This is a genomic window from Paenibacillus allorhizoplanae, assembly GCF_927798215.1.
GTDB classification, from domain to species: domain Bacteria; phylum Bacillota; class Bacilli; order Paenibacillales; family NBRC-103111; genus Paenibacillus_E; species Paenibacillus_E allorhizoplanae.
In genome coordinates, this window is the sequence record NZ_CAKMMW010000011.1 from 1 (window position 1) to 57,671 (window position 57,671).

At 44.4% G+C, this 57,671-nt stretch carries 40 protein-coding genes (1 of these 40 running past the window's edge); 4 read left to right on the plus strand and 36 right to left on the minus strand.

The annotated features are described in order from the left end of the window. Positions 1-63 precede the first annotated feature (63 nt). From L6I86_RS18425 to L6I86_RS18575, 31 genes are all read right to left on the minus strand, one after another. A complete protein-coding gene (locus L6I86_RS18425) occupies positions 64-1,275 on the minus strand; it encodes a glycosyltransferase family 4 protein (protein ID WP_236289422.1) in 1,212 nt (403 codons plus the stop codon). Then, on the minus strand, positions 1,272-2,402 hold the full coding sequence (gene wecB, locus L6I86_RS18430) for a non-hydrolyzing UDP-N-acetylglucosamine 2-epimerase (RefSeq protein WP_236289424.1): 1,131 nt from the start codon (positions 2,400-2,402) through the stop codon (positions 1,272-1,274). The genes L6I86_RS18425 and wecB overlap by 4 nt, the downstream gene beginning before the upstream one ends. Before the next feature lie 3 nt (positions 2,403-2,405). After that, positions 2,406-3,515, minus strand: a complete 1,110-nt coding sequence (locus L6I86_RS18435; protein WP_236289426.1) for a capsular polysaccharide biosynthesis protein CapF — start codon at positions 3,513-3,515, stop codon at positions 2,406-2,408. Next, on the minus strand, positions 3,512-4,534 hold the full coding sequence (locus tag L6I86_RS18440; RefSeq protein WP_236289428.1) for a polysaccharide biosynthesis protein: 1,023 nt from the start codon (positions 4,532-4,534) through the stop codon (positions 3,512-3,514). Before L6I86_RS18440 ends, L6I86_RS18435 begins: the two co-directional genes overlap by 4 nt. A 3-nt stretch (positions 4,535-4,537) precedes the next feature. After that, a complete protein-coding gene (locus L6I86_RS18445) occupies positions 4,538-5,725 on the minus strand; it encodes a glycosyltransferase family 4 protein (RefSeq protein WP_236289429.1) in 1,188 nt (395 codons plus the stop codon). 174 nt (positions 5,726-5,899) lie between these two features. Next, positions 5,900-6,493, minus strand: a complete 594-nt coding sequence (locus tag L6I86_RS18450; RefSeq protein WP_236289431.1) for a sugar transferase — start codon at positions 6,491-6,493, stop codon at positions 5,900-5,902. Between the two features lie 58 nt (positions 6,494-6,551). Further along, complete coding sequence (locus L6I86_RS18455; protein WP_420851908.1) at positions 6,552-8,372, minus strand: polysaccharide biosynthesis protein; 1,821 nt, start codon at positions 8,370-8,372, stop codon at positions 6,552-6,554. Between the two features lie 25 nt (positions 8,373-8,397). Then, positions 8,398-9,087, minus strand: coding sequence for a CpsD/CapB family tyrosine-protein kinase (locus L6I86_RS18460; protein WP_236289433.1), 690 nt, complete (start codon positions 9,085-9,087; stop codon positions 8,398-8,400). Next, positions 9,068-9,826 (minus strand): YveK family protein, encoded by a 759-nt coding sequence (locus tag L6I86_RS18465; protein ID WP_236289435.1) that lies wholly within the window; start codon positions 9,824-9,826, stop codon positions 9,068-9,070. The genes L6I86_RS18460 and L6I86_RS18465 overlap by 20 nt, the downstream gene beginning before the upstream one ends. A gap of 129 nt (positions 9,827-9,955) precedes the next feature. Further along, on the minus strand, positions 9,956-12,346 hold the full coding sequence (locus L6I86_RS18470; protein ID WP_236289437.1) for an S-layer homology domain-containing protein: 2,391 nt from the start codon (positions 12,344-12,346) through the stop codon (positions 9,956-9,958). A gap of 36 nt (positions 12,347-12,382) precedes the next feature. Then, complete coding sequence (locus tag L6I86_RS18475) at positions 12,383-13,153, minus strand: tyrosine-protein phosphatase (RefSeq protein WP_236289438.1); 771 nt, start codon at positions 13,151-13,153, stop codon at positions 12,383-12,385. 442 nt (positions 13,154-13,595) lie between these two features. Further along, entirely contained in the window at positions 13,596-13,919 is a 324-nt protein-coding gene (locus L6I86_RS18480; RefSeq protein WP_236289440.1) for a hypothetical protein, read from the minus strand. After that, positions 13,891-14,112, minus strand: coding sequence for a hypothetical protein (locus L6I86_RS18485; protein ID WP_236289442.1), 222 nt, complete (start codon positions 14,110-14,112; stop codon positions 13,891-13,893). Before L6I86_RS18485 ends, L6I86_RS18480 begins: the two co-directional genes overlap by 29 nt. A gap of 149 nt (positions 14,113-14,261) precedes the next feature. Then, positions 14,262-16,157 (minus strand): PrkA family serine protein kinase, encoded by a 1,896-nt coding sequence (locus L6I86_RS18490; protein ID WP_056624593.1) that lies wholly within the window; start codon positions 16,155-16,157, stop codon positions 14,262-14,264. Positions 16,158-16,334: 177 nt separating this feature from the next. Beyond that, positions 16,335-18,623 (minus strand): glycoside hydrolase family 95 protein, encoded by a 2,289-nt coding sequence (locus tag L6I86_RS18495; RefSeq protein ID WP_236289444.1) that lies wholly within the window; start codon positions 18,621-18,623, stop codon positions 16,335-16,337. Between the two features lie 11 nt (positions 18,624-18,634). After that, positions 18,635-20,470: a cache domain-containing sensor histidine kinase gene (locus tag L6I86_RS18500; protein WP_236289446.1), complete on the minus strand. Its 1,836-nt coding sequence runs from the start codon at positions 20,468-20,470 to the stop codon at positions 18,635-18,637. After that, the gene (locus L6I86_RS18505; RefSeq protein ID WP_236289447.1) at positions 20,467-21,486 is read right to left on the minus strand and encodes a response regulator transcription factor; all 1,020 of its coding nucleotides are present in this window, start codon (positions 21,484-21,486) and stop codon (positions 20,467-20,469) included. The genes L6I86_RS18500 and L6I86_RS18505 overlap by 4 nt, the downstream gene beginning before the upstream one ends. A 79-nt stretch (positions 21,487-21,565) precedes the next feature. Further along, positions 21,566-23,686: a glycoside hydrolase family 31 protein gene (locus L6I86_RS18510; protein ID WP_236289449.1), complete on the minus strand. Its 2,121-nt coding sequence runs from the start codon at positions 23,684-23,686 to the stop codon at positions 21,566-21,568. Between the two features lie 18 nt (positions 23,687-23,704). Further along, entirely contained in the window at positions 23,705-24,667 is a 963-nt protein-coding gene (locus L6I86_RS18515; protein WP_236289451.1) for a Gfo/Idh/MocA family protein, read from the minus strand. A 173-nt stretch (positions 24,668-24,840) separates the two neighbouring features. Next, on the minus strand, positions 24,841-26,418 hold the full coding sequence (locus tag L6I86_RS18520; RefSeq protein WP_236289453.1) for an extracellular solute-binding protein: 1,578 nt from the start codon (positions 26,416-26,418) through the stop codon (positions 24,841-24,843). 157 nt (positions 26,419-26,575) lie between these two features. Next, a complete protein-coding gene (locus L6I86_RS18525) occupies positions 26,576-33,415 on the minus strand; it encodes an S-layer homology domain-containing protein (protein WP_236289455.1) in 6,840 nt (2,279 codons plus the stop codon). Between the two features lie 256 nt (positions 33,416-33,671). Further along, on the minus strand, positions 33,672-34,541 hold the full coding sequence (locus L6I86_RS18530; RefSeq protein WP_236289457.1) for a carbohydrate ABC transporter permease: 870 nt from the start codon (positions 34,539-34,541) through the stop codon (positions 33,672-33,674). A 28-nt stretch (positions 34,542-34,569) separates the two neighbouring features. Next, positions 34,570-35,526, minus strand: a complete 957-nt coding sequence (locus L6I86_RS18535; protein ID WP_236289460.1) for an ABC transporter permease — start codon at positions 35,524-35,526, stop codon at positions 34,570-34,572. 154 nt (positions 35,527-35,680) lie between these two features. Next, the gene (locus tag L6I86_RS18540) at positions 35,681-36,880 is read right to left on the minus strand and encodes a glucuronate isomerase (RefSeq protein ID WP_236289461.1); all 1,200 of its coding nucleotides are present in this window, start codon (positions 36,878-36,880) and stop codon (positions 35,681-35,683) included. Positions 36,881-37,282: 402 nt separating this feature from the next. Further along, a complete protein-coding gene (locus L6I86_RS18545; RefSeq protein WP_236289463.1) occupies positions 37,283-38,275 on the minus strand; it encodes an aldo/keto reductase in 993 nt (330 codons plus the stop codon). 44 nt (positions 38,276-38,319) lie between these two features. Then, the gene (locus L6I86_RS18550) at positions 38,320-40,098 is read right to left on the minus strand and encodes a glycoside hydrolase family 36 protein (RefSeq protein WP_236289465.1); all 1,779 of its coding nucleotides are present in this window, start codon (positions 40,096-40,098) and stop codon (positions 38,320-38,322) included. Then, complete coding sequence (locus L6I86_RS18555) at positions 40,095-40,469, minus strand: cupin domain-containing protein (protein ID WP_236289467.1); 375 nt, start codon at positions 40,467-40,469, stop codon at positions 40,095-40,097. Before L6I86_RS18555 ends, L6I86_RS18550 begins: the two co-directional genes overlap by 4 nt. Positions 40,470-40,473: 4 nt before the next feature. Continuing rightward, on the minus strand, positions 40,474-42,684 hold the full coding sequence (locus L6I86_RS18560; protein WP_236289469.1) for an alpha-galactosidase: 2,211 nt from the start codon (positions 42,682-42,684) through the stop codon (positions 40,474-40,476). 24 nt (positions 42,685-42,708) lie between these two features. Continuing rightward, positions 42,709-44,091 (minus strand): MATE family efflux transporter, encoded by a 1,383-nt coding sequence (locus tag L6I86_RS18565; protein ID WP_236289471.1) that lies wholly within the window; start codon positions 44,089-44,091, stop codon positions 42,709-42,711. Positions 44,092-44,104: 13 nt separating this feature from the next. After that, positions 44,105-45,490 (minus strand): family 4 glycosyl hydrolase, encoded by a 1,386-nt coding sequence (locus tag L6I86_RS18570; protein WP_236289473.1) that lies wholly within the window; start codon positions 45,488-45,490, stop codon positions 44,105-44,107. A 342-nt stretch (positions 45,491-45,832) separates the two neighbouring features. Further along, positions 45,833-47,131, minus strand: coding sequence for a sn-glycerol-1-phosphate dehydrogenase (locus L6I86_RS18575; protein WP_236289475.1), 1,299 nt, complete (start codon positions 47,129-47,131; stop codon positions 45,833-45,835). A gap of 120 nt (positions 47,132-47,251) precedes the next feature. On the opposite strand from L6I86_RS18575, the gene L6I86_RS18580 reads away from it, so the two are divergent. Further along, entirely contained in the window at positions 47,252-47,965 is a 714-nt protein-coding gene (locus L6I86_RS18580; RefSeq protein WP_236289476.1) for a DUF2161 domain-containing phosphodiesterase, read from the plus strand. A 49-nt stretch (positions 47,966-48,014) separates the two neighbouring features. Here the strand turns inward: L6I86_RS18580 and L6I86_RS18585 are convergent, their stop codons facing one another. The 5 genes from L6I86_RS18585 to L6I86_RS18605 all read right to left on the minus strand — a co-directional run bounded on the left by L6I86_RS18585 (position 48,015) and on the right by L6I86_RS18605 (position 53,736). Beyond that, positions 48,015-48,965 (minus strand): NAD(P)/FAD-dependent oxidoreductase, encoded by a 951-nt coding sequence (locus L6I86_RS18585; protein WP_236289478.1) that lies wholly within the window; start codon positions 48,963-48,965, stop codon positions 48,015-48,017. A gap of 249 nt (positions 48,966-49,214) precedes the next feature. Next, on the minus strand, positions 49,215-50,444 hold the full coding sequence (locus tag L6I86_RS18590) for an MFS transporter (RefSeq protein WP_236289480.1): 1,230 nt from the start codon (positions 50,442-50,444) through the stop codon (positions 49,215-49,217). 104 nt (positions 50,445-50,548) lie between these two features. Continuing rightward, a complete protein-coding gene (locus L6I86_RS18595; RefSeq protein WP_173110979.1) occupies positions 50,549-51,871 on the minus strand; it encodes an ABC transporter substrate-binding protein in 1,323 nt (440 codons plus the stop codon). 159 nt (positions 51,872-52,030) lie between these two features. Further along, a complete protein-coding gene (locus tag L6I86_RS18600; protein ID WP_236289482.1) occupies positions 52,031-52,867 on the minus strand; it encodes a carbohydrate ABC transporter permease in 837 nt (278 codons plus the stop codon). Further along, positions 52,867-53,736 (minus strand): carbohydrate ABC transporter permease, encoded by an 870-nt coding sequence (locus tag L6I86_RS18605; RefSeq protein WP_056624762.1) that lies wholly within the window; start codon positions 53,734-53,736, stop codon positions 52,867-52,869. Before L6I86_RS18605 ends, L6I86_RS18600 begins: the two co-directional genes overlap by 1 nt. A gap of 172 nt (positions 53,737-53,908) precedes the next feature. On the opposite strand from L6I86_RS18605, the gene L6I86_RS18610 reads away from it, so the two are divergent. The 3 genes in view from L6I86_RS18610 to L6I86_RS18620 are tightly spaced (at most 52 nt apart) and all read left to right on the plus strand, a layout consistent with a single transcriptional unit that may run on beyond the window. Then, positions 53,909-55,735 (plus strand): cache domain-containing sensor histidine kinase, encoded by a 1,827-nt coding sequence (locus L6I86_RS18610; RefSeq protein ID WP_236289484.1) that lies wholly within the window; start codon positions 53,909-53,911, stop codon positions 55,733-55,735. A gap of 1 nt (position 55,736) precedes the next feature. Further along, a complete protein-coding gene (locus L6I86_RS18615) occupies positions 55,737-57,365 on the plus strand; it encodes a response regulator (RefSeq protein WP_236289486.1) in 1,629 nt (542 codons plus the stop codon). Positions 57,366-57,417: 52 nt separating this feature from the next. Beyond that, positions 57,418-57,671, plus strand: the 5' portion of a protein-coding gene (locus L6I86_RS18620) for a hypothetical protein (RefSeq protein ID WP_236289488.1). It continues 178 nt past the right edge of the window; 254 of the gene's 432 nt are visible here — the first part of the coding sequence; the start codon lies at positions 57,418-57,420; its stop codon lies off the right edge, out of view.

Here is a 57,671-nt window from a genome sequence, read left to right on the forward strand (position 1 = left end):
ACCATGGAGTTTTATTCTTTTCAAGAATTTTATCAATATTGAGCGTTATTTAAATTACATTTCTTAATACTTAATTATTGAATTACGATAAATATTTATATACTCATTAAATTTAATATCTTTATTATAAAATCTTCTAGCCTTTTCTTGACACTTTTGAGTATAACTAGCTTTCGTTTTCTCCTTAATTACTTTAATAGCATTTAATAATTCATTTATATCTCCTCTACTTACAGAAATTCCACATTCTTCATCAACGCACTCAGCACTTCCTCCAGTATTAAAAGTAACTACTGGTAAACCACAGGCCATTGCTTCTAGGTTTGTACTTGGAAAATTATCTTCCATTGTTGGATTCACAAAAATATCCGAGGCAGAATATATCTCAGCCAGTTCTTTTGCATTATTTGTTTTTGATATACTCAAAATATTATTGGGTAAGCCTTTAATTTGTTTTTTTGAAAGTCCAACCAGAACTATTACTTCATCTAAGCTTATTTTTTTAGAAATCTCCATAAAATGTTCTAAACCTTTTCTCCTATCCCAAATACTCGCAATACCAAGAATAATAAACTTATCTTTCAAGTTATATCTTGTTCGAAAATCATTACTTACAGGTTTAAATATATCTAAATCTATCCCATTATTTATTACTGTAATTGTGTATTCACTTAAAAAAGACTTTTTTGCAGTTTCTGCAAGCCACTTCGAAGGAGTAACAACAGTTAAATTTTTAACTCCTGTAAAAATATTCTTTTTCTTTAAAAAGTTGTCTTTGGAATTATCAATGTAAAAGCTAGTAGGATATGATTTCTTCTCCGGACAGTCAAAGCATCCTGATTCCCATTTATTACAACTTACAAAATCAAAATAGGCGCAGTGTCCTGTAAAAGCCCAGCAATCATGAAGTGTCCATACCACAGGTTTATTCGCTTCTTTAAGATAATCAAATAATAATTCAACATTTATGTAATAACCATGAATATTATGTAGATGTATTATATCTGGATCCAACTCTTTTACCCAATTTATAAAATTTTCTGTTACATTCCTTGATCCAAATCCATGTTTATCTTGTATTCTTGTTAAAGCCACATGTACAAAATTATCATATCTGGTTCCAATCCTAGTAGCGGTTCCACAATTTTTAGGTAGTCCTCTACCGTATGCGATATAACTTTCATCACCTTGTTCAATTACCATTTGATGTATATCTGTTGCAATTCTACCAGTACTCCCGACTCCACAGACGGAATTAATCTGTAATACTCTCACAAGCTGTTCCTCCATACAACCCTATTCACATAATCTGTATATGACAATATTAGCCTCAATACTTTCTCCGAAACATTCGGTTTACAATAATCCTCTACAGACCTTAAAGTACCTATTTCTTGCAACTCAAGTATTGCTAAACCCTGCAAAATTCTTTCTTTTTTTAACCCCACCATCATCACAGCTGCTTCTTCCATAGCCTCCGGTCTTTCATGAGCCTGCCTAATATTTAAAGCTTTAAATCCTAGAATTGATGATTCTTCACTAATAGTTCCGCTATCACTCAGTACTGCTTTAGCTTTCATTTGAAGTTTTACATAATCATTAAACCCTAGAGGTTTCATTGTTTTTACCAATCGATTAAACTCTATACCTTTAGCTGTAATCATATTTCTAGTGCGGGGATGTGTACTTATAATTACGGGCATTTTATATTTGTCCGCGATTTCATTGATACTCTCAATTAAATCTAGAAAATTGGTTTCTGAATTAATATTTTCTTCTCTGTGTGCGGATATCACAAAGTACTTACCTTCATTAAGCTCCAGTCGTTCCAATACGTCACTTTTTGCAATATCTTCTTCTCTAGAATGAAGAACTTCAAACATTGGACTTCCAGTTTTAATTATTCTATCTGCGGGTAGTCCTTCTCTTAATAAATATGCCCTTGCAATGTCGCTATAAGTTAAGTTAATATCTGCAATATGGTCTACTATTTTTCGATTCGTTTCCTCAGGAACCCTTTGATCAAAACATCTATTACCAGCTTCCATATGGAATATTGGAATTTGTCGTCTCTTGGCTGCAATTGCACATAAACAACTATTCGTATCTCCCAAAATTAACAAAGCATCTGGCTTAACTTCATCCATGATTGGATCAATTTTCACTAGGATATTCCCGATCGTTTCAACTGCTGTTCCGGTAGCTGCATCTAGAAAATAGTCTGGCTTCCTTAAATTGAAGTCATTAAAAAACACTTCATTTAATTCATAATCATAATTCTGCCCTGTATGGACAAGCGTATGTTCAGTAGCATTGGATTCTTCTAATTTATTAATGACAGCTGATAGCCTAATAATCTCTGGTCGGGTCCCAACGACTGTCATCACCTTTAATTTATTCATTCGTTATACCTCCAAAAAATATGTATCAGGCTTTTCAGGATCGAAGAACTCGTTCGCCCACATAATAGTGACCATATCAGTATCCCCAAGATTTTCAATATTGTGTGTGTAACCAGTAGGTATATCTACTACTTCCATTTTTTCTCCACTAACAAAATATTCAATTACTTCCTCAGAGTTAATATCTCTAAAACGAATAACTCCTGTTCCACTCACTACAAGGAATTTCTCGTTCTTTGTATGATGCCAATGATTACCTTTTGTAATACCGGGTTTAGATATATTAACGGAAACTTGTCCTCTATCTGGTGTCTTAATAAACTCGGTGAAGGACCCTCTATGATCTGTATTCATTTTAAGATCATAACTAAATTTAGTTTTTGGTAAATAACTTAAATATGTACTGTACAACTTTTTAGCGAATTGGTTAGACATATCAGGTATGGAGCGTTCTTCACGACTCTCTTTAAATGTATAGATTAAACGAACGACCTCTCCTAGAGTTATAACATGAATGATTGGAACCTCACTATAATCTCCAACGGCATTTTTTTTACCTATTAATACATTAATAAGTTCATCGACTACATCATCAATATAAACTAAATTCATTACAACAGTTGGATCATTAACAGTGATTGGTAGTTCACGAGCAATGTTATAACAGAATGTTGCAATTGCACTATTATAATTAGGTCTACACCATTTTCCAAATACATTTGGAAAACGATAAACAACCACTTTTGACCCTGTTGTTTTGCTGTAATTTATAAGTAAATCTTCACTTGCTTTTTTACTAATTCCATATGGGTTATTTAATTCAGCTTGTATTGACGATGAGAGCACTACTGGGCAAGAATTATGATATTTTTTTAATGTTTCAAGTAGTTTTGATGTAAATCCATAGTTCCCATCCATAAATTCTGACTGTTCTTGTAGACGATTCACACCAGCAAGATGAAAAACAAAATCTGCTTTTTCGCAATATTCTTCTAATAAAATCGAATCAGTGTCTGAACTATATTCAAAAATATCTGTAAAGTTTCGATTTCTTAATTCTGAAACAAGGTTTTTACCAATAAATCCTTTTGAACCTGTCACTAGTATCTTCATTGTTTAATCCAACCTCTTAATTCTGTCCTCACGTATTCTAGCGTTAATAACTTATCTTTTATGGCTTCGATATTTAATCTCTCAGTGTTATGAGAGTTATACTCAACTTCAGAAGACAATTGCTCATCACCTTCTATAAAATACTTGTCGTAGTTAAGATCCCTTTTATCCGCGGGTACTTGATAGAATCCTCCCAAATCTTGGGCAACTATATGTTCCTCTCTAGTGAGTAAAGTTTCGAATAACTTTTCACCATGACGGGTACCAATAACTTTTATTTCATTCTCTGCTTCAAACAACTCTTTAATAGCTATCGCTAGATCGCCAATAGTTGAGGCAGGTGATTTTTGTACCATGATATCTCCTGCTTTTGCATTTTCAAAAGCAAAAATAACAAGTTCAACTGCTTCTTCAAGACTCATAAGAAACCTTGTCATATTAGGATCTGTTACAGTTAAGGGCTGTCCATTTTTTATTTGTTCAATAAATAGTGGAATTACAGAACCTCTTGATGCCATAACGTTTCCATATCGTGTACCACAAATTAATGTTCTATTTGGATCCACCATATTTGACTTGGCAACAAACACTTTTTCCATCATTGCTTTAGATATTCCCATGGCATTAATAGGGTAAGCTGCTTTGTCAGTAGATAGACAGATAACTTTTTTCACATTACTTTCAATTGCTCCAGTGAGAACGTTATCTGTACCCATAACATTAGTTTTTACAGCTTCTAATGGAAAGAATTCACAAGAAGGTACTTGTTTCAATGCAGCCGCATGGAATACATAATCTACACCGTGCATGGCATTTTTTACACTAGCTAAATCTCTTACATCACCTATATAAAACTTGAGTTTTTCACTCTTATAAAGTTTTCGCATGTCATCTTGCTTCTTTTCATCTCGAGAAAAGATTCGAATTTCCTTAATGTCAGTATTAAGGAAACGTTTCATTACTGCATTCCCAAAGGAACCTGTCCCCCCCGTTATCAGAAGAGTTTTATTTTTAAACATCTACTATGCCTCCAAGTTGATAAGGGTATTTTCTAGCACCAACATAAATTTTTCTTTTCTAAAGTTATTACTATAATAATTATATGAATTTTCAGCCATTTGTTCTTTTGCATCACTCATACTAAACTTTATTATTGTATCAGCCAAACCAATATAATTCTCAGCAGTACAACATAATCCACATTCAGCTTCTTTTATAACACGGCTCGTTTCACCATTAATAGCTCCAATAATTGGTTTACGAAAAGCCATATACGATTGAACTTTTCCAGGTAACGTGTATGAAATTATCTCGTTATCTTTCAAGGTAATTAACATTGCATCTGCCAATCCATAATACATTGGCATTTCACTCACAGGTCGTCTTCCATAAAAAACTATGTTTACTAACCCTAATTTTTCACTAAGTAATTTACACTCTTCTAAGTTAGATCCATCCCCCACTATGTGAAACATAATATTAGTTTGCTCACGCAATTGATTGGCTGCTTTAACAATCGTTTCTACACTCTGCATTTCGCCAATATTTCCAGCAAAAACAAAATTCAATTTTTCATTTTTAATAATACTTTTGTTTTCTGTAAATAAATCCTCGGCATATTGTGGGAGGTGATGTATTACATCTATGTTTACTGCTAGATTACTACTTAGATGTTCTTTAAACATACTAGAAGTAACAGCTATAGAATCTGCCGAGTTATAGATCCATTTAGATACCTTTGTAAACAATTTATAAATTATTGAATCATCTTTAATACCACCTGCTGCTAAACTAGCTGGCCATAGGTCAAGACAATATAGTAAAACTTTTCTATTATGCTTCTTCTTATAAATGATTGCCGGAATCCCCATCAAAACAGGAGAAAGTTGATAGACTAATAATACATCATACTTTTCTTTCATAGTTAGCGTCTTAAACGAAGAAGAAACAGCAAAGCTAATATAATTCAAGAAAAGCTTCAACTTATTACTACCACGACCAATTTCATAGCTTCGTATAACTCTCACATTGTTTATCACTTCTTCTCTTTTCTTCCCACCGCGGTAGTCATCAAGAACTTTTCCTTCTGGGTAATTGGGAAGACCAGTTAAAACAGTCACATCGTGACCTCTTTCCACCAGTGATTCACATATATCTGATATACGAAAAGGTTCTGGATAATAGTATTGGCTGACAACTAATATTTTCATAAAAAAGCCTCACAATCTATCGAAACTTTTCAATAATTCTTCGACTTTTATTTTTAATCATCCGGATAATCTAAAATAGGAGTAACATTAAAAGACCATTTATTTGCATATTTATTTAAAATATACAATCCACTACAAGATCTGCAAATAACAACTCTTTATTTTTTGTGTATATTATTCGACACTATTCCCACCCTCAACTACCCCTTTACTCTGTACAACACTTGCTATTGTCTCAAAAAAACATCTAACATCCATCATAAAGTTTAATTTTTCAACATATTCTCCATCTAACATAGCCTTATGTTCAATTGAAAGTTCATCCCTACCATTAATCTGTGCCCATCCAGTAAGTCCTGGCAATATATTATTAGCGCCAAACTTATCTCTTTCTTTGATTAAATCATACTGATTCCATAAGGCAGGTCTAGGGCCAATAATGCTCATCTGCCCTAAGAGTATATTCCATATCTGAGGAATCTCATCTAGGGATGATTTTCTTAGGAACTTCCCCATTCTAGTTATGTATTGTTCCGGCCGATCCAGAAGATGTGTAGGTGTATCTTTAGGAGTATCAATTTTCATTGTTCGGAATTTTAATATATAAAAGTAACTCTTGTTTATTCCTACTCTCTTTTGCTTAAAAAGTACTGGGCCTCTAGAATCTAATTTTATCCCTAGTATCAATAGCAAAAATACTGGTAATAAGATGATAATTCCAATAAGTGATAAAAGCACATCAATTAGTCTCTTTATTTTCAAATACATAAAAGAACTACTCCTTTATGAATAAGTTTGTAATATCAAACTTACTATCAATATCCCTCTAACCCACATTACTAAAACTCGGCACCAAATGCTTCACAGCCTCATAGACGGTTCCATGTTTATCAGTAATTACTTTCTCTAGGCGTAAGATCTTCAATGCTAATTCACTCTGACTAATCTTCAAAGGACTTCCAACGAAGATACGATCATGCGAAGTATTTCCAAGCCCTTCTTCGCTTAGAAGCAGCTCTTCATATAGCTTTTCCCCTGGACGGATGCCAGAGAATTGGATCTCCATGTCAATTCCTGGTTCGAATCCGGATAGACGAATGAGGTCGGTGGCTAGATCAACGATTTTGACCGGTTCTCCCATATCTAATACGAAGATCTCGCCGCCTTTCGCGAAAGCGCCTGCTTGAATTACTAGTTGAACAGCTTCAGGAATGGTCATGAAATAGCGCACCATTTCTGGGTGCGTGACGGTGACAGGTCCACCTAAGGCAATCTGTTCTTTGAAATGTGGGATCACACTACCGCGACTACCCAATACATTGCCAAAGCGCACGGCTACGAATTTGGTTTGACTTACGAGGTCCATACTTTGAATGATTTGTTCAGCAATCCGTTTGGTTGCTCCCATGATACTCGTAGGATTGACAGCTTTATCTGTAGAGATGAGAACAAATCTCTCCGCGTTAAATTGATGAGCACATTCTGCAACATTTCGGGTGCCGAACACGTTATTCTTAATAGCTTCTGCTGGATTGCGTTCCATGAGGGGAACGTGTTTATGAGCAGCTGCATGGAAAATAACTTTTGGCTGGAAAGTTTGAAAAACTTCCTTCATCCGTTCCAAATCCTGAACATCTGCGATGACTGGTTCTATGTGTAAAGTTGGAAAAAGCCTATGTATTTCTTTCTCGATGACATATATACTGTTCTCACCATGGCCCAGCAGAATTAGCTTTTTGGGATGAAAAGGTGCAATTTGTCTGCACAATTCGGAACCGATGGAGCCGCCGGCACCTGTGATTAGTACGACTTTACCTTGTACATAATTGGCAATGCCATCTAGATCAATGTTAATAGGATCACGGCCAAGAAGATCTTCTACTTGCACATCGCGAATCGCATTTATTGTAACTTTGCCTTCAATCAAATCATTAATTCTAGGAATGATCTTCATTTTGGCTTTGGTATGTTTGCAAATCGTAATAATTTCGGATACTTCTAGCTTGGAAACAGATGGCATTGCAATAATAACCTCGTCAATATCATTGGTTTCCACGATTCGAATAATCTCATTGCGGTCGCCTAGAACTGGGACCCCCATAATGAAGTGTTTATACTTAGATGGATCATCATCAACGAAGGCAACTGGGTATACGGGAGAATTCGAATTATATTTTAATTCTTTAGCGATTAAGATCCCACAGTCTCCTGCCCCAATGATCAATGCTTTACGTTGGTTAGATTGCTTCTTATTGTATTTATCTCTAACAACTCGCCATATAAATCGGCTTGCCCCTATAATGAGGATCATATTCTCCATAACTCGAACGTAGACAGCGAAGGGAACCCTGGGCTCATGTAACCAAATCATAATGAAATAAGACAGTGTACAGGTAGCTACGACTGCTTTGAAGATCGATATCACTTCGCCTATACTCGCATATTCCCAAACGCGTCTATACATCTTGAAATAGACTAAACAAGCTGATCCAACAACCATGGATATCGCTGAGTATTCTATCCACTGTCTCATATAGGCAGCAGGAATATGCAATTCAAACCTTAACAAATAGGCAATCATAACGCTTATCCATATCAGAACCATATCGAGCAAAACGAGTATTGTCTTTTTGCTACCTAACTTCACGGAAATCCCTCACTCGTAAATGATCTTATTGACTTTCACCATAGTAATAATAATAGTAGGCATCTTTATTTTTGCGATCCACATTGTTCAACACAACGCCAAGAATTCTTGCTCGCACATTATCTAGGTTTTGCTTTGCTTTGAGTACAGCTTCTCTCTTCGTTCGATCCGAGTTAACAACCAAGATTACGCCATCTGTACGAGAAGCAATGATCTGTGAATCGGTTACGGCAATTGCTGGTGGAGCATCGATAAGAATAACATCAAAACGCTGTTTCAACTCTTCAATTGTGCTTATCATCTTCTTAGACGCAAGGATTTCGGATGGGTTTGGTGGGATAGGTCCCGAAGTTATAATCTGCAAGTTAGGTATAAATGTATCTTGAAGTACTTCCTGAATGGTTAGTTGATTCGTCAAAAGGTTCGTAAGTCCCCAACGATTGGATACACGCAAGGTGTGGTGCATGGTTGGTTTCCTAAGATCCCCATCGATGATTAATACTTTTTTATCTGTTTGTGCATAGGCTACAGCTAAGTTAATCAGTGTGGTTGATTTTCCTTCACCCGGTCCAGCAGAGGTTACCATGATAACCCTTAATTCCTCATCGATAGATGAGAATTGGATGTTCGTACGAAGGGCTCTGTACGCTTCCGAAATGGGAGATTTGGGATTCTGATGTGTGATAATAGGTCTTTTATTGGTTGAGTTTGACATCCGAACGTCCCCCCACTCTTTGTTCATTTGCCTGTTTGCTATGATTGTTCTGTAAATCTTCTGGTCTCATCTTGGTAATCATGGCTAGGGTTGGCAGCCCTAAATATTGTTCAACTTCTTCTTCAGTCGTTAATTGATCGTTCAAGTATTCCAATAGGAAGGCAACTCCTAGCGCAATCATTAAGGACACGACGAAAGCGATAGCTACGTTTAACTTCTTATTTGGCTTCACTGGCACCGGATTCTCAATATCTTTGGCCTCATTCAGTAATGAAATATTATCGACTTTCATAATTTTAGGAATTTCATCCTGGAATACAATTGACACAGCATTGGCAATACTTGCGGCGCGTGCGTAAGATGGATCCTCTACGATCAGAGTCATAACTTGTGTATTGTTAACTGAGCTCACTTTAACTGTTTTTACGAGCTGCTCAGCAGTCATTTTCAAATGTGGGTATTCGGCAACGACTTTATCCATGATTCTTGGTGTACGAATAATTTCTTTATACGTGTCAATGAGTCTGATATTTAAATTAACTGTGTTGATGTCAACTTGAGATAGACCTACTTGATCATTTGATTTATTTACAATTAATTTAGTTGAAGCCTGATAAATGGGTTGCATAAAGAAATAGCTGATAACCCCCGTTGCTACTGTGGCCAGCACAACAATTGAAAGTATCATCCACACCCTTTTCTTAATAATCTTCAAGTAATCCTTTAAATCCAGTTCCATGCCATTCCCTCCGTCTACATGATGTCATGTCTCGCCTTGGTCGTTGGTCTCATCTTATTTTTATTAGAAAAGATAAGGAATCCCCCTCTATCTGGTAGAGATAAGGATTCCTCCTGAAATATACGGTTTCTATTTATTCAATAATCGGTAGATAACAACAGCGGCTTGAGCACGAGTAGAGTTAGCATTAGGATTAAATACATTGCCTTCCTCGCCAATAACAATGCCTTCACTTGCTGCAAGTGCAACGCCAGATTTCAATGATGCGTTAATCTCAGTCACATCTGTGAATCCTTTGAGTGCTTCGTCTACCTTAGCTGGGCTCAAAGAAATTCCTTTAAGCGCGAGCGCTCTGGATGACATGACTGCCATTTCAGCACGTGTAATATTGCCATTCGGATCAAACTTCCCTGCTTCTTTACCATTCACAATGCCATTCTTAACAGCGGAAGCCACGTAGACTTTGAACCAATCCGAATCATTCACATCCGTAAAGTTTTCAGTTGCTGTTGCACTTTCCAAGGAGAACGTTTTTACGATCATTTTCGCGAATTCTGCACGTGTTACTAGACCATTCGGTACGAAAGATTGATCAGCGCGACCTTCTAGGATTCCTTTGGATGCAGAAACTTGAATTTGTCTGCCAGCCCATGCTTTCACAGAAGCTGTGTCGCCGAATTCAACTTTATTCTCAACTACTGTATAAGTAGAGAAACCTGTACGCAGTGCATTCAGAACGCCATTTTCATAGCTGCCGCCGTAGAATTCTAATTTGCCATCTACGATTTTGGCTAGGGATAACAACTCAGTATCGAATTTGCTACCGTTAGGAACTGGAATCGTCACTTCAACTGGTTTATTGAAGTTACTGATATTCGTTCCACCAGATGTAAATTCAAATTCATATACCCCAGCTGCTACAGGCAATTGTGTTGCACTTGTTGCTACTTTGGTATCTTGATTCGTCACTTTAAGCGTTGTATCTGCACCAAACTCAGTTGGACTTACGCCTAATGTAAGACCACTCATGGAAATGGCTACAGTATCAACACCATTTGCAATAGCGGCATCCAACAAGGCTTTACCTAAAGGAATTTCTGTTGTTTTGGCAGTGATGGAACCAAAATCAAGCTTAAGTTGAATTTTCTCAACTGTTGCATTAGGATTCAATTGTTTCAATTGATCATTAAGTGCTTTCGCTTTCGCAGCAATTTCTTTCATCTTGTTTGCAAGCTCAGTTACGTTAATAGTCGGTTTAGCTGTGTCGCCTTCAACTTTAATTGACTTGCTTAGATCTAACGTCGCTAGTTCTTGAAGTGCATTTTTTACTGCTTCTTGTGCTTTTTGGAAAATTTCTTGTTTCTTTTCTTCGGAAGCTCCCACGAGTTCTTTGGCAAGATTGCCCAAGTCTAATGTTTGATCAGGATTACTTGTAGAACCACCACCACCAGTGGTATTGCTATCTTCTGTTTTCGTCAATGTCAGCGTAGGTGAGATATAAAGCAGAAGTTTGAATTTGGAATCACGTGCTTGTATTACACCGTTTCCTGAGTTAACACCGTTAAGAACAAGTTTACCAGCTTCAAATTTTACGCTATCTCCACTTTGTTTGCTCCAAACCAAAAAGGAATTCAATGGTTGGCCAAATATGCTCAGTTTGGGATCTACAATTGCTGAACTTGAATCGTTATCAGTAAATTGAAACTCATCTTTAAGTAAATATCTGATACCTGCCGATTCAATCGCTGTTCTTGCTGCAACCGCTTGTTCGCCTAAATCGGAATTATCTGCAATGAAGTCGGCAAGATTGTTTTGAACAGCATTGAGGTCACCTAAATTAAGTTCATATGCATTTAGGAAATCACTTATAAGTAGTTCTTTAGAAAGAACCTTTGTTGTAACGATATCATTCAAAGTATTTTTAATAGGCTGGGAACTTCCCCCCGTTAAGAATACACTCGCGATGCTTCCAAGTAATGCTTCTTTACTTGATTCCTCTTGTAATGCTGCGAGTGACGCCTCTTGAAAATCAATAACACTTTGTTTACTTAAGCCATCAGCTTCATCAATTAAAGGAAGGCCTTTATATTGGAACAAAAGATCAAGAGCATCACGAACATCTTGTACTTTCAACAATTCTTCAATGGCATTACTTGATTCGTCATAGAACAAATCCAAGTTATTAAACAATTCAAACACTGGGGTAACATCCACACCTGCACCAGATAATTTTGTCCAAACATTACCGAGGATTAACGCCATATCTTCATCAGAAAATGAATAATCAGCAACAAAATTCCTTACTGCCCTAGCGGCATCAATCCCTTCAGCATCCTTCCCTAACTCATCACGCAATCCATTCAGTTTATCCTGAATTGAAAGTGTATCAGCAGAAGCAACCCCTACCGTAATACCCAGTTTATTAGCTAGACCTTGCTCACTCAATGGAAGTCCAGCAATGGATGCAAACATGATGCTTGCTGCCAAAGTTGTAACCGTTAATTTCTTTTTCATCGTCATGCTAAAATTCACCTCTTTAAATTAGTTGTCTTGCATTTATTTGGATTTCCAAAACTGAAACCATTTTGGTCTCGACCAAACAGGCGATTGTGTCTCAATAGAAAGATTATGTATGATCCTGTTGGCATTGTTTTGAAAAGAACTCACAATTCCTTGCCCTAGTTCTGAACGCAAAGCTTCATAGCCTTCGGCCAGTGCAAACCCACGATGTGTCGTGTTGTGTGCGTCTGACGAAATAAAATGTGCTAAGTGATTCCTGCATAAATCAAATGACAGTGATTCAATAGACTTACCGAAGTGACCGAGCAGGGAATGAGCCGTCACTTGACTCAAGGCACCTAGTTGGACTAATTCGAGAAGCTTCGTAGGATCCTGGACAATCTCACGATTACGCTCCGGATGTGCGATAATTGGCACAATATCCAGTAGCAGCAGCTCATGCATAACTTCATCTATTCCCGCAGGTATTCGATCTGATGGGAATTCCATAAGCAAGTAGCGTGAGCCATCTAACGTGGCGGTTCGCCCAGCTTCAAGATCGTCAATTAATCCCCGATAGACACGAATCTCTTGACCTGTATGGATATGAAGAGGAATATTCCTGTTATTGAGCTCCTCTTGCAACAATTTCACTTGCTCTACAACTAAAGTTGCATCGTTCGTGAATCTACCATTTTCATGATGGGGGGTAGCAATTACGGTATGTATTCCTTGTTCCACGGCTGCCCTTGCCATGTGAACGGCTTGCTCCAGATCAGATGCCCCGTCATCTAAACCTGGTAGTATATGACTATGTATATCAATCATAGGAGACCCCAATCACGTAAACAAACGATATAATTTCGACAAAATATCAGGATTTAAACCATTTTTCTCCTAAATCTCTTACTGAAAGTGTAACATATATACGATGTGTTGCCTACCTTAAGGACTAGGAAACAAGCACCAAACGCCCGAATTTTATGGAATCTTAATCAAATATTCACCTTTGTAATAGTTCCGAATTTTATGTGCAATTTGTGCAGATTCTCTTATGAACTGCTAGAATAGACTAAAACATCCTATTTTCCCATTGTATTCGACAATCTTCTACAAATTACTTTTATTATTCGACATAGTTCTACATTGTTTAGGTGGTTGAATTTTCTGTAAACTATAGTTTACGTTTTTCCGTGGTGGTCCTAATAAAAAAACAAGCCTCTTCAAATTTTTTTCACAAAAGAGGCGTTTAACATGGATTTCATCCTGATTATTTCTTAAACTTCATCAAATCACACAGCCCTACGAAGAATACAACGATGGTTGTGAATACGATTAGTCTGAAATCCCAAGCATTCGGAAACTCATTCATTTTGGTATCTGTCGCACGGAGAATAAGAACAAAAAACAATAAAAGCAAATCGAAAAACATGCAATAAGCCATCCTTGCTGAGAGTTTATGAAGTGGGAGTTTGTCCATCATTTTGCCGAATCCAAATAAATCGTTCCACTTCCCGGATTCAGACTTCGACTTCTGGGGGGTATTGTCTTTATCCTCTTGTTTATCAGCGATCGGCTTTGGCTCGGTTGACATTCTCCTTGCCAACTCCCTGCAATGACTCGAGTGCATCCTGCCACATTAGAATGGCCCCTATGAAGCTTACACCTGCAATGAAAATCCCCCCCAACGGTGACAATAGCGATGGCTCCCAGGTCAAGATGATAGCTAGAAAGCCTACTACGATTAAAATATAAGCGCCTGTTATTTTCATTGAGTTGCTTGCCATGATCTTCTACACCTCCCCTATTATGAAGCTAAAGTAGTATATGAGAGATTAATAGATTTCGTGTTAGGCAACAATCGGCATCCCCTGCACAGTGAAAAAGACCTAAGGGGTCGTCACCCGCTCAGGTCTTTCGGTTCAAGCGTATTCGCCTATCTGTTCAATAAGCTTCCTACATACCGCAGTAATTCATTGGCACAAACCGGGCAGTATCCATGCTCGTCAATGAGCTGCTTCGTCACATCATTAATTTTCTTCAGCTGCTTCTCGTCTGGTGTTTTCGTGGAAGTCGTAATTTTCACGATGTCCTTCAGATCTGCGAATAGCTTCTTCTCAATCGCCTCACGCAGTCGCTCGTGACTGCTATAGTCGAACCTTCTGCCTTTGCGTGAGTACGAGGAGATGCGGATTAATATTTCTTCGCGGAAGGCTTTTTTCGCATTTTCCGAAATACCAATCTGCTCTTCAATGGAACGCATGAGGCGCTCATCTGGATCCATCTCCTCGCCGGTCAACGGATCCTTAATTTTGCCCCAGTTGCAATAGGCCTCAATATTATCCAAGTAGTTGTCGAAAATAGTTCTAGCCGACTCCTCGAAGGAGTAGACGAACGCTTTCTGCACTTCTTTCTTGGCAATATCGTCGTATTCCTTACGGGCAACGGAGATGAAATTCAGGAAGCGCTCCCGCTCATCCTTCGTAATCGATGGATGTTGATCCAAACCGTCTTTCAGAGCTCGCAGCACATCTAGGGCGTTAATACATTGGAGATCCTGGCGGATCAAGGCACTGGAAATTCGGTTAATAACATACCGTGGATCAATTCCGCTCATGCCTTCTTCTTGATATTCATTTTGCATTTCCTTCAGATCGGCCTCTTTGTAACCCTCGACAACTTCACCGTCGTACATACGCATTTTCTTGATCAAATCCATCCCTTGCTTCTTCGTTTCCTTCAAACGTGTAAGAATCGAGAAGATCGCGGCCACACGAAGCGCGTGAGGTGCAATATGGATGTGCGACATATCACTCTGTCCGATAAGCTTGTAGTAGATTTTTTCTTCATCTGATACACGCAAATTATAAGGGATCGGCATAACAATCATACGAGACTGCAAGGCCTCATTTTTCTTATTCGCGATAAAAGACTTATACTCCGTTTCATTCGTATGCGCAATGATCAACTCATCTGCACTGATCAAGGCGAAGCGACCTGCTTTGAAATTCCCCTCTTGCGTCAGTGAGAGTAAATTCCAGAGGAATTTCTCATCACATTTCAGCATTTCCTGGAACTCCATGATCCCCCTGTTCGCCTTATTCAGTTCGCCATCAAAACGATACGCCCGTGGATCCGACTCAGAACCAAACTCTGTAATCGTTGAAAAGTCAATGCTTCCCGTTAAGTCGGCGATATCCTGCGATTTGGGATCTGAAGGACTGAACGTACCAATCCCTACCCGGCCTTCTTCGGAGACAAAAACCCGCTCCACATGCACATCTTCAATACAACCGTTGTACTCCGTTTTCAAACGCATTTGGCACGATGGGCATAAGCTGCCTTCGATTTTCACATTCAACTCGCGCTCAATCTCTGGTCGCAGCTCCATCGGAATCAAATGAAGCGGCTCTTCGTGCATCGGACACCCTTTGATCGCATAGACTGCCCCTAAATCCGTTTTGGCAAATTGCTCTAAACCGCGTTTCAGCATGGTCACAATTGTGGATTTCCCACCGCTTACAGGACCCATTAGCAACAAAATACGTTTGCGAACATCTAATCGACGGGCAGCGGAGTGGAAATATTCTTCCACTAGCTTCTCAACGGCACGATCCAGACCGAAAATCTCTTGATTGAAAAATTTGTAGGATTTGTGGCCAACTTGATCGTTGATACCTTGCGAAGCAATCATGTCATAGACCCTAGAATGCGCAGTTCTCGCGAGTCCAGGATTACTGCGAAGCAATTCTATGTACTCCGCGAACGTACCGGTCCAGCTCAATGAATCCTTCTCCGTACGATGCTCTGAAATTCTTTTGAATATGTCCATGGGTACCTCCTTTCACTGCTGCCTTTAATGGCAATAGGTCAGCTCGTGATGGTGAATTGTGTACTACAATCCTATGCACCCAAGAAGGATAACTTGCCCGAAATTTTAAAATGTAACGGATTTCTCTCTTCCCGATTTATGAAAATGGAAATGACTAGGAATCCAAAACAATCTTCCCTATTTTCTGAAAATCTCATACTTGCAATCCGCTTCGACTTGAAATTCGATAACCGAATGATCCCTGTTCATTTGCATGTCTTCTCCTCCACAACGCACCAGAACAGCTTCACGTGTGCGCACTCTGCATAGGCCAGAGACCGTTGCATGGATAACCGCTTCTGATAATTTGCCATCGGACCATGTAAGATCAATCACATATCCATTGCGCCCTCGCAAGCCGCTCACGGCCCCCTGAGGCCACGCAGAAGGTAGAGCCGGCAGCAAGGATAACTCACCCGCATGTGACTGCAAGAGCATCTCAACGATACCAGCAGTAGCTCCAAAATTGCCGTCAATCTGGAAAGGAGGATGCGCATCAAACAGGTTGGGATACGTTGATTTCCGCAACATGTGGCTCAAATGTGCATGCGACTGTTCGCCATCCTCGAGTCTCGCAAACATATTAACGATCCACGCGCTGCTCCAGCCCGTATGCCCGCCTCCGTTTGCTAATCTCCGCTGAAGGGTTGCGGCAGCGGCAGCAGCCAATTCCGGCGTGCGGTGCGGACTTATTTGCGTTCCCGGGTGCAGAGCAAACAACTGAGAAATATGACGATGCCCCGGATCTTCCTCCGCATAGTCCTCTAACCATTCCATGATTTGGCCGTGTCTGCCGATCTGAGGCTTAGGCAGCCGCTCTAGCAGCGCAGAGAGCTGATTCCGCAGCTCCCCATCCACTTGCAGCTGATCGCTGCTCTGAATACATGCCGTGAACAACGCATGAATGATCTGCGAATCCATAGCGGGTCCCATGGTCAATGCCCCTCTGGTTCCATCTTCCAATATGTACACGTTTTCGGGTGAGACAGATGGGCCCGTCACAAGCTGCCCATTCGGTGCTTCCACCAAATAATCTACGAAAAAAGCCGCGGCTTCCTTCAAGATCGGGTAGGCTCTCCCCCGTAAAAAATCCTTATCTGCCGTAAACAGAAACTGCTCCCACAGATGTAAGCTCAGCCATGCCGCTCCCATTGGCCATATTACACAAGTCGGAAATAAGCCCTCTGGTCGTGTTTCTCCCCAAATATTCGTGTTATGATGAGCGACAAAGCCAGAACAGCCATATAGCTCCCTTGCGGTTTGCCGACCGCTTACTTGCATGCGTTCAATATGATCAAACAAAGGCTCATGACACTCGGATAGTCCGCATACCTCCGCTGGCCAATAGTTCATTTGCGTATTGATATTAATCGTGTATTTGGACTCCCAAGGCGGTGTGAAGCTGTCATTCCATATGCCCTGAAGATTGGCCGGCAAGCAGCCTGGGCGGGAGCTGGCGATCAGTAAATAACGTCCATAGTGAAAGTATAGTTCCATCAATCCAACATCCATATGCGAATGTGACTCTTGCAGCAGCTTCAATCGCTCATCCGTTGCCAAGTCATCTAACGGGTCATGCTCCGTCAGTTGCAGACTCACCCGATTGAACAACGTCTGATAATTCTGAATATGCCGGCGCTCTAGTTCTTCCGTATTAAACTGCTCTGGGGCCGCGATATGAAGCTGACAGGCAGCTAATGGATCCGACTCTCGAAAGGTACTCGCTGCTGCAATCAGCAACGTCACGGAACTAGCCCCTTCCACAGACAAGAAATCACCAATGACAGAGACAGTGCCGCCCTCAGCTTTTGCCTTCAGTACACACGCATACTCGACACCGTGCTTCCCACATTCGCCGCTCATCCAGATGCTGTCAGCTGATAACCTGCCTGATTCTCCCTCGTAGGGTCTGCGATTCAGATTCGCTGAGAAGTTCAGCTGCCCAGGTTGATCACATGCCAGTCGGATGACAATCACTTGATCGGGATAACTGGCATACATCGTTCGATGGTAGGTAACTCCGCCCACCTTATAGCTCGTACGAGCAACGGCATTTTTGATATCCAGTTCTCTGCGATACCCTTCAACTTCACCCTTTTGACCATGAAAATAAAGCCTCAGGTCTCCCAAAGGTTGATACGGATTATAATATTTGGGCGTGGAGAAAAGAGCCATTCGCGTTAATCGCGTGGCCTCCTCCACCTTCCCTTCAAAAAGCATCTCCCGAATTCCCTCCAAATGACGGGAACCATCGGGGTTAATCCCATCCTTAGGACCTCCGTACCAGATGGAATCTTCATTTAACTGAATGCGTTCCTCCTGTACGTGACCGAAGATCATCCCGCCTAACCGACCGTTCCCGATCGGAAGCGCCTCCACCCACAACTTAGCAGGCTGCAAATACCACAGTTTCTCACGATTGTTCAAGAATACGCCCCCTATCCAACATTTGGCTTATCACTCTGTTTAGGCGATGCAGGCATCACCATGATCATCTTGGTCCCCTGCTCAGCCACGCTTTCAATCCTGAGTCCATAGCTCTCCCCATAAACCATTTGAATACGGCGATGGACGTTCAGCACACCTATGCCACCCTTTTTGCCTGCTTCATCTGTTTCCGTATCCGCCAACCGATTTGCATTCAATTTCGCTTGGAGCTGCGTTAATTTGGCCTCCGTCATCCCTGAACCATTATCCTCAATACTGATCCAGAAAATCCCGTCAACAACACCTCCGTCAATGCGAACGAAGTGGTAATCTTCCAACCCGTCAGGAAAGGCATGCTGAAACACATTTTCGACTAAAGGCTGGAGGGTCAAACGAACCATGACATGAAGCAAATACTCCGGTTTTATGGCTACATCAATCTCGAAATCGCGGCCGATTCTGTGCTTCAGAACAACAATATAATACAAAACATGCTTCAATTCGTTAGCAACGGTAATCTCCTCGAGATTAGTTTGAACCGAGTAGCGCAGCATGTACGCCAATGCCTTCACAATTTCAGATATTTCTTCTGATTCTTGAATCGTGGCATAGCAAACAATGGTCTCAAGTGTGTTGTACATAAAATGAGGATTGATCTGCAGCTGCAGGGATTGATACTCCGCTTTCTGGCGCTCCATCCGAATCTCAGAGTTGCTGATTTCAACCTGAACCACGCGGTCAACGGCTTCGGATAGCCGCTTAACCATCAAATTGTAGCGCACCATCAACTCAACAATCTCATCCTTGTGAGGGGGGAGGGGAATCGTAGCCCAGTTTCCTTTCTCCGTCTCTCTCATCCCGCTTTTCAGTACTTGAATCGGCTTCGTAATCGATTTACCGAATCTGTAAGCAAGTAAAATCGCTAACACCAATGTAAATAATCCGACAATTAAAGTTGTCGAACGAATGTTCGTTAATGGCTTACGCAGTTCACGCAGCGGCATAGAGACGACAAGCTGCCAATCCGAATAATCGGACTTTCGGCTTACATACATGCGCTCATCCCCCTCACTCGTGTCGACGAACGAGGAAGTCCCTGCCTTTTCAAGCTTCTCTACAAACTCTGTCGGCACATCCAATCCGACTTTCTTCCCATCTGGGTGATAGACGTATCGACCTTTATTATCAATGATAAATAAGTACCCATATTTACCTAGATCAATCCCTTTCCATAGGGCTGACAGATCGGCCGATCGCATCTCAATGGCGAGTATGCCACTCAATTCAGGTGAGGTGAAACCACGAAAACGACGAACTAGCGTAAGCATTTGATTCTCTTGACCTTCAATAATTGTATGGTTCAAAATACTTAATTTACCGTCAGCCGATGTATTGGCAAGAAAATATTCTCGCTGCTTCCGCTTATCCTCGGCGTTGAAGGACTGCTCACCTACACCGTTATAGTAATAGACGGCATTCAGTTTATCGCTGATTAAGTAGACGGAAGCCAACTTTGGATTACGAATAAATAACGGATCGACACTCAATTCGAGAATCGTTTTTCGAGCAATATAATAGTCATATTCCTCTCGATCGGCTTTCAAATCTATAAACTCCATGACCTGTCTGTTCGTCAAAAGAGAGACAATCGATCGCTCATAGTCCTTCAAATACAGATCTGTATGATGAACCGCATTCCCGACGATTTGGTTCATTTGATTCTCAACCATCTCAGCTAACTCACCGGAAGAAGTCATATAGGAGAAGAAGCCAACACTGCTAAGCGAAAGAATGATAACGATCAAGAAATAAACGAATATTTTCTTCGTTAACCCTCTAATTTTCATTTGATACCAAGCCCAGTACGATATTCAGAGGGGGATACGCCGACAATTTTCTTAAAGGTTTTTGTAAAATGCGGGTAATCGTCGTACCCAACATCTGTTGCTACATCCACGATTCGGACATAGGGAATGGCCAACATTTCCTTCGCCTTCATCATTCTTTTATTAATCCGGTACTGAACAAAGGTCTCATGTGTGACTTTTTTAAAAAGCGAGCTGAAATACGTCGGTGTCAATCCGACCATAGCCGCAACTTGATCCAACGTGATGTCCTCCGATAACCTGCTGTCAATATAGCTTTTGGCCTCTTCCATCGGATCTTTAAAACTTCCACTTCGAACGGCTTGCAAGCCCTTGGCCATTTGAATTAAACCTTTATTAAATGTGTCTACAGCTTCCTTCACACTATCTGCCTGTAAATAGGCTTGCGCGATGGAAGGTGAGTAGTTACGGGCTTGGAAGCGCTTGACTAACAGGGTATGACAATCATCCAATAGTTCTTTAAGTCCAGCCAATGATAGTTGCACAGAGAGACAATAGTCACGCCAACGGTCGATTAAGCTGCTTAGCTCTTCCATCTGCAAAGCCCATATTTGCTGCTCCATCTGATCAATCCACTCAATATAACGGGAAGGCGGCATGTAGCCGCGTGAAGGCTCTTTAATTAACTGATTCAACATGTCATGGACATCCGCTGTCGTAACTGGTTTCAACATATAATGACGTACACCATAATTCATACTTTTTTGCGCATATTCAAAATCACTATACCCGGATATCACAACTGTTTTGATTTGCGGGAAATCTTCATGAATGATTCTGCATAGCTCTAATCCGTCCATTTTCGGCATACGAACGTCTACTAGCACAAGATCGGGCTCGCAGGCTCGAATTCGCTCCAACGCTTCCACGCCATTCTCAGCTGTCTGAATTCGCGAGAAAGCAGGTTGATACATTTCCGCCATCTTCACGATTCCTCTGCGTATGACAGGCTCATCATCTACGATCAATACATGCATGTCCAGACCTCCCTAGCATCGCTCAGAATCAATACCCAATTATGATAACTCACCGTGATCGCTTCTTCAACGGAAGGTGCTACAAACGAATTTGTGCGAAGCGCCACGTGACAGTGCTGTATGCTTGCGGTATTTCCGTCGGTCCAGTAAGTCGCCCTTCATAGGAACCATCTGCCTCTTGGGTGACTGTTGCTTTCCACAAGCCACATACACCTGTCTCATAGTCAAACGATTCCCCGTCATCGTCATATAAATTCCCTTCACCGACAGCATCACCGAAATGAATCAGCTCAAGTGGAACTTGCGTTCCTAGCGGTGGGACATGCGACAGTGCAGGCATCATAGGAATGACAGATCCATTTCTAACAAATACTGGAATCCGTTCTAAACCGCATTGAATCCGAATGATACAACCACCTTCGTATCGTTCCCCAGTCTCTAATCCATACCAGATTCCCGAGGGGAGCAGAACTTCTCGCTCAGTCTCTCCTTCGACAAGTGGAGCAACTAATAGGGCATCTCCAACCATGTATTGGTCGTCCCATTCTCTCACTTTCTTCTTGCCATAAGCGCCATCTGTCGTGTTCAAGGTTTGCTCAGCTGCTTTAGCTTCGATCGCCTCAGCTTCTGCGATTTCTGCTGGCGACATCACGAACGGCATAGCACGAAAAGGTGGAATCCCCTTCTCTCGATATGCTGCGAAAGCCGTATACAAATAAGGCAGCAGTCTCATCCGCAGCTTGATATAGTGGCGAACCGTGTCCTCAACCTCTGGGAAAGACCACGGTTTCGTACCATCCCCCCAAGCGTTGAGCATCGCAAGTGGCGAGAAGATGACCGTTTGCATCCGTCTGACCCAGTCTTCGGCATTCCTAGCTCTTCGCACTTCCGGCGTCCACAGCAACCCGCTGAAAGAGGCGTTACATACACCACGAATGAATTGCTTGTGATCGTAAAGATCGGAATACAAGACATAAGGCATGGAGGATGCCGCGGTATTCGAAGCCCTTACTAGCCCGTAGGTTCGCCGGTTTTTACTGCGGAATAGCTCTGTCGTCATCTTTTGGAACATTAACCCGTACATTTGTCTCATCTGCTCGCCGTCAAGACCCGATGGAAACTGAGCGTGTCCTGGAAACATCCAAGAGTTGTTGGTCAAATCACTGCCGTCACATTCATCCAGCTTGTAACCGGCTACCCCGATATTGACATGTTGCTCTTCATGCTGCTTCTTATAAAGCGACACAGCTTCCGGCAGCGAATAATCCGGGGCAAGCCCTCCCCATACAGAGTGACTTCCCGACAGCGGCTTCAATTCCTCATACAACTCACTCTTCGGTGATACAAAGGGATGCTCCCATAGGTTCACACGAAAGCCTTTACGATCCAGTTCCTTTACGAATTGTTCAGGTTCAGGGAATCGGCTTTTCTCCCATTCATAGCTAACTGGGTAGCTTAGGCTGTGCCAACCAGGTTCGAGTCCAATGACATCACAGGGTATATCATGCTGACGGAACTGCTCTGCTTCTTCGAGCACTTGTCCGTCCGTATACAGCGTCGGAACCCGATGCCAGAAGCCAAGTCCCCACTTCGGAGGCAGCGTGCCTCCACCGCAAAACAAATTATATCTAGCTACGACATCAGAAAGGGTTGGTCCGCCAAACAAATAAACGTTTACACCTTCCCTAGGTAGTTTGATCTCCACTCGCGATGCCACTAGTGTCGCTTTCCATCCCTTATCGGTGTTGCGATCACGAATATCCTCGCTTAGCGTTTCGTCTTGTCTCATCGTTGAGCCGCAATACATCGTAACGATTCGCGAAGTATCCACCAACACGCCATACCCGAGATCACTTATGTAGAAGGGTACTGGTGCGTGCGTCTCCCCTGTATCTTGTTTAGGATCACTGTTTACCCGCAAATAACGGTTTCTTCCGCGTTGATTCATTCGTAATAATTGAAGGCCTGTCCCATACAGCTTCTCCGTACGATTAAGCGGTATAGATAACATAAGATAATCACCAAGATCCTCGATTTCAATGTCTTCTCTTGTAAAAGGAGGATTCACTTGCGGAAGCTGCTGCAGCGCCTCTGTTTTCGGTAACACCTCCATCAAAGAGAGCGGTGTTATGCCCTGCGGATTTCCAATCATTAGGCGCCATACCCCTGGTGCTGATTGTTGCCAATTTGATGCTAGCATACTCATTTCCCCAATCCTTTATATTGTTGGAATCTCAATGGACATCGTTCTGCCGGACGCATTAGCCAGCTTCGTGTAATGAACAAGTGCTTGGGTTTTCAAATAATCCCTGCCGCTCGTTTCCGCTTCGCGTCCTTCACGGAGTGATGCCAGAAATTCAGCCAGTGTATCTGTTTCATCGACACCACTTATGTCATCAATCACTTCAACTTTGCCATCCCGAATGAGGCGAATTTCTTTATCGACGACTTCCATAGCGCCCTCCGTTCCTTCGATTCGCCAATTGCCGCTCCATGGCGTCTCCGTTCCTCTGGCCGAGATGGATGCGTTGTAGGTCGCTGTAATGCCACCTTCTAATTCAAATAAAGCATACGCATTAATAAGCGCTCCTTCTTCTTGCCAAGCACCAATTGGATTGTATAGCTTCGATTGCACTGACTTTCCTTCTCTACCTGTGAAATAGCGGATCATATCCAAGTGATGCACCCCGATGTCATCCAGAATACTAACGGTATATCTCCGCTGAACATGGTGGTATCTGTAGAACTGTATATCCATAGACGAAATACGGCCGATGACCCCTTCGTCCAAAAGCTGTTTCATTTTGCGAATATAAGGCATCCTGCGGTAATTCTCTGCAATCATAAATATGATCTTCTCCCTGTCAGCTCGAGTCACGATCTCGATGGATTCCTCATAATCAAAGGAAATCGGTTTCTCGCACAATACAGCCAACTTATGGTCAAATGCCGCATGGTTCACTGCTGTGTGCCGCATAGGTGAAGTTACATTAACTAGAAAATCAGCCTGTTCGTTCTGCAAAGCCTCTTCTAATGAGGTGTAAAAAGGGAACGGATCATCCAGCATCTTCTCTTTCATTGCTATATCAACCTCAACAACGGCTGCTAATAACCCTTGATCTCTTAGACGTTTATACCAACTGAACCCGGCTGAACCTAAACCAACCAATATCGCTTTCATGTATTAATTACCCCCTAAGTTCCATAGATTTTAATTGCCTTCATTATAGGAGATTGACCGTCCAAGAAAAACGTATAAACTTACGGCAGTATGTGTTTTTTTACGATTTCCGCATAATAAAGACATCCCTCCGCGAATTATACTGCGAAAGGGATGCCTCTATTCATAGCTCGTTATTTCGTGTCAATCATAATCGCGCCTTGCTTCTTGTTCCAACGGTCTGTCGCTTCTTTAATAATTTCGGTACCGCCTTTGGCTTTATACTCTTCGATCACTTTCGGCCAATCGGAAATCGGCTCTTTGCCATAAATCATTTTGATCATGTGATCGACGATAATTTTCGGACCTACGTCTGGCTGAGGCGCTGCAAGATCTGGGAATTTAGCGAAGCTGCTCAAATCAGGATAGAATCCAATACCAGGTAAACCTTCCTTCGAAAGAATCTCGTCAAATGCTTTCAGGGTCGTTTTTCCATCATCGTTCAGCTGCAATCTTGGTTTATTGTAGGTAGAGTCATGTACCGCCCAAAGTGTTCCGCTGCGGAACCCTTCTTCATCAATATCTTCCTTAGTTACTGGGAATTTATAGTTAATCGCACCACTGCTGTCTTTGGTATAGGTATCGCCTTCAATCCCGAAGGTAAAGAATGTTTCTGCATCCTTGGAAGTCATCATCCAATCAAACATTTTGATAATACCAGCAGCCGTATCTTGCTTCACATTTTTATTAATATAGAACGTCCGAACGACAGGTGAATAGAAGAAGTATCCGCCTTTGCCTTCCGGTCCCTTTGGAGAAGCAATGATATCCGCTTTAAAGTCTGGGTTAAGCGCTCTTAGCTTGGTTTTGGACCCTGGTAAGCCGGAAGCATTCTGCGACCAGATTCCAGCTTTCCCCGCATCTAGGCTTTTGTTGTAATCCGTAGCGGAAATAGTAGCGAATTCCTTCGGAATCAAACCTTCCTCGTACATTGTTTTATAGGCGGTTAGTGCTTTCTGTACATTTTCCGAATCGAAAAATTTAGGAACCACTTGACCATCCACAAGTTCAAATTGATCTTTATACGGCAGTACGTCGTAAGCTCCTAGAAGAACGTCCGCATACTTGAAGTTCTCCCTCATTTGATACGGACTCTCGACGCCTAGCTTCTTGAAAGCCCTTAGGACATTCAGAAACTCATCTACCGTTTTGGGAGCTTGAAGTCCCGTTTTAGCTAGCAAATCAGTACGAATGTAAGTGGCACGACGGGAAGGATTGCTCAAATATTCGGGAATGCCATAAATCTTGCCATTGTACGAGACACTCTCCCACGCTGCTTTGGGTACATTTTTCATTAAATTAGGCCCATACTGCTTCAACAGATCATCCAGCGGCATGAACACACCATTCTCAACCGAACCTGACATCGACTTACTGCCAGGACCACCGATACTGCCAACAACATCAGGAATATCATTACTTGCGAACATCACCCCGAACTTGGCATCTTCGACAACCCTAACATCCAAATCCGTATTCGTTAATTCTTCCAGCTTCAAGACCCACTTGTCCTTGTTTAAATCGGGAATTCGAGTGTGATAACCTGTGCTGACTGTCGTTGGAAAAAGTAACGAGAATTTGACCGGCGCTGCTTTTACGTTGCCTGATGGCTGTGGTGAAGCCGTGCCTGCCACTTTCCCGTCTGAGGAACACGCGGTTAGTGCGGTAGCTGCCATCATGACAGCTAGACTTAGACTGATTGTTTTTTTCATTGAAAGCCCCTTCTTTCTTCATTTACTGTAAGCGATTCCATCAATCTGTGATTATCATAACGATTACGATCCGATTTCTGAATGTATAAATTTAAGACGCTATGTGATTTTATACGATTGAAGAAAGACCGCCAAACAAAGGCGGTCTGGGTTTGAATCAGTTAATAAATTGTAGAGATTGCAGCATTCGCTTCAGAATCGTTGCTGCTTGTGCGCGTGTTGCAAGCTCTGTCGGTGCGAAGATAGTGTCCGTCAAGCCTTGAACAAGACCTGCGGTCAGTGCCTGTGCGACGGCTGCCTTCGACCATTCGCCGATCGTCGAACGGTCGGAGAAGCGATCAATCGCCGTGGTACTGGCTTGGATTTCCTTCCCTCCAACTTTCATCGCACGCATCAACATCGCCACCATCTGTTCGCGAGTGATGTTGGCATTTGGCTTAAAGGTACCATCCTCATAACCGTTAATCAACCCGGCTAGATGCGCCGTGCTAACGGCTCCAGCGAACCAGTCGCTCGACTTTACATCACGGAATGCATCTGCTTTCTTCTCTACGAGTCCAAGCGATCGAACTAACATCGCCGCAAACTCAGCGCGCGTAACTTGCGCCTCTGGTGCAAACTGCTTATCCGTGATTCCGTTAACAATCCATTTATTGGCCAGCAGCTCAACATCCGCTTTGGCCCAATGCCCTGCTAAATCTGCAAATGATTGATTAGATTGGATGACCGTGTACGTACTGTTGTGCGGCGAGTGAATCGTAACTTCAGATGATCCATTCTTCGTCGTAATAAGGGCTGGTACGAAATGAATCCCATTGTTCGCATCGATCCAGACCGCAGTTACCTTACCAGGGTCACCTGTCCAAGTCCCCAAGCTCAGCGTGCGGTTCACATATTCGCCGCCAAAATCATCCATTTCTTTCCCATTGACTGTGATTGTAAAATCAATTGGGCTCACAACGATTTGCTTCGCGTTCAACTTGTTCACTGCGGCATTGACATCGTCTCCGGTTTTACCCGAAACTTTTGAAATTACAACGCTTATGGTTGAATCCTTAGCTATATCTTTAAACAATTGGACTGGCAGCTCATACATCGCACCATGCGCTTTAATCTGAATCACCGAGTTGCTTTGCTTACTGATTGCGTTCAGGAACGCATTGCCCGGCAGTTCCACATTTACGGTGGATGCACTGTCCTTCACTTCAATCACGACAACTGGAATCGCTGAAGCCTTCTCCAATTTATCCTTATCTACAGTAACTTTCGTAACCGTCTTTCCATCCGCCGTTGTTTCTTTCGTCACTTTAGCATCTTTATCCAGATCGATGATCCCTGTAGTTCCTGAATTAGAACTTGAACTTGAACCAGTGCCAGTTCCACTACCTGTCCCTGTACTTGGCCCCGGATCCGTCGTACGCTGTGTGACTGTGATCGTTGCTTCTGCCTTCAAGAAGGTTCCTCCAACGGTTCCCAGCACTTTAAAGGTACCTGCCGACACATATTGCGAAGCCTCTATGTTGTTCCAGACGACGCCCAGCTGGCTAGTTGTATTATCGCTATAAACTGCTGTAACTACCGTTGGTAAGATAGGTGCTGTGCCAGCTGTAGTCGTTATGTTGATTGGCGAATAGCTAACAATAACGGGTAGTGGAATGTCTACGGCTGTAACTGTAATAGTAGCCAAAGCCCTATAAGTTACACCAGTGACGGTACCTTGCACACTAAAACTACCTGCTACAGCATATTGGGATGCGTCAATAGCGTCCCAGATTACGGATCGCTGTCCCGTTGTGTTATCACTGTAAACCGCTGTGACGACCGTCGGTAACACAGGGGCCACGCCCACGTTCGTTGTGATGCTAATCGGTGCAATCCCTACGATGTCCTTTGACATGTTAAGTAAGGTCGGTGCCGAAATCATAAACTTGCGTGAATACGGATCTGTTCCTTTGGATCTTACGGTCACTTTGGAGAAATCAGTCAGGTTACTCGGCAACAGATAAGTAGTGACACCTGCTGGTAAATCAGCCAGTACGGTTGTCTCATTGTACACCGTATAACCTTCGCTTAAAACATTCGCATCCCACTTCAGCATGTTACCTGAACCGCTAGCTTCAACCGTCAAATGCTGCGGAGGAAGTGGCGCATTGAACACTTGTACTTGTGTCAGACGTGGAGGTCCTGTCAGATCTGTGCCTGCATTCCCACCAGATGCGTTCTCTACCGTTACTTTGAGATATCTGGCGTGGTAGGTTTTGCCCAGGTTAATAGGGTGCGAACTATCTGCTGAATCGTTACCACCATTAGTAGTGCCTGTCTCATACGTATAACCTAGGGCTGTTTGCTTTTCCACTTGTTGAAAGGTCATATTATTAAACTCAGCAGCCGATGAATGATCTCCGATCTCATTGGATACAAACACGGTTGCGCCCTTTAACCTCGTGGATTTGGCAAACAGTCTAATCTGGCTAAAATCCATCGCCTGGCCAAGGTCGATGACAAAGCTGCCTTTGCGCTCTCCGTCGGTACCCAACCATGAATAATTGCCGATTTGGTCCAAATAGGTAACGTTCGTTACCGTCCATTTGGTTGGGTCCTGCAATACACCGTTGGTCAATTTGTTGGCGTTTCCGTATACATTCGCCGTAGCAGATTGCATTTGAATCGGATTAGCACCAATTGTCGATCCAACATTGTACGCCTTCTTATTAAGCGCCAAGTTGACAGATGACAACCCAGATGCCAGCTTGCTTATGGTAATGTCCGATAGGCCGAGCTGAACGTCATACGCAGAGTTGGTACCGTTAGCAGAGCTGCGGTATATCCCCCACTTTGGACGCAAATATTGATCAAACGCAGCTGGATACTCAGTCTCAAAGCCACCTGCTCGTTCGGGTCTTCGCCATAAGTCTTTGACACCGTCACCTGTACCTTGATTACCGAATACTTGATAGACATCGGGACTGTCAAAGGTATATACCTTACCCGTCACTTGATCAGTAATCTTAATAGTCAGCCAGCCGCTGTCCGAAATGTGAGCTTTGAGCTCAACTTTAATCCAGTGTCCATCAATTTCTTTTAATGGAATTCGCATCAGTGTCTTATCGCCGTCATAACGGTTATGATTGACAACTAAATCTCGGTTCGTTGTTCCAGAAATGGACATCGCAAGAATATAGGCGCCGTTCTCCCCGCCATTATTGCCGCCTGGTAAAGTATCAGGGGCTTGGCGATTCGTAGCCTTCAACTGGAAGACATGCCTGAAGTTTGATTGGTTCCACTGGATGCCGTCTGGAATATTCCACATCCACTCATAGGAAACCAAATCGCCTTCGTACGCGACAAAATCGTTATTTGAATCTTCGCTTGGGCGAATCTCAACTCTTTGCCGATCCGTTGTAGCTGCGCCGTCAACGATATAGCCTACACTCGGATCAAATACGCCCTTGTGTCCGTACTCGCCATCACGCGTTTTATCCAAGAACTCATTATTCAAGCCTCTGCCGTATTCAAAGATCTTGAACACATTTTTTTGCAATGTGCTATCCCAAACACTCGTGATATGATCATCAGCGGCTGTCGCCCGAGGCTGATTACCGTAGAATGCGTGATAAGCGTCTCTTATTCTTTTCGTGACACCTTCTACAGGTTCGTCGGTACCCATAGCCCCGCCTAAGACAATGTAAGGAGATACGCCTTCGATTGCGTTCATCTTGATCGTCTTATCATTTGCGCCATAACCACGGGCTATGACATCCAATGCAAATAGCGAAGGTGCACCGCTGTTGAAGTGAAACGTAAATTCATTCGTACCTAGTGGCAACTTGGCAAGGTATGGAGGTGTGAATGTAACCTTATTGCCGGCAATTGTGTAATCCGTATTTAGTAGAAGCGTACTGTCACCCTTCTTAATGCTTGTAAGCACTTTCCCACCCAGGTTAATCGTTGTCGATACAGGTGCAACCTGATCCCATGTACTGTAGGTGTCCTTAGCTGGCACTAATGCGGTTGTGTTCGCATACGGATTTTTGCCATAAATCGCTAAGGCGGATAGACCCATCATGGAATTGGTATCATTCGCACGCTTATCGCTAGGGCCAACCAACACCGTGTTTATCATGACATAACGTGCTGTAAACGGATACAGAAACGTCTTCGTATCATAGCCCCATTGTTGACCGTTATACGTTACATAGGACCACAAACCTTCGGTCTCCGTACCACCAGCTAGCGTCCAGCCGTTAGCTTTCCAATCATACTGCTGTGCCCCATTTGAAGCCGTAGCTGCACTTGACCATGATGCAGGATCATTGGTGTAATAGACCTCAAATCTTGTAGCATTACTTTGAATATTGGGGATGGTGTTAGGGATTTCAAGATAAAGTTTATCTATCGTTTTAGGCGCGCCTAAGTCAAGACTTAGTGCGAGTGAGGATGGCGAATAATCCCCTTTATAGACATTAGGGCTTGCATTCCGCCAATACCCGCTGCCGCCTGACCGCAAAGCATCTGCCCCCGGATGATCATTGGCTTCCGAGCTTACCTTCAGATTGACGCCAGCCTGCGGTGTAAAACGAGATGGATCTAGCAGGTTAACAGAGCCTGTCGGTATAACCGGAATATCTGTTGCTGAAGGTTCACCGAAAACATTGAATACATTCGCTTTGATTCCGCCCGCACTATTATCGAGTGTGACATCGGATACAAGCAATATATATTGCGCTGCAATCGGTACAGCTAACGTATGATTAGCCTTTTCGTTATTTTCTAGCTGTGTCGTTTTTCCCACGCCTGCGATTGGCTGCCATAGGGCACCATTTGCCGTCTCAAGCGGTTTACGTGTTGCATCTGAAGTCGCTGATAGGGCATTTCCCTCTTTGAGTTCATTAAATGCTGCTGCATCATTCGCGTAATAAACCTGATAATTTTTCAAAAACTTGCTATTACTCGTCCATTCGATTTGAATGTTACTCACATCTATTTTCTTTTCCAGTTGTACAGCCGCCCAGTATTGGTAGCCATCTGTTTTGGTAAGTGAGCTATTGGCCTGCCAAGCCGTCGTAGCATTATCATCAATAAAGTTGTTTTTACTGTTGCTGCTGCTAGACACAACCTTAAGCGTAGCTCCGGGAGTTACCGCCCAGTTCTTATAACTAGAAAGATTAACTTCAATAAATGGTTTAATATTGGTGGAGTTCGTAATACCTGAGCTAATAAACTCACCATAGATCGTATTAATCCCCGTATGATAAGGGTTATAGCCAGTCGAGCTCCATGTTACATTCACCTGCTCTGTTTTCCCGGTACTCAGCGTGACATCAAGCTTCGAAGGTAAAGTTAAACTGCCAAATGCCGTGCCTTGGGAAGCTGAAATCGCTGCTGGCCGTGCCCATGCAACAACATCTTTCGCTTGTGTATTGGGGTTCCAGCCGTCAGGGAAAATATAGCTGTCCTCGTCCCTTTTGATTAAGTGAACATCTGACAGATACATGGTTGCTGCTTGCCATTCATCCGCATAGGCTGCATCAGCCGGGCTGTTATACAACCCCCGGTAAAGCCCCCATTTGGAACGGTTTTGTTGACCTGCTTCAACAGGTAGATCCGTTCTTTCAAGTCTGCCTGTCGTCGGATTGCTCACTTCAGGTCGTCTTGAGGTTTCCGCTGTCATCCCGCCTTCGAACAGCACATCGCCCGACTCCAGATCGACAAGCTTACCGTATACATAACCTTTATCTGCTGTTAAGATCGTTACTTCAAAATCCAGCCAGCGATCTGCAACCTTTTCAAAAGGAATCGTGAACAATGGCTTAATGCGATCCGCATAGCTGCCATCTGGATTATTCCTGAATTCAAGCTGCCCTTTGCCTTCGCTGGAAACTAAAGTCAGAGTAGTCACCGGTTGGCCGGCAGCGTTGCCCGCTACTTCTTTCAGTTGGAAGATGTGCCAAAACCGGTGGGGATCAATAAAGTCACCAGCTTTTTTATCACCAACATCTTGTTGAAACCTTAACGTTTCCGACGGGAGCATGAGCCTCCAGTGATGGGTCATAATATCGCCGCCTACGCTATTCGCATCGATGTTGGCTGCGCTGGTATTGCTCTTAATCTCCAATCTCTGACGATCACTGCCTACAGCTCCACGGTCACCATCGTCCCGACTTACACCTTCAGGAGTCACAAAAGGTTTAAATTCGTGAAACCGCAAAATGTCCGAGTTGAGCTTAGATGTACCTGGTATGCCTGCAATGCCATACTTCGTAAGCGCATTCAAATCGTTTCGTCCGATCGTTTGCAGATACATATTGTCTCCCAACCATGATTCATTCACAGTTGAAGCCACAGGGTAATCCCCTGAACGGTCATATACCGACTCCGTCCATGGTTTCCCGCTGTAGGAGGAGGGACTGGTTGGTCCTTCGATGGAACCCGTACCGCTGCCATTGCCAATTTTGGAGGCACCCATCACATCCCAAGCGGACTCGCCTGCCTGAATATTCAACGGCAAATATTTATCATTTGGCCCCATTGGGCCACTTAAAGAGGGCATTGCCGTATCTACCGAAACCGTTAGGGTATATTTTTTGCTATTACTGCTGTTATTGATATCGGTTACTACCAGATAATACGTCGTGGTTCCACTGGTTGAAAATTGGTCCATTTTCGCATCGCCTTTGTTAATACCGCTGGAAGCAAAAGGGATCACCGTTGTTTCGTCACTTCGATACAGAACGGCGTTTGCACCGTTGGTTGTGACATTCAGCATTTGATATAGGGTGCCGTAGGGCAAGGATACGTCAATTGTTGCATCATCAAGATCAACTACTGCGTCGACTGGCTTATTCACATGTATGTCCAAAATGCCCAAGTTGTCTTCCGGCGCTGCATAAACCGTTTCTATTGGATTCATGTTAATCAACGTAAGAACAAGTGCCAATGAAAGCACTATGCTTACTGCCCTTTTAAGTACTTGTTGCTTCAACATCTTACTGAACATTCTAAAGCCTCCTTCGAGTCAGTTACACCTACTTGAAACAAGGGGTTCTCATTCGTATTGCAATCGCTTCCATTATAAATGGTAAGATCATCTCCTTCCTCTCCTGCTTGCATAAGTGTAAATCACATTCTTATTTCCATAGATGGAAAAATTTACGATTGGGGTTGTTTTATTTACGATATGAGCTGCCATCTGTTAGGTCAAAAAAAACCACCCCATTTACGCTTACGGGGTGGCCGATTTCACACGATGTTTATTACGATTTCACCGAACCCACCATCATACCTTGGATAAAATGCTTTTGTAGGAACGGGTATACACACAGGATTGGAATCGTAGCGACGACAATAACCGCCATCTTAATTCCTTCTGGAGATAGGAGCTGCAGGAGTTCCGAAGATACGTCCGACTGCCCCATCTGATCGGTAAATACAATTTCCCTCAGCCGCACTTGCAGCGGTATCCATTGACGATGATCAATATAGAAGACGGCCTCCGCATAACGGTTCCAGTGACCGACTGCATACATAATGCCCATTGTAGCCATCGCAGGCTTTGATAGCGGCAAGACAATATTCCAAAGTATACGAAACTCGCCGCAGCCGTCCATTCGTGCCGAATCCAGCAGCTCCGATGGCAGGTTCAGGAAGAATGAGCGCATCACGAATAAATTAAAAGCGCTAATCGCCATCGGAAGCATTAAAGCCCAGAGGGTATTCAACATCCCTAATTGCTTAATCAACAAATAGTTGGGTATTAACGGTGCGCTGAAAATTAAAGTAAACAGCACCAACAACAGAATCGATTTACGGTACAAATATTCAGGTCTGGACAATGGATACGCAAGCGTTGTTGTCATAAATAAATTAATAAAAGTACCAAATACCGTAATAATGACACTATTCCGGAACCCGATCCAGATGGTCGGATCCTCTAAAATAAGTTTATAGCTGCCTAATGTGAAGCCCACAGGCCAAAAGGAGACATCTCCTGCATTAATGGCCGTGTTATTGCTTAAGGACTGGGCAATAATGTGAATAAGGGGCAGCACCATGCTCAATCCTAGAACACCTAACAATACAAGGTTGAATATATTAAAAATTTTATGGCCTCTTGTCATAATCATAGCGATTCACCTCCGGTCTCCTCCCGTATCAGTACAAGCCTTCGCCTGTCATTTTTTTACTAAACATATTACTGATCATGATCAATAGAAGACCCACAACCGACTTGAACAACCCGATAGCCGTCGTGTAGCTGTATTGACGATCAACAAGCCCTGCTCGATACACAAACGTATCAATAATCTCCCCATTCTCGTTATTAAGCGGGTTAAGAAATACGAAGACGCGTTCGAAACCGAAATCGAGGAAATTACCAATTTGAAGCAAAAATAAAATAACGATGGTTGGTAAAATACTAGGAATCGTGATGGAGAACACTTGACGAATGCGACTGGCTCCATCGATTTGTGAGGCTTCGTATAGATCAGGATTAATGCCTGCAATCGCTGCCAAATAGATGATCGTTCCCCAACCGCTATCTTTCCAAACGCCAGAACTAATGAGAATGGTTCGAATGTAGCTATTTTCCCCCAAGAAATAGATAGGCTCAACGCCGAACAAGGAGAGTAAATGATTGACGATTCCCGTGGAAGGGGACAAAACCCCAACAACTATGCCTCCGACGATGACCCACGACAGGAAGTGCGGCATATACACCACCGTTTGTACAATCCGTTTATAAGCCATGATACGTACTTCATTAATGAGAAGAGCCAAGACGATTGGAATCGGGAAAGCGAAACACATATCATAAATACCGATTAATATCGTATTTTTTAAAATTTGCAGAAAATCGGTGTAAGCAAACATGCGTTGGAAATGCTCAAATCCTACCCAGTCGCTTCCTTTTATCCCTTTGAATATGTTGTAGTTTTGAAACGCGATGACCGAACCGAATAATGGGATATATTTAAAAAGTAAAAAATAAATAATTCCCGGTAATGAGATCACATAAATCGGCCAATGTTTTCGCATAAAAGCCCATTTCTGACTCTGCGATGAGAAATTATACATTGTTTGATCGGATGGCTGTATTTTGCTGGCCATGTTTTCCTCCCCTTCTTGCATGCTGCATCGATTTGACTTCTTCATCTTACTAGGGTTGTTGCAAGGTAAACATGGTGAAACTTATAGCGCACTGTGTTTTTTTATGATTAGAACTACGAGAGGGGTAGGAGCGGTGGAAACGATTACAACAGAATCAGTGGGCAACCCCGTAGCGCTTCGCTGCACTTTGGTAAAGCCAATGCTTAGCCACATAGATCGCCGTGTCATAATCAATCCAGCCTGCCTCGATCTGACCCCATAGGAATTCGCTCACAATCCGTTTAACAAGCAGAATCTTGCCGTAGCTCCACTCCATACACCTGGCATCGGATACAATGAGGGAGCTTTTGATTGCCGGCAGCGCCTCTAATCGGTACTGCATACTATCGCGATAGGTACTCGCTCGGAAGTTAAACCACCAATGCCCACCTACATGAACATTCGGAAAATTCCATGCCGCTTGCACAATATCCAAATTGTTAAGCTCGGAGGCCACCACCAGCTCGAAGGTGCAGGCATACGCCTCAAACAAGGCAGAAAGCTTCAGGATACGCGTGGGGTCATTGACCGGAGTCGCTGTTCCACACCAAGAACGTTCCACGCCGAGAAACAATTGTATAAGAAGTCCCCTTTGCTCAGCAGCGGCTCCTAATTCGTGCAGAAGCATCATTAATATCTCGTCCTTGGTGCTGCCCTGTCCGACCACAACCTTGCGGTTCGCTCTGGTTTCATAGCTCGGCAACGTGGTCATAACTCCTGGATAACCCGCTTCTTTATAGGTATCTAATAGCTGAGTCAGTTTCTCACGCACTTGTGCGAATACCCCAGCTGGATTAGGCGATGACTCGATTTCCTTGACCCAGCCCCCTAATTTACCATCAATGCGCGGGATCAGGATGGCGTTCTCATGCATGCCTTGGAAATCTACATGTTCGGGTATATTCACGACGAATCTACTCACGTTCAATCGATCTGCCACCTCTTGCGCCCACGTAACACGCCCAGCACTCTGTTTAACGGCTGCGTCAGCTTCCTTTACCGAGGCCGCGTCACAGATGACAATGCCGTATAAATCTCGGAAAATGTGCGTCATTGCCATATTCATCATCGTATTTCTTGACCCCTTGTAAGCTTCCAAGAAAGCAGCGATCCGTTCCTCCTCAGGTAGCTCCATGGCATTCGCTGGGTAACCAGCAGCCTGCAGTTCACGGAACAACCAGAAATAGTGGGCAATCTCCCAGAAGTCACTCGCACAAAGTCGATCCCCCACAAGGTGTGTGTGTGTATCCACAACGGGCAGCTGCATAATCTGCGCCTCAAAATCTTCCTTCCCCTGCTTCATCTGTCTATTCATTTCAATTCCTCCTTCTACACGCCGTATGTCCTGATGGTACATGGATTGCTCAATCTGTTACATGGGATAACTTCCACAGGGTTGTGATTTTTTATGATCGTTGAAAATAGGAACACTGCTGCTTCCTTGTACTACTCCGCAACGAGTTAGTCGATTTTATCGACTAACTTATCTCGCTTGCCCCTCAGGCGCACAAGTTAGTCGATTTTATCGACTAACTTATCTCGCTTGCCCCTCACGCGGACGAGGTAGTCGATTTTATCGACTAACTTATCTCGCATTGCCCCTCACGCGCACGAGTTAGTCGATTTTATCGACTAACTTCACATAAACTTGTTACTATCAAAGTTGAAAATATAAAAAGCACCGAGTAGACTTCAATGTCCACGCGATGCTCTTAAATTATTTACTTAGAATGTGATCGATCAGATCCAATTCTTCCTGCGTGAAATGAGGCTGTTTCAACGCTGCCACATTATCATCCAACTGACTCACTTTACTTGCACCAATTAAAGCAGAAGTAACTAGCCCTTTGCGAAGAACCCATGCTAAAGCCATCTGGGCAAGACTTTGCCCCCGCTCCTGAGCTAATGCATTCAAAAGACGGGACTTTGCAATCTTGGCCTCCGTAATATCCTCAGGTCTTAGGAACACGCTGCCCCCCGCAGCACGGGAATCGGCCGGAATGTTTTCCAAATAACGATCCGTCAGAAGCCCCCTGGCGAGCGGACTGTAAGCGATGGACCCTACGCCTTCTTTTGCCAAAATATCCTGTAGCCCCTGCTCCAACCGTCTTTCGAACATCGAATAATGCACTTGATGGATGATGAACGGAGTACCAAGACCTTTCAAAATAGCTGCAGCTTGCTCCGTTTGCTCCGCATTATAGTTGGACACGCCGACATACAGTGCTTTGCCCTGACGTACAGCCTGATCCAAGGCGCTCATCGTTTCTTCCAGAGGCGTCTCTGCATCGAAACGGTGCGAATAATAAATATCTACATAATCCATGCCTAGTCGTTTCAAGCTTTGATCAAGGCTCGCGAGCATGCTTTTGCGGGAACCACGTTCCCCATAGGGACCATCCCACATGCGGTACCCTGCTTTCGTAGCGATAATCAGCTCGTCACGATACGGCAACAAATCCTTTTTCAATATTTGCCCAAACACTTCTTCTGCTGAGCCCGTCGGTGGACCATAATTATTCGCAAGATCGAAATGTGTAATCCCCAGATCAAAGGCATGACGCGCTAGCGCTCTGCTGTTCTCGAAATGATCGACGCCACCAAAATTGTGCCACAATCCAAACGAAATCGGCGGCAGCTTTAGGCCGCTCTTTCCGCTTCGATTGTACGGCATGTCTGCATATCTTCCTTCATTTGCTGCATAGTTCATCGCATCGTTGACCCCCTAAATTAAAACTACCGTGTTTCTAAACTTTATTTAATGGAGATGGTTGCAAGCCCTGACGCCGGAATCGCAAGCTTATGCATACCTGATCGCAATTCAACAGACTGTTCCTCCGTGATTTCACCACAGCAATTGCGAATGGTCACCTGCGCTATCCCGATTTCACCTGAAACCTCTAGATAGAGTCCGTCCTGTCTTCTGCCGTTCACAACGATCCACTGAGACACCGGCACGGCTGCATCGATAGGTACGACTTGCTCATGATAAGCGACGACAATCCCTCGATCCTCATGAACCGCACGGACTAGCGGATATAACAATTCCGGATTCATTGGCGCAATAGTACCGTCCAGTAGCAGTGTTCGATGCACTTTCCAGAAATCAAGCCAGTAGGTTAGCATTTTCAAATGATCGGAAGGCAGCTTATCCAAAAGAACGGATACCTGCGGCACCGAGAACAAACAGTTTATTAACTGCAAGGCAGCGCTTTCAACAGGTTCCTCTGGATGCCACATGATCATATCGGCATGAGCCGCTGTATTTCCACAAATCAGCCTAAGATCCAGTGTTCGCACGCGATTCTGGATGCTGTCGTTCGGACAATCGGAAGCGCGGAACATGTTGCCGTATTTGCGCATCGCAGGACCGATGTACATTTGACGGAACTCGATCATAATTGCAGGGTTCAATTCTCTCAATCTACCAATGGAGTCCGTCAGTAGACGGTCAACAGCAGCAGGTATCGACTCATAATCCTTACCTTCCACTGTGGAAGGCAGCTGCAACTCAGGCGAATAGAACGTATCAATGAAATCAAGCTTAAAGCCGTCCAAGCCCCATTCCTTGACCGCTTTTTCATACGTATTGATGATATATTCCCGGACATCTGGATATCTCGGATCCAGCACAGCCGCCCCGTGTCCTTCATTAAATCGAAGGATTTTATTATTGAACCGATTCCATGCTTGACTGTATTTGCCGATAAAAGGAACCGAGTACCAGAGTATAAATTTCATGCCTAATGCATGAACCGCATCCACATGCCGCTTCATATCGGGGAATTTGCCCTCATAAGTCTCCCAATCTCCGCAGTAGGCGTACCCTCTGCGGTTATCTGCGGTCTGCCAGCCATCATCCACGATGACGGCTTCCATCCCCAGCTTTTTAGCGATACGGCACTGTTCTTCAATATGGGAGTCCTTGACATTCTGGTGCATGCTATACCAAGTCGAATACATTGGTTCCTTAGCAGCCTCTGGAACGAACGCCGGACGATAGTCCGGCATCTCGCTCCACCACGCTTGAACGCCTTCAAGGCTTTCATAGTAAGGAACATCTCTCGTATCTATGAGAAGCTTCGCTTCATACGATTGGAAAGGAGCCGTCGTCTCTGTAAACAATTGGACGCAGCAATGAAAATCAGCCGTTTCCTCACTGATGCCACCCGAATAGTGTACCGTGTTAAGGGCATCCGAATAAGCAAAAGTCATCCTATTGCGACCCCTGCTATTAAATAAAGCATAGACAGGAGCCGACGCAGCAGCATTGGAGCGCAACGTGCGCATCCAGTCGGCCTTAAAGCTCTTATTCCGATCCTGGGCCGGATGCCAGCTTGCTTGAATATCACAGGCGGGATGTGACCAACGAAGGGTGAAGACGGGAGGCGTTGCCGCCTCCTCTGATTCCAATCGCAGTGTAATAACATTGACGCCATCCTGCAGCTTAGTCGTTTGCAACGTGACGGTAAACCCATGATCCTCACTAGATAAATTGAAAGAATGGGTATCCGTGCTTATGATTTTGTTCACACGACATCCTCCTGCTGTTGATTCTTATGCCGATTCGGGCCTGCATGACACCACACAGTAACAATTGGATCGTCTTCGCTGGAATTGAGATGATGATCCTCACCTGGCTCAACAATCACGATATCTCCGGTAGTTACCGGAATAAACTCCCCATTCAACTCCATCGTTCCTGTTCCTTGCAAAATCAGGAAAGCTTCACAATCACCGTGAACATGATAGTCTCTTCCTTCAGGACCATCATTCGTATGGCTGCGTTCGCCCCGTTTCGCGAAAGACAGACCGCCTGACGATAAATAAGCACCTGGTAATACATCCTGCAAAATATGACCGTTCCTCTTATCCTGCAAATCACTGAAACGCAGCTTTTTCATCTTGTTATTCCTCCATTTTCAACCGGTAAAGGCGGCTTCGATAGTCGCCCTTCCAAATCGGCAAATTAAGACCTACGTGCATGAGTTCATCTCCACCAAATATTTCCACAGACTCATTTGGATCTCCCGCTTCATTTAGCAAATAATTATTTTCTGGTGCAAGACCCTTCAATCGCATTTTCCTGAGAGGTGCATTGGGCTCTGACAGCACTTGAAAAAAGGCAACCAAAGCTTCCTTCTTATCCTCGGAAACGAACATCCATGCCGCACTAGCTTGTTCAAAAGGGTTGATTAGTCGATAAAATTCGCCAAACTGGATCAGTGGCCGCAATTGTTTGTATAGCTCAATTTGCCCCTTCACGGCTTCCTTGTCCGCTTCTGTGAAAGTGGTCAAATCGAGCTCGTAACCGAAGTTACCCGACATCGCCACATGCCCACGCATATCAAGCGGCGTCGTCCGATGCACTTGATGGTTAGGGACAGCAGATACATGAGCGCCCATCGAACTGATTGGATACACGATACTTGTGCCATACTGAATTTTCAGCCGTTCAACGGCGTCCGTATTATCGCTCGTCCATGTCTGCGGCATATAGTAGAGCATCCCTGGATCGAACCGCCCGCCACCGCCGGAACAGCTTTCGAACAAAACACTCGGAAATGCCGAAGTTATCCGCTCCAACACTTCGTAAAGCCCGAGCATATAACGATGTGCCGTTTCACGTTGCCGCTCTGGCTGAAGCTGGGCCGAACCGATTTCCGTCATATTGCGGTTCATATCCCATTTCACATACGTGATGGGACTGCTCGCAAGTATGTCGGTGATGACCTTCACGATGTAATCTCTGACATCTTGACGCGAAAAGTCCAGGATCAACTGCTGCCTTGCTTCTGTCCTTCGCCGGCCTGGCACATGCAGACACCAGTCGGGATGTGCCAGGTACAGTTCACTGTCTGGGGAAACCATTTCCGGCTCAAACCATAGACCGAACTCTAGCCCTTGCTGTTGCACACGGCTTACCAATTCCGGCATGCCCTGTGGGAGCTTGTTTCGATCGACGAACCAATCGCCGAGTGAGCTTTTATCATTGTCACGCTTGCCGAACCAACCATCGTCTAGTACAAGAAGCTCCAAACCGAGCTCCTTGCCCACTCGTGCAAGCTCTTCAATTTTATTCGCGTTGAAATTAAAATACGTGGCTTCCCAGTTGTTGATCAGAATCGGCCTGTGACGATCACGGAATTGTCCACGGCATAACCGAGTGCGGTACAACTTATGATAGGTGCGCGACATCTCGCCGAGACCTTCGGCAGAATAAACGAGAACCGCTTCGGGCGTTTGGAAGGCTTCCCCAGGCTCCAAGAGCCACGAGAAATCAAATGAGTTGATGCCCATCACGACACGCGTCGTACCATAAGGGTCTACTTCGGCTTGAGCAACAAAGTTCCCGCTGTAAACGAGGCTGAATCCGTAAACTTCTCCGTGATCTTCATCCGCTTGCTTTGAGAGCAGCGCCATGAAGGGGTTCAGCGAGTGACTGCTAGCCCCGCGTCGGCTTTCAATCACAGAACCACCTGTGGCAAGAGGACGTCTTTCGATATGACGCTCGCGCGCCCATGTGCCAGATAAATGGAGCATATCGAAATCGCTGTGGGAAATATCGATACCGAAGCTCAATGCTCTCAGCAGCTTGATCGACTGATTACTCTCATTTATAAACCGAACTGACCGAGTAATGGCATCTACATCCCGAAATACGGTGTACGTGAGAATAACTTTTAAACCGATGATCGGATCTGCCAATATAATATCGATGCTCTCCGCTTCACTCTCATCCTCCGTATAGGTCGATGGAAGTCCCTCTAGCCGTGCTTTTCCTGCGTAAATCCGGTGGGACTCATAGATGAGTTCACTGACCGTCGTGCCGTCTTCCATTTGAACCTGATAGGCCGGAACTCGAAAATCACTCCCTCCATATCCCGGAAATTCCTGTGGCAATGTATCCAAAGAAAGTGTCAAATCATCCGGATCCGTGGATGGAGAGAACGAGCAGCGACGTCTCCTAACGAGCAACCCTCCCGGATTGCTTCCACGTACTCGGCGCCCCCAATGAACATGAGCTATATATTTGGAATTGATCAGTTGCATGATATAGCTCGATGACTTCCCTTGAAGATGGAAAGTTTGCGAATTCGAATCGTACACAATCCCCATTTTGACGTGTCCCCTTTGTGCGTATTAAATCTTGAGATGCTTCCAAGCCCCGCGTTTAAACCTCAAATAAATGAGATTAGATCTAAGAAATTGATCACTTGCCACCGCAGTCCATAATCCGATCATGCCCCAATGGAAGACGTACACGAACAAGTAGCTCAGTACCACCCTAATTCCCCATACGCCAATGAACGTCGAATATAATGGATAACGGGTATCGCCTGCCCCTCGCAACGCACCTCCAAGAACAAATTGCGATATTTGTGATACTTGAATAAAACCTACAATTCGAAGAGCCCAGGCCCCTTCACGAATAATCGTCTCGTCATTTGTATACAGCCTAAGGATATGCGGTGCGAACAAAATAAAAAGCGCCCCCATAAAGCCAGCCACCATCATGCCGTACTTTCGGACCTGCCACACGTATCGTTCGGCAAGATCGGGTTTGCTTACTCCTAGGGTTTGCCCAACTAATGTTGAAGCTGCTATCGCGAATGCAGCACCTGGCATAAACGAGATGCCAATGATGCTCGTTACAATTTGCGATGCCGCGATGGCAACAGTCCCCAATCCCGCACAAATTTTCACAAACGTCATAATCCCTAATCGCATGATCAACTGCTCTAGACTACTTGGTATGCCAATCCTCAACATTCGGCTGACCATGACTTGATCCAAACGGCTGATTTCTGACCATCCGATACGAACTGTAAACCTCCCGCTGAACATGACAACGATAAAGCAAATCATGGCTCCGAACTGAACCACCAACGTAGCAATTGCCGCACCCGTAATGCCCATTTGCGGAAAATCCAGATGACCATAAATCAACAAGAACCCGAGGGTCACATTCATGCAGCCTGCCAGCACATTGATTATCATCGGTGTTCGGGTGTCGCCCGAGCCTCGCAGAATAGCAGATAAAGCAGATGAAATCGAGGAAAAACCGATTGAGAAAAACATGATTTTCGCATATGTTAGTCCAACCTGAACGACCTCATCACTAGCGCCCATCAGTTGAAGCAGACTCTCCGCAAAGGTGACGCCAATCGAAACAATAAGGACAGATAGGACAGTACCTAGCATAAGCGATTGCCCAGCAGCTAAATTCGCGTCGCCCATCTTCCCCGCTCCAGTGGAACGAGCAACGATAACGGTTGTACCCGAATTCAACGCTGCAAATAGTACGGTCAATAAGGAATAGGGTTGGCTTGTTAAGCCAACTGCTGCCACGGCAACGGCTCCGAGATGTCCGACTAGAATCATCATTACCATTTGGGTTGCATTCATGAGCAGCATTTCCATCAAAGATGGCCCTGCCAATTTAAAAATCATCCGGCGAACAGCTTTATCATCCTGCGGATTTATAGAGGCGGATTCGCTGGATATCGCTGCATCTGCACTCATGGCCGACCTGCCACTAGATGTTCCATCCAGGTAAGTACGCTTTTGTATTGTGCAGCATCTGATCGAATAATACTTCCGCATCGTGAATATCAATCGTCACTAACGGATCGTTGATAAAAGCTTTAAATGCCAAATCCTTGTCCTTTTGAAGAGCAGCCTTCAGAATAAGCTCTTGATTCATCGTATGCTGCAGGACCAGATTATTAACTTCCATAGGAAGCTCACCCGCATAGACCGGACGCAAGCTATTCGCAGCGAACAAAGCATTCGTTTCAACAACTGCTCCCAGTGGAATACCCTTCATTTGGCCAACGTTAGGAACGTTAATATTGGTTACAAATTGCTCAAGTCCAATCAAACCTTTTAACTGCCTAACTTCCTCTTCACCTGATGTCTTAAGCGGTAGTTTCTCCTCGCCACTTAGCAGCTTCCCGTAAAAAAGCTCGGTTGCAGCATGCTTCTCGACACGACTCTGGACCGTCGTTAAGCCAAACTTCCAGGATCGCACCGTTTCAGGATCTTTCAAATACCAAGGAGGCATGAATTCCGCCAAATGGCGGTCACCTGCTGCTGCAATTACTCCATAGCGCCGAAACAGATCAAACTTCACTCGGTTCGCTGCCGTATAGGTGTTCGTAACCCAAGCATCTTTGTTATGTTCAATTCCAGATTCATAATATTTATCAACAAACTTCCGATACATCGGAAGTAGATCCATATTGTGATACGTCGCTTGATCGATCCAAGTAAAATGGTTAATACCCAGCACATTCACTTTCACTTGATCACGGTGTACACCTTCAATTCCTTCCATATCACGAAGCATGCGTATCAATAACCCTTGCACGCCGAAAATTTCATGGCAACAGCCAATGGCTTTGATTTTAGGAAACACTTCATATAGCGTTCGCGTACAGAGCGTCATTGGATTCGTGTAATTAAACACCCAAGCATCCGGAGAATATCGCTCGATTGCTTGGGCAATTTCCACATACATCGGGATGGTGCGAAGCGCTCTGAGCAGTCCCCCTGGTCCCGTTGTATCCCCAACGGCTTGGTAAATACCGTATTGTTCCGGCGCATGGACATCGGATTCCATTTCCTCGAAGGTACCTGGAAGAATCGAGATAAACACAAAGTCGCATCCATTCAGCGCTTCTTGAAGCGTCGGATACGCCTTGTATGTCCACTTGGATTTCGTCTCTGGATAATCAGAAACCGAATTCCCCAGTTTTTCATTATTTTTGGCTTTCCCATAGTCAAGATCATACAAACGAATCGTACCCGATAATTGACCATCCAGCGCTAAATCGGCGATCAGATTTTTAGCCCAATACATCGAGCCGCCGCCAATATAAGCGATTTGGATATCGCTGACTTTCTCATTAGCAAATTTCATGTTGCCCCTCCTCCTTCGTGTAGAACCGCCTAGCATTAGCTACCAGTATAGAAAACAATTCCACATTACGGGATGGCAAAAATTAAGTGGGGTTGTGATTTTTTACACTTTTCACGGAAGCATACTGAAAAACGCCAGCCCTCACTAGAGGACTGACGTTTATATGAAAGCGACAATATCGGTACGTTCGAAGGGAACAAGGATGCGCTCTCGCGGCAAAATATAGGGAATGAACAGCGTAAGGGAACTACAGTGCCTTATTTTGCCGAAAAACACCAAAAATTACGAAATTCGAACCAATAGTGTACCTTCGTTCATCTCCTCAACCCATTGACCCCGTGCTTACAGCAGCCGCTGCAAGCGCAAGATCGTAAACCGGTTGCGCACGAACAGCGCATCCTGCAGCGACGCCTCCACCAGCGCCGGCTCCACGCCCAGCTGGTCCGGCGCTACCGGCCCCTGCACCGCCGCGAGCCACGCAGCAAGCTGCTCAGGCGGCGGAACCGCCCGGGCGATGCTGAGCACATCGCCCCAATGCATTGCGATGCGCGCTTGCAGCGCAGCCGCATCCCCACCCATCGCCGTCGCGTTCTCGGCGATGATGGCCTCGGCCATGGCCCCGTAGGCCGCCCGGATGCGTTCCGCATCCGTCTGCGCACTCGGGGCCTGCCCTGCCGCTAGGCGCGCAGCGGCCTCGTCGGCCGTGAGCCCAAGCAGCGCCTGATAGCGCTGCGCCATGAGCACGGTCGCGACGCCGACCTTCGCGCCGTGCAGCAGCGCCCGGCGGCGCTGCTGCAGAAGCACCATCTCCCAATAATGGGAGAGATGGTGCTCAGCCCCGGAGGCCGGCCGGGAATGGCCGACCAAGAGCATGGAAAGGCCGGATAGGATCAGGCCTTCCATCAATCGACGCATGCCCAGCTCGCTGCGCTGCGCAATCTCTTCCAGATGCGTGGTGCACAGCTCCACCGCCTCCAGTGTCAAGCGAGCACTCAGCTCGCAGTAGTGCTCGTCCAGCAGCACGCGGCCGAGGGCCCAGTCCGCGAGCGAGGTATGCTTGCCGAGCATGTCGCCGACGCCAGCTGCAATCATCGCTTGCGGCGCTGCAGCAAGCAGCCCCAAGTCAGCGAAGATCGCCTCCGGCGCTGAGCAAGGAATCGTCATCTTGAAGCCACGGACGATGAGCGGAGCGCCAACAGAGGCAAACCCGTCAACTGATGGGGCTGTCGGAACGGAAAGGAATGGCCGATTCGTACGATGACTTACGAAACGCACAATGTCATGGAGCGTGCCTGAACCCACGGCGATCAAAGCCTTTGACGTCAGTGACGTGTCTAACATCAACTGAACGATAGCTTCCTCGTCCGCTGCTACTTCACCCATCTCATTCTCGCGAATGACACAAGTCCCAACCTTCACCTGACCGTCTTCCAACAGGGAGCGCAGCTTGTTACCAGCCACAGCATACGTATTCGCATCCGCAACTAGCGTTATTTCTTCATAACCCGCTTCCCTCACATAATCCACAACAGTTGCTAAAGCATCTCGTTCTATGACAATACGGCGAATCGGAATCTCATGCTTTTGCCCGCAGGCGCACGCAAACCTTTTACCCAACCACTCATTTAATAATTCACTCATAATTCTCATCTCCTAACCTGTACGTACAAGTTATTCTTCCTCCTATTCTAGCCTAAGCTATGCTATAATGAAAGCCATTCTAATAGACTTTTCGCACGAAAAGAGGAGAAAGAAACCCTCATGCCGATCCAGACCGAAACCGAGCTGTATGCACCGATTAAACACTTCTTCGAGCAGCGTGGCTATACCGTCCGTGGAGAAGTTAAGCACTGTGATTTAGTCGCAATTCGAGGCGATGAGCCCCCAGTTATAGTTGAATTAAAAAAAAGCTTTAATATCCCGCTCCTCGTCCAAGGGATTGAACGGTTGCGGCTAACGCAAGACGTCTATGTAGCCTTCGAGCTGCCAAACAAAGGAAAAGCCCCCCACCGCTTACAATGGGAGGATATTCGTCGACTTTGTCGCATGCTTGGACTTGGTGTATTGACTGTCCAATTCTACAAACGCAAACAGCCCACAGTCGATCTCGTCTGTGAGCCTACTCCTTATACATTACGCCCCAATAAGAGGGCTTCCGGCAAGCTAATGACGGAGTTCCATGAGCGCAGCGGCGACTATAATGTTGGCGGCAGTTCTCAGCAGAAACTTATGACCGCATACAGAGAGAAATCGTTACACTGCGCCTATTTGATGCAGCAGCACGGTCCACTCAGCCCACGCAAGCTGCGCGAGATGACCAGCAATATGAACGTGAGCTCACTTCTTCAGCAAAACTACTATCGTTGGTTCGTCCGACAAAGCCGAGGCATCTATCATCTCACCCCCGGAGGCGAGAAAGCTTTAGTAGATTACGCGCACGTAGTTACAGCTTTCCCAAATTTCAGCCTAAATTAGTCGGTTTTATCGACTAGCTCGACTGCCAATACCCTTCCCCATCTTCATCCTAAGACCGAATCACAACCCGATGAACACTCGCCTCTTCATTCATTCTTAACAACGCCTTGTTGATCCAGATGGCCGCCTGCGAGCCTTCCCCCATTGCGATCGTCACTTGCTCCGCATGAACGCCGACATCGCCAGCCGCCCAGACGAAAGGAACACTCGTCATTTTACTCCGAGGATCGGTCATTACATGCCGATTCTCCATGCGTTCCGCACCAAGCTGACGAGCCAGATCGGATTTCACTTCATTCCCACCAAAAGCAATAAAACCTCGTTCTGCTTCAAGACGGCTGCCATCTCGAAGCACCACTCCCTTGAACTGCCCCGGCGAATCGGCAATAATCTCTGCAAGATCTTCCGTCAAATAGGTAATGCCTTTCTTCTTCATTTCGACCAGGTACTCACTTTTCACGGCCCGATTTTGGTGATTCACATACGTCATTTGCTCGGTTCGATGACGGAGCTTAATCGCCATCGCTGCCCCTGCATCACCAGAACCCATCACTAGCGTATTTCGATCCTTGATCTCATATCCGTCGCAATCGGGGCACACGTATACCGTTAACCCCAAGCATTCTTTCAGGTTCGGGAGTTCAGGCATCCGATCCATTAAACCTGTTGCCAGCAGAAGCGTTCTCGCTTCATAGCCTCGGCCACTTTTTCCCCATAGCTCGAAGCCGTCACCGATTCTTCCTTTAGCGACAGCTTGCACAATTTCATCTTGGACAAAAGCAACCCCTAATCGCTCTGCTTGCAGCCTGCCTACACGTCGCAGCTCTTCCCCCGATACCCCATCTGGCCAACCAAGAATATTATGATAGCTCTTGCATAGGGTCGAACGGCCGTAACCTGCGTCAACGACAAGTACCTTATGCTCATATCTACCTAATTGAATCGCCGCTTGAAGCCCTGCAATGCCTCCTCCGACGATCAGAATATCTACTTTTTCCATCTGCACAATGCCCCTCTTCTCCAATTCACTACCATCTAGGATAACCGAATAGAGGGACTCTAATCCTTATTGTGGTTGTCCACTTTTGATCACGAAGCATTCCAAGAAGCGTATTCGACATCGAATATTGAATTCAGCCGGAACTTCCGGTGCTCACGTAGCTTCCACTAAGCTCCGCTCCTCATTTCCTATCTTCTTTCAATCTTCTCGGTGCTGAAAACTGGACTTGTTGAACTCTCACTTACATCCCTACCGATTCTTAATCGACCAGATCAAACCAAATTGCGTCAAAGCAGCTAACAACAGGATCCACGGAATTAATCCGCCATCCAAATCGCTCCCAAAGGTAATGAGAACGAGAATCGAAATAACACGCCCCACATTTAAGAAAAATTCACGCACAACCACGCTTTCTACCTTTAATTCCCCCTTAAGAGGAAGTCTCGCAATAAGGCTGTAATAGAACCCTGTCATGGTGTTCCCTTGAAGCGGTGCAAAGATGGAGTACAGAATCATAAAGCCAACCACGGACCACACATTTAAACTTCCTATAATACAAGAGACCCCAACGAGATAACCCACTGTCGAAATGGTCAAATACATCCGTGCCCTGCCCGCGTTCGCGTACTTCGATATAAAGATCCCCATGACAATACTTAAACTCGAATAAAGGACACCGAGATAACCGACCAAATCTTCCCGCGGCAGTACTTTGAATAAGAGAATGTTAGGTAGAAACAACATCGTACCCTGCAGCAAGCCCATACCAAAGAAGCCAAGCAGCGCATTCGACCACTCTTGCTTTTTCTTCATGATTAGCCCCGTATATTTCAAATAATACACACGGTGATGTCCGATTGACGCTTTGATTTTCAAAGAGATTAACGTTGCCAACAGAAACATGACGAATGCAATGGAGAAGACGATGGTGTATCCGCTTAACCCTTCTTTCAATCGAATAATGAAACCAGCAAGTGCTGGCCCTGCAAGCGTAGCCGCTGTGAAGAACATCATATTGAAAGCGAGATAGCGAATCCGATTCTGCTCCGTCGACACATCATACATCAACGTTAAATAGCCAACCCAGTAGAATGCGCCAGCTAATCCATTAAATATGGCAAAAAGCACATAATAATCGACCAGTCGCTCCCCCGCAATACTCACACTTAAATAGAAGAGACCGATCAGTACAATACCCAGCCGGTACGCTACCATACGATCCTTCTTCTTAATCATATAACCGCCAATGGCGAACCCAATCGGTGTTAAGATGTACACGATGATGTTGTAGGTTCCATTCACGACAACACTATGCGTTAACCGCCATAAGTATAGATTGAGAAACACCCCTGACATGGAAGCACCGAATTGAAAAATGGAATGAATAAGTAAAGAAATGACGGCTTCTCGTGATAGTCTTTTTTCAAGTGGAAGCGTATTCCCTCTGCTGTGCAGCCAAGCTCTGATATTAAGATTCATGGTAAACCCCCAGTCCTCTTCATTGTAACAGCCATTACCACATCTGTTAAACAGCAAAAAGCCCCAGCATTCACGCTGAGGCTTGATGTACGTCTAGATTCGGGTTACTTCTTCAGGCTATCCCATGTTTTCTGGAATTCTTCCAACATTTGATCCTTCGTATACTTCTTAGCCACATAACCTTGCATGATATCGCCGAATTTCTTACTGGATGCTTCTCCACCAGGGAATTTGAACCAGTTCCAGCTCAATGTTTTACCAGCTTTGCTGTAAGCGATGATGTCTGCCGCTAATGGTCCAAGTACTTTTTCGTCAGCAGGAATGGATTTGAAAGCAGGGATAAACTTGAATTCATCTGTGATATATTTCTTACCGATATCGGAGCTAACCATCCAGTTCAAGAATTTCTTAGCTTCGTCTTTAACTGCAGAGTTTTTGTTGACTACCCAGTTATTCGGTACACCTACGAACAATTTGTCGTTCGCAGTTGCATCATCACTGATCGGCATTGGCAAGAAGCCAATTTTGATGTCTGGGTTTGTTTTCGTAATTTGAACTTGTGTCCAGTTACCTTGTTGCGTCATAGCCGCTTTACCCGTTGCGAAATCCGTTACTTGTGTATTGTAGTCGGTTTGCAGAGGGTTTTTGTTGCCATATTGCAATTGCAGGTCGAATAATTTCGCCCATTGGTTGAACACTTCATTACCAGTAATTTTCGCTGTACCTTTGTTCAAGCCATCGATGAACGCATTCGGATCCTTTTGATAAGCAAATGGAAGGTTCACGAAATGGTTTCCTAGTACCCACCACTCGGCATAGCCTGTCTCAAAAGGAGTGATGCCCGCATCTTTCAGCTTTTTAGCCGCTGCTTCTAATTGAGAGAACGTTTTTGGAAGCTCTGTGATGCCTGCTTTAGCAAACAAATCTTTATTGTATTGGAAGCCATAACCTTCAAGGTTAAGTGGTTGACCGTATAGTTTTCCACCTTTGGTCATTGGCTCTTTCGCAACGTCTACAAGATCTTTAACCCAAGGTTGATCGGATAGATCTTCCAAGTTATCGATCCATTTATCTAGATCTGTGAAACCACCGTTGTTGAAGATATCCGGTTTGTCTCCTGCATTAAACTTCGCAAGAAGCGCCGCGCCGTAGTCAGCTCCACCGCCGACTGTATCGACTTGAATTTTGACATTCGGGTTCAACTTCTGGTATTCTTGCACCATTTTACCCAGCTGATCTGCGATCTCAACTTTAAATTGGAAGATTTTAATGGTAACTGGCTTGCCGCTTGCAGCAGGCGTTGTTGTTGCTGTTGATGCACCCGTAGTTGGAGCAGGACTTGCTGTCTCGTCTTTTTTCCCGCAACCAGCTGCTAGTACGGATAAGGATAATACTGCTGCCACTGAAACCATTGTTAATTTTTTCATGTAGGTAATGCCTCCCTTTAACTTGTAACTTCATGTGAACTCGCTTACTTGTTCTTGCCTTGCTTCCTTACATGATTCATTGTAAACACTTACATCCTGGCTTAACACCGAGTATATTGAACATAAAGGTGGAATATCTTGAACTTATTTGCAATTCTGTCATCCTTTTACTGAACCCGCTGTAATCCCTTCTACAATGTGCTTCTGTAAGAACAAGAAGAAAATTACGATTGGCAGTACGCTTAATGTTAATCCAGCAAGCGCTAAATCCCATTGTTTCGTATATTGTCCAAAGAACGAGAAGGTAGCAAGCGGAATGGTCCGCAGCTCCGGATTTCCAAGTACGAGAGAAGGAAGTAGATAGTCATTCCAAATCCATAAGCTGTTTAAGATGATGATGGTAATCGACATTGGCTTAAGCAGTGGAAATACAATTTTCCAAAACACGCCATATGCTGAGCTGCCATCTACTTTGGCTGACTCTTCAATTTCCAATGGAATGGATTTGATAAAGCCATGATACAAGAACACATTTAAGGAAACGCCGAATCCATAATAACATGCAACCAATCCCAGCTTACTATCCATAAAGCCAACTTGGCTTGCTACGCGAACAAGCGGGATCATGATCGACTGGAACGGAATCACCATGGCAGCAACGAAAGCTAAGAAAACAAGATTATTGAATTTACTTGCTCTTCTCACCATGCGGTATGCCGCCATTGAGGAGATGATTACGAGTCCTACATTACTCAAAACCGTAATGAACAAAGAGTTGAAGAACGCCTTCGGGAACTTCATGATGCTCCACACTTTGGTGTAGTTATCTAGATAGAGTGAGCTTGGCAGCTTCGCCGTATTCGCCGCTAATTCAGGAAACGTTTTTAAGGAATTCGCGATGACGAAGTAGAACGGAATCAAGAACAGTAAGGCAATTAGTATGCCAAGAACTTCAAGAGCAAATAATCGGCCTGTATATTTTTTGACGGAAGCCATTAGACCTCAACCTCCTTGCGCTTGGTGTACATCACTTGGATGGTTGAAATGATGGCAACCACGATGAAGAATACGAGAGCTTTGGCCGTACCTAAACCATACCGATTATTACGGAAAGCCTCTTGATAAATATTGATGGAAACCGACTCTGTGGAATTGAATGGCCCGCCTTTGGTTAAAGAGAAGTTCAAGTCAAAGATTTTGAAAGACCACGAAATCGTCAAGAACAAGCACACGGTGACCGCTGGCATGATGAGGGGCACGATGATGCTCCGCAGTACTTGCAAGCGGGATGCGCCATCGATATATGCTGCTTCCAGCATATCCTTCGGAACATTCGACAAGGCAGCTATGTAAATAATCATGAGATATCCAGCGCCCTGCCACACACTAACGATAACGATTGCCCAGAAAGCTGTCGGTGAATCACCTAACCACGGCAGTTCGAAGAAACCGATATGCGTGAGATTTCCAAGAGTTGCAAACCCTTTTACAAAGATAAACTGCCAGATAAAACCGAGCAATAAACCACCAATTACGTTGGGCATAAAAAAGATTGTGCGCAACACATTCCTTGTTTTCAGCGATTGCGTGAGCAATAACGCTAATAAGAAGCCTACAAGGTTGGTTAGAATCACGTTCGTCACGGTCAAGCGTGATGTAAAGTTAAAAGCATTGCGATAATCCTTATCATGGAATAGGATTTGCTTGAAATTCTCAAGTCCATTGAAAGTTACTTTGGTTGTTACGCCATTCCATTCGGTAAACGAGTAATAGATGCTCATCAGAAATGGAATCAAGACCACGATGCCAAAAAAGACTAACGCAGGTCCGATAAATACCCATTGCTGAAGCCATCCGGAAAGCATTCTTTTTGTTTTCACTGGGAAGTCCCCCTTACCATTCTGCTACTGTACTCCAAGTATAGAGTGCCGCAGTACCCCAAAACACAGACGATGGTGACGCATTAGGTGGAATTTGTTGACCTCTCCTGCTACAATGTAGGGGAAAATCCCAATACAGAAACCGAGCTGATGAAGCGTGATACGACACAGTATTCGTAATAAATTGATCTTATTTCTGCTGATTGCCACTCTTGTGCCCTTCCTCACCTCACTTGGCGTCTCCTATTTCTTCACCAAACAGAAAGTGACTGAAGATACGCTGACCAACAATTCCGCCCTACTCTCACAAGGTAAAACGAATCTCGTGAACTATCTAGATGGGGTGGTTCAGGCCTCCTCCACTATTTACACAGGTAGGAATATTGCTGAGCTAGGCCAATTTTATGAGATCATTCAAACGCAGCCCGAGATTAACTATCAGAGCGATAAAGTGATCAAAAGCGGTCTACAGGTCATGTCACATTCGGTTAAAGAAATCAAACAAATTTACCTGTATGCCTCCGTTAGCAACAGTTCTTTCCTTACCCACAATGACATTCAAGTAAGCATGGCTGGTAAATACGAGGGACTGCAGCCGTTCCCTGCGGGCAAGCTTGTGTATTTCGAAATCAAGCATCAGAACAATTTGTATGGCATGTCACTCTCTGCATATTCTAACCCAACGCCAGTTATTTCTATGCACCGCAACATCATGTACTCACCTAGTAATCAATCTATTGGTGAGCTAATTATTGATTTGAATTTGGATCTCGTTTCAGATATTTCACAAGGCCTATTCACTCATGATCAAGAGGAACTCTACATTTTAGATGAAACGGGGCGTATCGTATTCGGTCCAGATCCAAGCAAATGGGGACTTCAATTAGATGGTAATTGGGGTGATGAAGCCGTGCACAGTACCCTTGACAAAGGCAGCTATGAATGGTCGAAAGGTGCTTTTGCAGGGATTAATATGTATGAGAAAATGCGTACAGACTATTTGAACTGGACGATTGTAAAGCGTCTTCCGTATGAGCAGCTCACCAAGAACGCTCGCCAATTGACTTTCATTAACGCCCTCATCCTTTCTTTTTCGATGTTGATTGTCATGGCTGGCACGGTGTATATTAGCATCCGTTTTACGGCTCCTATTAAACAATTGATTCGTTACATTACACGCATTCAAACGGGACAAGCTGGACTAGGTGATCATCAGAGCGACATTGAGTTGACCAGAACCGATGAGATGGGGATCCTCGCGAACCGCTTCCACGGCCTTATGCAGGATTTGAATCAAATGGTTATGCGTGAATATCGACTAGAACTAGCGAATAAATCGAATCAGTTGATGGCGCTGCAGGCGCAAATTAATCCGCATTTTCTGAATAATGCCTTGCAATCGATCGGAACATTGGCTTTGCAGCATGAAGCACCTAAGATCTACACCCTCATTAATTCGTTAGCTAAAATGATGCATTACAGCATGAACACGAATGAATCTGTCGTTCCTCTTCGCAAAGAAATTGATCATATTAAAGCGTATTTGGAGCTGCAGAAGCAGCGTTTTGAACACCAATTTGATATTGTTTATGCGATTGAAGAAGGAACTGGGACCATTTCTATTCCTAAAATGATTCTTCAACCGCTTGTCGAAAATTATTTCAAGCATGGTTTTAAACCTAGCCATTCGCAAGACGTCGGTCTGTTACACATCGAATCGGAGAAGCTGACTACCCCTGAGGGAGACTACTTGAAGCTTACCGTGGCGGATAATGGTATTGGGATGACGGAACAACGAATTCTTGAAGTCCGTAGTCGACTGAAAGCACCATCCGTTGCCGATGATTCCTATATAGGTTTACGCAACGTCCTGACTCGCATCCAGCTCTATTTCAATGATGATGCAACTTTGGAGATTGACCATGTCCATCCCCACGGCGTGCGGATTGTCATCCATATTCCGATGAAAAAGGGAGTTACCTGATATGAAAGTACTACTCGTAGATGATGAGAAGCACGTGCGCGATGCCATCCGATTACTTGTGAATTGGAAGCAATATGGGATCGATACCATACTAGAAGCGTCCGATGGGGAAGCTGCGACTGCCTTGGTTAGCAGTGAACATCCAGAGATTATTATGACCGACATGATGATGCCCATCATGAACGGCGTTAAGCTCCTAGAATGGCTGCATCGCCATGCGCCTGACGCCAAGACCATCGTCATTAGCGGGCATGACGATTTCTCTTTATTGCGGCACACGGTGAAGTATGGTGGGACCGATTATATTTTGAAACCGATTGATCCGGATCAGTTGAACGAAGCTTTGGATAAAGCGATTCAAACTTGGCTCAAGGATGAGGAGCAGCGGCATGCCAATCGTGAGCTGAATATCGAAGTTAACCAATTTAAACCTATTTACTGGGATAAGCTGCTTTCCGCGTTAATTACCGAGCCTGGCACCTACGAACCAGTGGCTGACCAGCTGGAGCGCGAGCTTCACTTATCCAGAAGCGTTGCAACCTGTCGTGTTGCGATTCTCTCTTTAGATACCATGGAAGCTAGTATTAAAAATAAATTCAGTCAAAATATCGATCTTCTCCTCTTCTCTCTGATTAATATTTGCAATGAATTTCTTGTTCCGCATAAGCGTGGCTACGCCTTCCGCCACTTGCATAATTCGAATGAAATTGTGCTCTTCTTATGGTCGGCGCCATCCATGGCAGAAGAACTGTTGGCAACGATTAATGACGGCATTCGCACCGCCTTGCATGCCCGTGTAGATTTCGGGATTGGAAGTAGCCACAACTTCCCTAGTCAATTGAAGCTATCCTATCAAGAGGCGCGAGACGCTTTGCGGCAGCGTAACCTAACAACCAAAGAAACGTGGATTCATACCAACTGGCTCCCGAGCAAGGGATCCCAGCAAACGTTGACTTTCCATCAATTTGAGGAGCAAATTCATCTAGCTCTGCGCAGTGGAAATGTCGAGCAGATTCAGGATATTGTTCAGATCTGGATTGACGCCATCAAGAGTAGTGATGTCATTACGCCTGCTCAGCTTGAGCATTGGTGGGGAGAATATCGGGTGATGATGCGCCGCTGGATCCAGCAATTAATACCGGATAGCCGTGAGGAAGACATACAGCCGCTGCTTCTTGAGGATAACGCAGCCTCGATTATTACGCTTGACGAGAAAGGTATTCTGTCTCTTTCCCTCTGGCAGCAAGAGCTGACACGCAGCCTCATTCAAGTATCCAAGCTCCATTTGGAGAGCCAACATAAAGATAACAATGTGATTTTCGAAATCGCTAGCTTTCTAGAAAAGCATTATCATGAAGATATTTCGCTTGCGGATATAGCCAGCCGTTTCTATCTTAGCCGCGAATACATCTCCCGCAAATTCAAACAGGAGTTTAGCGTCAATCTTTCTGATTACCTAGGACAAATTCGGATGAGTAAGGCCAAGGTGCTGCTCTGCAATCCGAATCTTCGCATTTCCCAAGTTGCTGAGATGGTTGGTTATCAGGATGAGAAGTATTTCAGCAAAGTTTTCAAAAAAATGTCGGGCATGACCCCGGGTGAATATCGAAAAACAGCGAATTCTATCTAAAGTTCCGAGAAAATAATGGAATATGCTATACTAGTAGTAAGAGGTGATTTTCATGAGTATGCCCATTGAGAGCGCAACGGCGAATTCTTTTCCCCGCACGTCGAAAGCAACCCGGGTCAAGAAGAAAACGTATGTCTTCCTATTCATGGGTTGGGTCATGCTGATCGCAGTCGGAGTAACAGCTACGATGATGTACACTGAACATCTGAGGCAACAAATATCGACCGATATCGCACAGCAAACCCAGCAGCAATTACAAGTTGTTCAGCAAGATTATCAGAAGCAAGTCTCTGAGTTGAAGGATAG

Bases quoted from the DNA above. Each gene is read 5' to 3' on its own strand.
- L6I86_RS18570 (WP_236289473.1), bottom strand. From the start codon at position 45,490: ATGAAATTTGCTAATGAGAAAGTCAGCGATATCCAAATCGCTTATATT.
- L6I86_RS18580 (WP_236289476.1), top strand. From the start codon at position 47,252: ATGCCGATCCAGACCGAAACCGAGCTGTATGCACCGATTAAACACTTC.
- L6I86_RS18460 (WP_236289433.1), bottom strand. From the start codon at position 9,087: ATGTCAAACTCAACCAATAAAAGACCTATTATCACACATCAGAATCCC.
- L6I86_RS18575 (WP_236289475.1), bottom strand. From the start codon at position 47,131: ATGAGTGAATTATTAAATGAGTGGTTGGGTAAAAGGTTTGCGTGCGCC.
- L6I86_RS18565 (WP_236289471.1), bottom strand. From the start codon at position 44,091: ATGAGTGCAGATGCAGCGATATCCAGCGAATCCGCCTCTATAAATCCG.
- wecB (WP_236289424.1), bottom strand. From the start codon at position 2,402: ATGAATAAATTAAAGGTGATGACAGTCGTTGGGACCCGACCAGAGATT.
- L6I86_RS18600 (WP_236289482.1), bottom strand. From the start codon at position 52,867: ATGGCTTCCGTCAAAAAATATACAGGCCGATTATTTGCTCTTGAAGTT.
- L6I86_RS18470 (WP_236289437.1), bottom strand. From the start codon at position 12,346: ATGACGATGAAAAAGAAATTAACGGTTACAACTTTGGCAGCAAGCATC.
- L6I86_RS18435 (WP_236289426.1), bottom strand. From the start codon at position 3,515: ATGAAGATACTAGTGACAGGTTCAAAAGGATTTATTGGTAAAAACCTT.
- L6I86_RS18595 (WP_173110979.1), bottom strand. From the start codon at position 51,871: ATGAAAAAATTAACAATGGTTTCAGTGGCAGCAGTATTATCCTTATCC.
- L6I86_RS18545 (WP_236289463.1), bottom strand. From the start codon at position 38,275: ATGAACTATGCAGCAAATGAAGGAAGATATGCAGACATGCCGTACAAT.
- L6I86_RS18585 (WP_236289478.1), bottom strand. From the start codon at position 48,965: ATGGAAAAAGTAGATATTCTGATCGTCGGAGGAGGCATTGCAGGGCTT.
- L6I86_RS18560 (WP_236289469.1), bottom strand. From the start codon at position 42,684: ATGGGGATTGTGTACGATTCGAATTCGCAAACTTTCCATCTTCAAGGG.
- L6I86_RS18615 (WP_236289486.1), top strand. From the start codon at position 55,737: ATGAAAGTACTACTCGTAGATGATGAGAAGCACGTGCGCGATGCCATC.
- L6I86_RS18445 (WP_236289429.1), bottom strand. From the start codon at position 5,725: ATGAAAATATTAGTTGTCAGCCAATACTATTATCCAGAACCTTTTCGT.
- L6I86_RS18605 (WP_056624762.1), bottom strand. From the start codon at position 53,736: ATGCTTTCCGGATGGCTTCAGCAATGGGTATTTATCGGACCTGCGTTA.
- L6I86_RS18475 (WP_236289438.1), bottom strand. From the start codon at position 13,153: ATGATTGATATACATAGTCATATACTACCAGGTTTAGATGACGGGGCA.
- L6I86_RS18530 (WP_236289457.1), bottom strand. From the start codon at position 34,541: ATGATTATGACAAGAGGCCATAAAATTTTTAATATATTCAACCTTGTA.
- L6I86_RS18510 (WP_236289449.1), bottom strand. From the start codon at position 23,686: ATGCTAGCATCAAATTGGCAACAATCAGCACCAGGGGTATGGCGCCTA.
- L6I86_RS18520 (WP_236289453.1), bottom strand. From the start codon at position 26,418: ATGAAAAAAACAATCAGTCTAAGTCTAGCTGTCATGATGGCAGCTACC.
- L6I86_RS18590 (WP_236289480.1), bottom strand. From the start codon at position 50,444: ATGAATCTTAATATCAGAGCTTGGCTGCACAGCAGAGGGAATACGCTT.
- L6I86_RS18480 (WP_236289440.1), bottom strand. From the start codon at position 13,919: ATGTCAACCGAGCCAAAGCCGATCGCTGATAAACAAGAGGATAAAGAC.
- L6I86_RS18500 (WP_236289446.1), bottom strand. From the start codon at position 20,470: ATGAAAATTAGAGGGTTAACGAAGAAAATATTCGTTTATTTCTTGATC.
- L6I86_RS18465 (WP_236289435.1), bottom strand. From the start codon at position 9,826: ATGGAACTGGATTTAAAGGATTACTTGAAGATTATTAAGAAAAGGGTG.
- L6I86_RS18515 (WP_236289451.1), bottom strand. From the start codon at position 24,667: ATGAAAGCGATATTGGTTGGTTTAGGTTCAGCCGGGTTCAGTTGGTAT.
- L6I86_RS18490 (WP_056624593.1), bottom strand. From the start codon at position 16,157: ATGGACATATTCAAAAGAATTTCAGAGCATCGTACGGAGAAGGATTCA.
- L6I86_RS18450 (WP_236289431.1), bottom strand. From the start codon at position 6,493: ATGTATTTGAAAATAAAGAGACTAATTGATGTGCTTTTATCACTTATT.
- L6I86_RS18440 (WP_236289428.1), bottom strand. From the start codon at position 4,534: ATGTTTAAAAATAAAACTCTTCTGATAACGGGGGGGACAGGTTCCTTT.
- L6I86_RS18505 (WP_236289447.1), bottom strand. From the start codon at position 21,486: ATGCATGTATTGATCGTAGATGATGAGCCTGTCATACGCAGAGGAATC.
- L6I86_RS18485 (WP_236289442.1), bottom strand. From the start codon at position 14,112: ATGGCAAGCAACTCAATGAAAATAACAGGCGCTTATATTTTAATCGTA.
- L6I86_RS18540 (WP_236289461.1), bottom strand. From the start codon at position 36,880: ATGAATAGACAGATGAAGCAGGGGAAGGAAGATTTTGAGGCGCAGATT.
- L6I86_RS18535 (WP_236289460.1), bottom strand. From the start codon at position 35,526: ATGGCCAGCAAAATACAGCCATCCGATCAAACAATGTATAATTTCTCA.
- L6I86_RS18555 (WP_236289467.1), bottom strand. From the start codon at position 40,469: ATGAAAAAGCTGCGTTTCAGTGATTTGCAGGATAAGAGGAACGGTCAT.
- L6I86_RS18525 (WP_236289455.1), bottom strand. From the start codon at position 33,415: ATGTTCAGTAAGATGTTGAAGCAACAAGTACTTAAAAGGGCAGTAAGC.